Here is a 49161-nt window from a genome sequence, read left to right as displayed (position 1 = left end):
GAAAATATGTTTTAAATCATCTACCCTCGCTCAGCCCTTCCCTGGCGTATGTTTCAATTCTTAAAGACAACGTTAGCCACGTCTTTATAGCGGTTAGCGAAGTGTACCGTCATACCTTTCTTAAGATAATCAGGGAGCTCTTCGTAATCGCGGCGGTTGGCCTCGGGCAGTATCACCTCAAAAATGTCGCTACGCCGGGCAGCAATCACTTTCTCACGAATGCCGCCAACAGGAAGCACCTGACCGGTCAGGGTGAGCTCTCCCGTCATTGCCAGTGGCCGCGTAATGGGCTGATGCTTGGCGAGCGAGAGTAGCGCGGTGGTCATGGTGACACCCGCCGAAGGGCCATCCTTGGGTGTTGCGCCCTCGGGCACATGCAGGTGAACAAACGCTGAATCAAAGAAGTCAGTATCTGCGCCATACTCCTGCAGGTGGCCCAGGGTGTAGCTGTAGGCAATGTTGGCAGACTCTTTCATGACATCGCCAAGCTTACCGGTTAGCTTGAATCCCCGGTCCAGCGCGTGAACTTTACCCGCTTCAATGGGCAAGGTAGCCCCGCCCATTGATGTCCAGGCAAGCCCTGTCACCACGCCTTCGCCTTTGAGGGCTTTTTCCTTACGGAAAAGAGGCGCTCCCAAAAACTCCTCCAGGTTATTGACCGAAATCTTGACGGTTTCGATCTCCTCTTCCAGGAGCTTAACCGCCGCTTTACGTACAATACGGTGAAGCTGCTTTTCGAGTTGCCGAACGCCAGCCTCACGGGCGTAGCCTTCAATAACCTGCTTTAACGCCGCCTCGGTTAAGTTGATGCGCTTTTTAGGCATGTTATTGCGCTTAAGAAGCTTCGGCCACAGGTGGTGCTTGGCAATCGCCTGCTTCTCTTCCGCGATATAACCTGAAAGGCGAATTTGCTCCATGCGGTCCAAAAGCGGGCCGGGGATCGAGTCCAGCGTGTTGGCCGTGCAGATAAACAGCACCTTGGAAAGGTCCATCCGGACATCCAGATAGTGGTCCAGGAAGTCGACATTCTGCTCAGGGTCTAACACCTCAAGCAGCGCTGAGGCGGGGTCCCCCTGGAACGACTGCCCCAGCTTGTCGATTTCATCCAGCATGATCACCGGGTTCTCGACTTCGACTTCTTTAAATGCCTGCACCAGCTTACCGGGCATGGCGCCCACATAGGTACGGCGATGGCCCTTAATCTCGGCTTCATCGCGCATTCCGCCGACAGAAAAACGATAAAACTCGCGGCCCAGCGCCTCTGCGATAGAGCGGCCAATAGACGTCTTACCAACCCCTGGCGGGCCTACCAGCAGTACGATGGAACCGCCTACATCGCCTTTAAATGTGCCTTCCGCGAGGAACTCGACAATACGTTCTTTCACGTCCTGCAAACCATCGTGATCGCGGTTTAACACTTCACGCGCATGGCTTAGGTCAAGCTTATCCTGGCTGGTGACCCCCCAGGGCAATGACGTTAGCCAATCCAGGTAGTTGCGGGTCGTACCGTACTCGGGTGACCCGGTTTCCAGCACGCTTAGCTTATTCAGCTCATCATCGATACGGCTCTGGACACGCTCGGGAACGACCAGCGACTCCAAACGGCCTTTAAAGGTATCAACGTCGTTTTCGCGGTCATCCTTGGAAATACCCAGCTCACGCTGAATGACCTTTAACTGCTCGCGCAGGAAGAATTCACGCTGCCGATCCTGCATTTGCGCATTAACCTGCTCACTGATCTCGCTTTGCAGTTGCGCGACTTCAATTTCCTTACGCAGCAGTGGCAGCACCTTGTGCATCCGCTCTTCTACCGGCAACGTATTCAGCACATCCTGAAGCTCAGGGCCTTTGGCTGACGTAATCGCGGCGGCAAAATCGGTAAGGGGGCCTGGCTGATGAGGGCTAAAGCGGTTCAGATAGTGCTTTAACTCTTCGCCATACAGCGGATTAATCGGCAGCAACTCTTTGATGCCGTTAATAATCGCCATGGCATACGCACGCGTCTCCTCGTTTTCCGCATCAACAGGCTCTTTGGGATAGGTAACTTCAACGAGATACGGCGGCTCTTTAGACAACCAGCGTTTGATTTGAAAACGCTGCACGCCTTGGGCAATAAACTGAATCTGCTGGTCCTCGCCCTTTAGTTTATGCACTTTAACGGCGGTGCCAATCTCGGGAAAATCGTCGTGACCCAACGACTCCACACCGCCCTCGCCCACAAAGGCAACGCCCAATGTTTTATGAGGCGTATTGCCTACGCGACGCATGGTCTCTTCCCAGCGTTCACGATTAATGACCAGTGGCTGAACCTGGGCGGGGAAAAAAGGGCGGTTATGAATGGGCAGTAAATAAATGCGTTCAGGCAGCATATCACTGGCAGGAACCAACGAGTTTGTCCGCTCGCCATCGGAGCGATGATGCTCTTCTTCACCTATATGGTCAGTCTCAGCAGATGACGGGACATCTTCTCCCAGCCAGCCGAGATTGTCGTCATCGCGGTCGTACTCCTGGTCGCTCATATACCCTCCGGTAAACAGTGACTAGCGGATATACCGCTTAGCATTGCTTATGGAATGCGGGCAACAGGCTTAAACTTCAACCCTTGGCGCCGTCTATTGCGACCAGAGGTCCGGCATGGGACGACCGTTAACACGCCACTTCCCGCGTATCACGTCAAACTGCAGCTCACGGGTTCCTAACGGCAAGCCCAGCCATAAGGCAACTACCGTCGGTGCATCATGCCAAATAAAATCGCCGTCAAGGCGTTCAAGCCAACGGGCACGCTCTTCCTGCTTATCAAGCAAAGTGACATTGAGCTGATCCAGCTTTCGAGCATCGAAGAAGAGCGCGCCATCAGCGTCAACGCGAAGCCCCAGCAGCGGGCTATCCACATCTACGGTGATAACATCCAATCGCGGAGAGTCACTCAATATTTGCAGTAGGTCAGGTTCAAGTCGGGATAACAACCCCTCGGCCATCGGCAAGCTGGCATCTCCCCAAGCAGCCTCCTGGCGCAGCCGACGGATAGCCTGACGTATCGCATCAGCGTTAAGGCGTGATAGCTCCATGGCAATATGCCCATTAAGCAGCGCCGTATCGGGTGCCTCCGTAGGCACCATAACGTCGCCCATAATGAGTTCGCCAGTGAGACGCAATTCACTTTCATCCAGCACCATGTAGCTGTGTATATCCAGCGGTGCCAGTTTTACGTCATAGGCTGGGTAGTGAAGTGACAAGGCATCAACATGCAGATGGTCGCGCTGAGCGAAGTGGTGGGCATCTTCAATATAGGTGTAACGGCTTTCAAGCAGCAGCGGTCCCAGGGTTAACTGTGCCGCGCCATCGGTTAGCGCCAACTGGTCCATACGAACGCGTAATCGCCAATCGCCAAACACGCCCTCCAACCGCAGCCGCCCTCCACGGACCTCAAGCTCCCGCCCGCTTTGCTGAATAATAAACGGCGCCAGCGCCAGCTGTAGCTCACTATGCCCACTAAGCGTGTGGTAACGGCCTTTCCAACGTGGTGCAGAGGTGGCAGTCACCTCCCCTACCGCCTGCTGTAACGCCGAATCCAGCCGGGGCAGAAACGTACCTTCAACGTCCGTGCTTAAAATACCGTGACGTGCACGGTAAGTAAGCTCCAACTGCCAGGGGCGTCCCAGCAAGGGGGAAAGCAGCAGGCGACCCTGAGAACTTAACCACCCCTGGCTGCGCTCGACGCGAGACACGCGCCACTCGCCCCGTGCCTCCAGGTCTTCCAGCGCTTGGCGGAGGCTGCGCTCAAACAGCACGCTGGATAGCAGTTGCCCCACCATCCAAACAATGGCTAATGCGGCCAAAATAGGGACAATTAAGCGTTCCTTGCGCATGCCATCTCCTTGAGCAACCGCACGAATAGGAAGTGAGTGTTGCCCAGTGTCACCTGCGGTTGCGTTTTAGTGCAACCAATACCATAAGTGCATGGTGCTCCAGGCATAGATCCCGGCCATGACATCATCAATCATGATGCCAAAGCCACCAGCCACTCGTCGGTCAGCCCAGCGGATAGGCCAAGGCTTAAACACATCAAAAATACGAAAAACAATAAACCCCCACAGCGCCGCCTCCCAGGAGAAGGGAACGGCAGCCATGGTGATCCAGTAGCCGACAAACTCATCCCACACAATGCCGGAATGATCATGCACCCCTAAATCGTGTGATGTTTTATCACAGAGCCAAACGCCAATCACAAAGGCCACGAACACGATGCCCAAATACCAGCCCAAGGGCAGGTCCGCCATAATCCAGTAGAAAGGAATAGCGGCCAGCGTGCCAAAGGTGCCTGGCGCCCAGGGCACCGTTCCACTGCCTAAACCAAACGCAAAAAAATGCGTTGGGCGACGCCACACACTTGGTGGTGCACGGTTCATGGCGCCCCCTCATTAAAATGCTGCCAGCCAGTCCCCAGGTTCGGTGCAATCCCTTTTACACCCAACGTGTCGCTGCATTGGCCAATCACGGTTAAGGGCAGCCCCAGCTTGCCAAGCGCGCGCTGCGCGCTGGCAACGTTCTCAGCCGGCAGAGTAACCAATAGTTCATAATCGTCCCCCCCCGAGAGCGCAGCGTTGCAGGCAGCGTCACGGCCAAGACTACTTTCCAGCGCCTCCGCCAGCGGCAGCGATGTCATATCGAGCGTCGCCCCAACACCTGACGCCTTGCGTAGATGACCAAGGTCCGCCAGCAGCCCGTCAGAAATATCAATAGCGGCGGAGGCTAGCCCTCGAAGCGCTACACCTGCGGCCAAGCGCGGTTCAGGCAGGAGATAACGACGCAGCAAGGGGTGCTGAAGATCACGCTCGCCACGCTGCCAAAGAGCTAACCCACCCGCCCCGCCGCCCAGGGCGCCAGTCACGGCGATCATATCGCCAGGCGCTGCCCCGGCGCGGGTCAAGGCATGCCCCGTCGGCGCCTCGCCCATCACGGTAACGCCAATCGTAAGCGCACCTGAGGTAACATCGCCACCGGCCAAGGTGGTGGCTTGGCGCTGACAAAGCGTATGAAACCCCTTGGCGAACGCTTCAAGCCAGGCATGAATCGCGTGATCATTGGCAAACGTACGCTGATCAAGCGTGAGCGCCATAAAGCACCAGCGAGGGTCTGCCCCCATGGCCGCCAAATCGCTTAATGCGACGGCGAGCGAGCGATGCCCCACCGTAAAGGCGGGCGCATCCTGCGGGAAGTGAACATCAACGACAGAGGTATCAACGCTCACCGCTAGTTGATGACCCGCTTTAGGCACTAACAGGGCAGCGTCGTCGCCACCACCCAGTGCGACACCATCTGCCGGGAGTGGCGCTTGCGACGGCATCAGATAACGGCGAATCAAATCAAATTCAGCAAGCACAAAGGCCCCTTAACCACAGTACCAGACGGCGCGCCGTTACAGGCGGCGGGCGCTGACCTCGGCACTTCGCAAGCGGTTAGCCAGCTTGTCGAGAATACCATTTACGTATTTATGGCCGTCGGTTGCGCCAAAGGATTTGGCCAGTTCAACGCCTTCGTTAATCACCACGCGATACGGCACTTCCATACGGCGAGAAAGCTCATAGGCGCCCAAGCGTAGAATAGCCAGTTCGACGGCGTCCAGGTCTTCCAGACGGCGATCCAGCAACGGTGATATTTCGCGATCCAGCTCGGTCTTATAGCGTGCCGTATTGTGCAAAAGCTCATGAAAGAGTGCCTTGTCAGCAATCTCCATTACCTTAACCCAATTTTCATGATCTTCCAGATCGTCATCGGCGACCTGGCTGCGGAACTCGGCTTCAACGGCGGTGATTGATTTACCCGTCATCTGCCACTGGTAAAGACCCTGGACGGTAAGCTCACGGGCAGCATGGCGGCTCTGCTGGGCAGCAGAGGCCTTACGCTCACGGCGCTCGCTCATTGTGACTCTCCTAGCGGTAACGCACGCAGCAATGAGACCATCTCCATCGCGGCCATTGCAGCTTCCGTTCCTTTATTACCCGCTTTGGTACCCGCACGCTCAATTGCCTGCTCGATGGACTCAACGGTTAAAACGCCATTGGCAACCGGTGTATCAAACTCCAGCTGCAAATGGTTGATAGCCGTATTACAGCCGCCCGCCACGTACTCAAAGTGCGGCGTACCGCCACGAATAACCGCGCCCAGCGCAATCACTGCATCAGGTTTCATGACCTTCAGAACACGCTTCACAGCGAGCGGCAATTCCCAGGCGCCCGGCACGTGAACAAGGTGAATGTTTTCGGCGTCTACGCCATGACGCGTCAAACTATCAATCGCGCCTTCTACAAGGCTATCAACCACATGGTGATTGAACCGGCCAACCACAATAACGTAGCGACCATCGACGTCGACAAACGTGCCTTCTACTTGAGAGAGGGATTGCATCAATTTATTCCTGCTGAGAAATTGGCTCACACGTGATGTCATCAGGCCCCACAAGCTCGACCACTTCAAGGTCGAAGCCCGAGAGCGCTGAAAATTTCCACGGTGAGCTTAGTAGCCGCATCTTACCTACCCCTAGATGGCGTAGAATTTGCGAGCCAGTACCAATCGTTAAATAGTTGCCTGTGCCATCAGATTCACTGGTGCGCGGGGTGCGCACACGATCTAAAAACACATCCAACTGGTCTTTCAAATCCTGATGTGGGCGGCCGTCATCAATAAGCACCAGCACACCGGCGGAAGAACCCGCGACCTCTTCCAGGGCACGATGGGCATTCCAGCGCCCCTGATCATCTTTCGCCAAACCAAGCACGTCACGCAACGTATCGGCTAAATGAACGCGTACGGTCGTGGTCTGCTCAGGCGTCGGCTGCCCTTTCACCAGCGCCAAATGATGCGCGCCTTGAATACGATCACGAAAAACATGCAACGCCAGCTCGCCCTGGGACGTCATTACCGTTGATGTTTCAACATGGTCAACGGTTTGCTCATGAATAATACGGTAATGAATCAAGTCGGCAATGGTACCGACTTTGATACCATGCTGTAGGGCAAACGCCTCAAGCTCTGGGCGGCGCGCCATACTGCCATCATCGTTCATCACTTCACAAATGACACCGCTGGGGTCACAGCCCGCCAGCGCTGCCAAATCACAGGCCGCCTCGGTATGGCCTGCACGACGCAACACACCGCCGGGCTCAGCCATTAACGGAAAAATGTGCCCCGGCTGAACAAGGTCGGTCGGTTTGGCATAAGGCGCACAGGCCGCTTGAACCGTCCGCGCCCGGTCTGCCGCAGAAATACCCGTGGTCACGCCCTGGGTTGCTTCAATAGAGAGCGTGAACTTGGTACCAAACCCTGAGCCATTGTCGCGCACCATCAACGGCAGGTTAAGCTGCTCGCACCGTTCGCGCGTCATCGGCATACAAATCAGGCCACGGGCAAACCGCGCCATAAAGTTGATATGCTCGGCCTGCACTTTTTCGGCCGCCATGATGATATCGCCTTCATTTTCGCGACCCTCATCATCCATAAGGATGACCATCTTGCCTTGGCGGATATCGTCTACCAGTTCAGCAATAGAGGCTAAGCCCCCCGAGGAAGAATTCACCATGGAAGCTCCTAAATATGAGTTCGCAGCGTATGCGATGCCGCGCAACACTGGGGCTGCGCACTACGTAACCATCGTACCGCCAACATTGATAACAATAAGCGGGCAACCATCAAAAACCGATAGCAGCACTGAATTACAACACAACTAATTGCAATACGGATAATTGCGACACGGTTAATTGCGACACGATCAATTGCGACAGAGTACCTTGCTATCGCCGCCTGCGCTAGTCGGGCTCTGGTGAGGCAATAATACGCCAATCTCGCCCTATCGCTCGTATATCATGAATGCTTAAACGCCGCTGATCCGCCATTTGTGAAAGCCCAGGTAGCGCAAAGAGCGGTTTTGCCTCACCCCCCAATAACGTGGGTGCCACAAAAAGCTGCAACTCATCCACCAACCTGGCATCCAGCAGCGCACCGGCGAGCGTAGCACCTGTCTCCACCAGCAGCTCGTTGACCTGTTCGTTTTCAGCCAGCCAGCCAAGCAATTCGCCCAGCGGAAGACGCCCATCGCTCCCCGCCTCAAACACATGCACCTCTGCGCCAGCCGCCGCTAACTTGGCGCGTTTTTCTGGCGAGTGTGCGGGCGTGGTCATTATTAAGGTACGGCCAGGCTCACGTAAACAGGCCGCCGCTAAAGGCAGGCGCAAACGCGTATCCACAATAACGCGCAGTGGCTGACGTAACGCCACGATGTCAGCATTAGCTACTTGCAGTTGATCAGCCCGCAGCGTCAACCGTGAATCATCCATAATGATCGAGTCAACGCCACTCAAAATAGCGCTCGAACGCGCGCGCAGGCGCTGAACATGGCTGCGCGCTTCAGGGCCCGTTATCCACTGCGACTCACCCGACCCCATCGCTGTACGCCCATCCAAACTCATGGCCATTTTTAGACGCACAAAGGGTCGTTTACGCTGCATGCGAGCGATAAAACCAGGATTTAACGCCCATGCATCTTGCTCTAACAAGCCGATTTGCACATCGATACCGGCCGCCTTTAGTAGCTCAATTCCTTGCCCACTGACCTGCGGATTAGGGTCGACCATGGCGACCACGACACGTGCCACCTGGGCATTTTTAAGCGCCAACGCACATGGCCCTGTCCGCCCTGTATGAAAACAGGGCTCTAACGTGACGTAAGCCGTTGCCCCTTTGGCCTTGTCACCCGCGGCATTGAGCGCATGAACTTCCGCATGCGGCTCGCCCGCCCGCACATGAAACCCCTCCCCCACAATATGCCCGGGCTGGCCAGGCGGCTGCTGTACAATGACGCAGCCTACGCGCGGATTAGGGTCAGTGGTATAAAGCCCTTGCCTGGCTAATTGCAAGGCACGCGCCATATAGCGGTGGTCAGCGTCACTAAACGCGGCAACGGTGCTCATTACGTATCTTCCTTGTCACGCTCCGATGGCAAAGAGGGCGCCTGGGAGAGACGATCAATTTCAGCGCGAAACTCGTCTATGTCCTGGAACTTACGATAGACCGAGGCAAACCGGATATACGCCACCTGATCCAGGTTGCTTAATGCCTGCATCACAGATTCACCAATATCACGCGCATTGATTTCACGATCGCCTCGGGCGCGCAGGGTTTGGCGAATACGCTCAACCGCCGCTTCAATGGCTTCAGCGCTGACCGGTCGCTTCTCTAAGGCGCGCAACATTCCGTCACGTAGCTTTACTTCATTAAAGCTTTCGCGCGAGCCATCCGATTTTACTACCCTTGGCATCAAAAGCTCTGCCGTTTCATAGGTAGTAAAGCGCTCCTGGCAACTGGCACACTGTCGGCGCCGACGCACCTGATCACCATCCGCTACCAAGCGCGAATCGCTCACTCGAGTATCATTAGCACCACAAAAAGGGCAATGCATAGCGGTCAACCTGTTGTCAGTCCGTGCTGTAAGCCGCACGAGTAAGCATGTTATAACCTGTTATCACTCACTGTTTTTCAGACTTTTTTCAAGACTGTTCTCAAACGCGTTTTCATTCATCAATCGCCCAAACATTATGCCAGCAGCGTTTAAGCGCGGACCATGATGCAATAACAGCAGTGTCTAGCCCGCCATTGTAACGATTTGACACACACGCTGCATTGGTTCAATACCTACGTTTGCCTTTTCTTCTATCAACACGTTCACGGGGGTTAAGGTATGCCACCAGAGCAAGCTCTGATAAGTTAGTCACCTTATTCTGGTTCTTACGCAAGGAAGTTGTAATGCCGCTTACGTTTGGCACATCAAACTACTCTATTAAATACTCTATTAAAAAACGCCCTGCCTTTACATTGTTTGCGTTTAAACTTCCTGCCTTCCAAGGCTCTGCGCTCACGCTGCCTGCCGCGCTCAGTGGCTTGATACTGTTAGCAGGCTTCAATATCAGCCACGCTAACGCGCTGCCTGCACCGGTGCAGGCATTGGCTGACCAGGGCTGGGAAATTCACGGCCAGTTTGACGCGCCAGGTGGGCTAAGCGGGTTTGGTGCGAGCGCCCAAGGCCAGGAAATAGCCATTTATTTAACACCCGATGGCGAGCACGCGATTGTCGGCACGCTAACGGATCACCAGGGCGAGAACCTGACGGAAGCCCAGTTGGACCAGCATGTCCGCGCAGTGTTGGAAGCCGAAACATGGCAACTACTCGAAGATAGTCACTGGATACAGGATGGCAGCACCGAAGCCCCCAGGGTCATATATACCTTCACGGATGCCAACTGCCCCTACTGTCAGGCATTTTGGAAGAAAACCCGCCCGTGGGTGGAGGCTGGCGAGGTACAGTTACGCCATATCATGGTGGGGATTTTAGCGCCTGATAGCCCTGCCAAAGCCGCCACGCTGCTGGCCGCTGATGACCCAAGCGCCGCCCTCAAGCGTCATGAAGAGGGGGAAGCAATAACAGCCAGCGCACAGCCCCGTGATATTGAAGAGCAGGTATACACGAATAACCAGCTGTTTGACGCATTAGGACTTTACGCAACGCCCACCAGCGCTTTTCAGCGTGAAGTAGCCAGTGGCGTTGTGCGCATTGACCGCATTCAAGGAATGCCGGAGGAAGCACAGCTGCTCGAGCTGATGGGTAGCCCGGCGCCAGAAACACAATAACGCATTAATTTTTCTTAATAAAAATAGCTAAGGTACTGTTTTAAAAATGCCTGCACCGCAGGCATTTCGTTTTTGCCTCCCTCTTGAAAAATTAAACGGCCTTTCTCTTAAACACATCGCCAATTCGGCCGATATACAAGCTTCAATCATTATTTGAAAGGCTATGACAAGAACACCATGACACGATTAACCACGAATCAAAAACTCTGGAGCATCCTGGGAATTATTTGCCTCGCCATGCTAACGCTGGTTGGCTGGCTAACCTGGGAGACTCGTCAAACCATTGAGCAGGAACGTCGTAACACTATTCAAAGCGTCGTAGAAAGCCTTCACTCACAGCTAGATGCCCTTCAAGGCAAGGTAGCCAGCGGCGAGCTCACACTCGCCGAAGCGCAGCAACGCGGAATTGACAGCCTGGCAAACGCCAGCTTCGCTGAAGGGGAGTATCTGTTTGCCTTTGACGACCAACTAAAGATCGTATCACATCCAAATCGACCGCTTGGCGAGGACATGAGTGGTTACCAAGACACACAAGGCATGCATTTGTACGCCGCGTTTCTTGATGCTGCACGCTCAGGGGGTGGACACGTTGATTACTTTTCGCGCCGAATCTCCGGTGACGAACAGTTCCCTAAAATCAGTTATTTTGCCTATATTCCCGAATGGAACTGGGCCTTTGGCGCAGGTGTGTATGTAGATGATATTAGAACTGCTTTTGTTAGCAGTATCATTCGCTCCCTGATTGCGCTGCTAATTATTGGCATTCCTGTTGCGGTGCTGATGGGCTGGGTCATTCGTGATGTTTCTCGCCGCTTGGGCGGCGACCCGCGCTACGCGGCAACGGTGGTGCGTTATATTGCGGATGGAGACCTTACCCGTAGTACCCAGCTTTCCAGCCGTGACCAAGCGAGCCTGCTTTATGATATTAATCGTATGCGGGAATCATTGGCCGAAACGATTGGCAATATCGATCACGGTGCCGACCAGGTCAACAGTGGTGTTGAGCAAATTGTGGGCGTTAACGAAGAGCTTTCAACGCGTACCGAACAGCAGGCAGCCTCCCTTGCCGAAACAGCCTCCAGCATGGAAGAGCTCACGGCCACTGTGAAACAGAATGCTGACCATGCCGAGCATGCCCGCAAACTGGCTACAAACACGGCGAATAATGCGCAGCGCGGCAGTGATGCAATGGCCACGGTAGTCAGTACCATGGCCACGATTAACGAAAGCTCGGCAGAAATGAGCAGTATCGTGAACACCATTGATGCTATCGCGTTTCAAACCAATATTTTGGCACTGAATGCCTCGGTGGAAGCGGCACGTGCAGGTGAACAGGGCCGTGGATTTGCGGTGGTCGCCAATGAGGTACGTCAGCTTGCCAGCCGTTCGGCATCGGCCGCTCAGGAAATCAAAAAGCTGATTGAAAACTCCGGCGCTCAAGTCACCGAAGGCAGCCAGCAAGTCCGCAATACCGGTGACATTATCAATAGTGTGGTCACCGATATCCAACAGCTCAGTACGCTGGTACAGGAAATATCCGCAGCCACCAGTGAACAGAGCAGCGGCATTGAACAGGTCAACCTGGCCGTGACCCAGATGGACCAGATGACCCAACAAAATGCCGGGCTGGTGCAAGAGAGCAATCACGCGACCCAGATGCTTGCGCAGCTTAGCGCCCAACTGCGCGAGCGTGTGTCTCACTTCCGAGTGGATCGCCAGTCGACCTTAACCCCTCTCCCATCACGCTCATCAGCATCACGCTCCACACACGACGATAGCGATTTTTAAACCAGGCTAGCAGCAGAAAAGCGCCCTCTTGGCTTTGGCCACGGGGGCGTTTTTGATTGTATGCCGCCACCTTTTCAGCGCGCTTATAGCGAATTTTCAACGCCCTTCTAACGAGTTTTATGTAGTTCGCCTTAAGTAACAGAGCGTTAGGCCGATATAGGTATAGGATGTATTCGTTACTTACTTAGCTGTGATAGGAAAATATTAATGCAAATAACAACAACACAAAAACTCTGGAGAACGCTGGGCATTATTTGGATCACCATGCTGCTGCTGGTGGGCTGGCTTGCCTGGGAGAACCGCCAAACGATCGAAAGCGAACGCCGTGACAGCATTCAGTACATCGTCGAAAGCGTGCATAACCAGATTGAAGTGTTACAAGAAAGGGTCGCCACTGGCGAACTGAGTCTTGAAGAAGCGCAACAACGCGCTATCGATAATATGTCCAGTGTGAGCTTTGGCGCTGATGAATATATTTTCTCTTTCAATGACGATTTAATTGTCATCTCCCACCCTAGCCGAACACCTGGCGATGATATGAGCCGCTATGAAGATGCCGGCGGCATGTTGCTGTACCCTGAATTGCTTCGCACAGCGCAAGCGGGAGGCGGCCACGTTGGCTACCATGCTCGCCGTGCCAATGGCGACGAGCAGCTACCTAAAATCAGCTATGTGGCCTACCTGCCTGAATGGCAGTGGTCACTGGCAACCGGCGTTTATGTGGATGATATTAACGAAGCATTCATTGCCAACTTGCTGCATTCCGTCATCATGCTGTTAATCATCGGCTTACCGGTCACTCTGCTGATGGGCTGGGTGATTCGTGATGTTTCTCGCCGCCTGGGCGGCGACCCGCGTTATGCGGCAACGGTGGTGCGTTATATTGCGGATGGCGACCTTACCCGTAGTACCCAGCTTTCCAGCCGTGACCAAGCAAGCCTGCTTTATGATATTAATCGTATGCGGCAGACGTTAGCCGGAACGATTGGCGATATTCATCACGGTGCCGACCAGGTCAACAGTGGCGTTGAGCAAATTGTGGGCGTTAACGAAGAGCTTTCAACCCGCACCGAACAGCAGGCTGCCTCCCTTGCCGAAACAGCCTCCAGCATGGAAGAGCTCACCGCCACTGTAAAACAGAATGCTGACCATGCCGAGCATGCCCGCCAATTGGCCACGAACACGGCGAATAATGCCCAGCGCGGCAGCGACGCGATGACCACGGTGGTCAGTACCATGGCCACGATTAATGAAAGCTCGGCGGAAATGAGCAGTATCGTGAACACCATTGATGCCATCGCGTTTCAGACCAACATTTTGGCACTGAATGCCTCGGTGGAAGCAGCACGCGCAGGTGAACAGGGTCGTGGCTTTGCAGTGGTCGCCAATGAGGTACGTCAGCTTGCCAGCCGTTCAGCATCGGCCGCTCAGGAAATCAAAAAGCTGATTGAAAACTCCGGCGCTAAAGTCGCCGAAGGCAGCCAGCAAGTCCGCAATACCGGTGACATTATCAATAGCGTGGTCACCGATATCCAACAGCTCAGTACGCTGGTACAGGAGATATCCGCCGCCACCAGTGAGCAGAGCAGCGGCATTGAGCAGGTCAACCTGGCCGTGACCCAGATGGACCAGATGACCCAACAAAACGCCGGGCTGGTGCAACAGAGCACCCATACCACCCAAACGTTAGCGCAGCTTAGTACTCAGCTGCGCCAGAAAGTTGCCCACTTTCGTGTAGATCAAAACGGCGAAGAAGCGCAAGCAGCCCTCCCGCAATACCACTAACAATCACACAAGCCCCATTCGCTGGCTAAAGCCTGCTCCCACAGTGTTTATCAAGCTTCCGGGGGTGGGCGAGCATTGCGGGGGGGGCCAGTTCATTAAGCCTCGGAGCTTGGCATATATTGTGGGAGCTCAGTTCCACTGGGCGAAGGAGGCCGGAGGCCTCCCGGGGTTGAAACAACCCCATCGCTGGCTGAAGCCTGCTCCCACAATGCTTATCAGGCCTTTTGGGCTGGGCAAATATTAAGAAAACCAATTTATTAATTCTGGAGGCCAGGTAAACATTGTGGGAGCCCAGTTCCACTGGTGGTCCGACACATCGGCGAAGGAGGCCGGAGGCCTCCCGGGGTTGAACCACCCCCATCGCTGGCTGAAGCCTGCTCCCACAATGCTTATCAGGCCTTTTGGGCTGGGCAAATATTAAGAAAACCAATTCATGCAAGATTATAAAAACGTGAGCCTTGTCAAAACGTTTAAGCCGACTTTAAACGCTTGGAAAAACCTACACTACAACTATACTTAAATTGTACTCGCTAGCAATTCCCCCCCCTCCCCTGAGGCTAGCGAGCTACTTCGAGCCAAGCTCTTTTGCCCGCCCACCCCGGCGGGCTTTTTTACTCAATATGAATGACGACTTCGACGCGTCGATTGCGTGACCGACCTTCTGGCGTACTGTTATCTTCAAGTGGCTGAGTAGCGGCGAGCCCAACCGCTCTTAGGCGCTCAGGCGCGACGCCTTCCGCTTCTAGTGCTTCGACAATGGCAATGGCCCGTGCACTGGAGAGTGCCCAGTTTGAAGAAAACTCCTCGGTGCTAATACTCTGGCTGTCTGAGTGGCCCTCTACCCATACCTCCCCTTCGTATCGCTGAATGGTTTCCAGCAGGCTGCCGACCAGTGAGCTTCCTCCACTGGTGAGCTGTGCCTCAGCGGAAGGGAACAGCAGTTGATCCTGAACGCGTAAACTAATCCCCTCCGCCACCCGGGAAACCTCAACACCTTCCAGGTCGGGCAAATAGGGGGAGACATCAACACGCTCGACCAGGGAGGCCTGAAGTACCTGGGCACTATTGATCGCATCCATGGATACTTCCTGAACGTTAACCGGAGGGTGGTCTGTCAGTAGCACCATATAGTCAGCCAAGGGCGTCGCTAATGCCTCATCATCCGTGCGCATTAACAGCGTAGGCAGCTCTACAGGAGGCATCCACGCTAACGGTTCAGCAACCTCTTCAGGCGGTAAAACCTCCACCGGGGCAAGTGCCAGCAGTGGCGGCGGCGCTTCGGGTGTAGCCTCAGGTTCAGCAATACGATTGGGCAACCCGGCAACGCCAAGTGCCGCGCTCAGCGCGTAAGGGTCCAGCCCTCGCCGCCACGCTTCAATAGTGCGCTGTTGCCGTGCATCTTCTATTGGCTCTGGAAGCGGTATGTTAAGTGTAAGATCTGACGTTTGAGCCGCCTCTTCTGAGGATGCTTGAAACAGTTCAGGTGCCTTGGCACCCGCTGCCGCCACAATAATGACAAATAGCGCCACCAGCAGCGTCATAATATCGATGTAGCTAATCATCCATCCGCTACCACTTTCATCGGCAGGATAGGCGGACATTAGCGTATCATGGCGCGAGCCGCCGCGATGGTCTTCAAGCATGCGTGTTATCGCTCATTCAAGTTTTCAATCCCGTGGCCGATGGTTACCAAGCATGGTAAAACTAGACAAGTCTATCAAAGACCCTATGACACGATAAGGAACCTCTGGTGCAGAGCTGCTTAAGCCATTTACTAACGCCCCCATTATTCCGTATTGCCTGTGCAGGGTTTGCAAGCTTACTGCTAAGCGGCTGCTTCTATGCCAACACCTCGCAGGCCCCCATCGCCACCACCTACCCCTATACTGAGCAGCAACGCATGCAGGCCGCTCATCACTGGGAAGTACTGGCGCGCTATGAAACCAACCGCATTCTACAGCGTGAGCGCGTGCGTTTTCGGGATTTATATATTACCGAGCCTGACCACCAAAGCCTGAGCACGTATAGCGGCGGCGAATTTGAACGCGGTTTCCGCACGCTACTGACCAGCGAGCTCGTTTCGCGTGGCGCCAACCTCACTACGCTGCCAACGGCCAACACCGCTGACGTCCATATCGGCGTGGAAGTAGTTGAACACCGAGACCGGGGCTTTATTCGCCCGCCAGTCGGTACCTTTACAGCCCTAACAGCAGGCATTGCGGTCGCGACTATTCCGTATAACCACTGGGCAGAACCCGCGCTTGGATTAATACCCGCCGGGATTGCTGCCGACGCCGTTAGCGGTAGCTGGACCTCTACAGGCAATGAAGAGGTTATTATCACCATTCAGATAACCGACGATGAGCGTATTCTTTACTCCTCATCGAATATCTATTACATCAATGCAGGCGACCGCCGCCAATATGCGCCGCATCGCGTTCCGCAAGCACCGGCTGTCCCCTCTATCCCGGTAACAGGTACCTGGTAACGCCATGCATTTCATACCGTCGACATCATCGCATCCGCACACGTTTCTAGCGACTAGCCGCCTGCTATTGATGGGCCTTTTGCTGCTTTTCATAGCGGGCTGTGCCACGAACAGTGCTAACAGCAAGCCGCGCCCGCCAGAGCCCGACCTTTCTGAGCTGGCGCATAAAGCCGCTCAACAGATGGTGGCTGGCAACCCAGAGATCACGCGCTACAACCCCATGATTGCCGCGACCTTTGTCAACATCGACAACCTCACGCAATCCTCCACGTTTGGGCGTATCAGTTCGGAAATCATGGCCTCAGCCCTTGCGCAGCAGGGTATGCAGGTGCGTGAAGTCAAAATGCGTCACAGTATGTTTATTGAAGAGAAAGTGGGCGAGTTGATTCTTTCTCGCGAGGTGCAGAGCTTAAGCTCACAATATAATGCACGCTCTATTTTGATGGGCACCTATGCCCAAGGGCAGGATTATCTCTACGTAAGCACACGCGTAGTACGTTCAAGCGATGCCATGGTATTGGGCAGTGCAGACTTTCAAGTAAAGCTGGATAATAACATGCGTAGCTTGCTGGAAGGCCAAGGGGGCTGGTAAACGCGCCCATCGTGAACACTCACTATGAGCCACCTACTCAACTGCCCTGTATGTCTCACCGGCAGTGTCGTTTTAATCGTTATTATCGGGCTCGGCAGTATGAAGATATGGAAAGATAAATCAGGTTATTTCAAGAAGAAATCACTACAGTGGACCAACCAAACACGCCACGAGGATATCGAGCGTGTTTTAGTGATACGCCAATGTGCTTTTGGCGACTATATGGCGGCCCGCCCCTTTCTGGTTGAATTAAAAAAGACCTTCCCCCACGCGCACGTGACGCTGGCAACCACCAGCAAATATCGCTATGCCGTGCCTGAAGACCTGGTCGATGACATTTTCATCCATGACACATCAACCGGCATTAAAGAACAGTACACATCGCTTAAAACGCTTGGTAAGTTCGATATTGTGTTTGATCTTGCGGATACCTCACGCTCAAGGGCACTCACGCTATTGAGCAGTGCGCATTTAAAAATGGGGTTTCCATATCGCCCTTGGTACAACCGATGGCTGTATGATGTTACTCTGCCCCGCTCAAACTACCATTACGAAGCCGAGGTCTTACTCGACTTCTTAAGCGTATTCGGCAACCAGCCCTCGTACCCGCTCGATTTTGCGCTGCCCGCTCACTCCCCAAGCGAGAGCGCTCGCGCTATCTACTATTTCCCCTTCGCGTCTGGAACCAATAAATCTGTTCCACAGGACGTATGGAAGGCGCTTATGTTACGCACTGCCTCACAGTTTCCTGATTATCAGCATATTTTGCTGGAAGGGGCCAACGAGAGTGAAAAAGGGGATTTCCTGCTCGCCGAGGCCTCGCAGCACGCCAACATTACGATCCAGCACAAACTTCCCCTGGAGGAGCTTACGCACACCATGGCCCAAGCAGATTTACTTGTTTGTGGCGATACGGGCGTAAGAAACCTGGCACTGGCCACGCACACGCCCACCTTAGGCATTTTTTATTCGACGCTGCCTTACCGCTATTGGCCCAGGTACGAGCCACAGCATACGTGTTTATTTAACCAGGATGGGCGCATCCCCGACGTTGATCAAATTCTCGAAGCGATGGCGTCGTTCGTCGAGCGCGCCTGTTCAGTAAATGCCTTGGCATAAGCACGGTAGCTCCCCCATAACACGGCAAGCCAGAAGGCATAAAACATGGCCCCGCTGTTATGGGATAAAAACGTCTGAGACAGCCCGAAGTCAATGTACGCGACCGGCAACAACGTACCCGCCAGCGCCAAGGCTCTTACCTCAAGATGTGGATGCTGCAAACCGGATGCAAACATTCGCATGGGCACCAGGTATAAAAAGAGCAACACAAATAGCCCTACCATGCCGCGCTTGGCAAAAGCATCAACAAATTCATTGTGGGCGTGGCCAAACTGCGTGGCGGCCATCGTGATATCGCCCTGCTGACCCAAGCGCACCATTTCTGCCTGGTAACCGGACTCCCCCCACCCAAGCAAGGGGCGCTCACGAATCAGTGATGACGCCCCGCGCCACATTTCAAAACGCAGGCCAAGCGATGTATCGCGCTCCGTCCCCGACACATACTGGTGAACATCGTTTATTCCCGCATGAACACGCTGCTGCACACCCGTTTGAGGCAACGCGTACATGGTGACGGCAATCGCCAATAACGCCCCGACGGCCGCCAGCTTGATACTCATACTCAGTTGACGCCCATAGCCGCGATATAGCACATAGCCCACCACCGGCAAGCCAATCCACCCGCCACGGCTTCCCGAAAGCAGTGATCCCAACATGCCAAGCAATGCACCTGCCAATAGCATGGTCACCCACATCGAACGATAACGCTGTACCATTGCCCAGCCCAGCCCCGCCAAGCACAACACGCCCATTAGCATACTCAAGTTGCCAAACTGAATAACGTGGAGATATCCCCCTGCGCGCTCAACGCCAATCACGGATTTCTGCCATAACGCCCAGCTACCCGCGCCCCCAGCACCTACCGCCATACCCGCCCAAAGGCACGCCTGCCGCGGAGGAAAACGTACTATCAAGAGCAATACGGGTATCGCTAATAAAAAGCGCATGGGTATATCAAACCCGCTGCTCCCCAAATCAACCACTGAAAGACCACCCACCACACAGCCATAGAGCGCTAACGCCAGGATCACCCAACGGTCCGAGGCGCCAAGCGAATAAGGAGCGCGCTTGAACAGTAGCGTCGCACTCGCCAGCAACAACAACGCCGCCCCGACCGAGTAACCCGTAGGCACCACAAGCGCCAGCGCACCCATTAAAAATACAGCAGCACTTGTAAACGTGCGCAACGGATCAGCGCCAGGCAGTGGAGAACTCAGCATAACGGGAAAACCTAACCAGTACAGGAAGCCACAAATAGTAGCATAACCGCCCCGTCGTCACTGAAATGGCACGTTCAATGCCAAGAGCAAGCTTTAGCCAGCGATAGGGTTGAATCCCCCCCCAGAGGCTCGGGCTTCTGCACGGGTCGTCAGGGCTGATTGACCGGTAGCGTGACGCGGATCGGTTTACCGTGCTGATCCGCCATTGCTTCAATCGCGGTTTTGAGCGTTTGTTTGGCTGGGGTGTCGCCATGAACAAGGCGTACTTCATGGGGCCAGCGGAGCATTTGCTTGATAAATTCCAGCAGGTCCGCCTGATCTGCATGAGCGAAATATCCACTAATGGTGGTCACACCAGCGCACATACCGCTTGCCCCAGCGCGATGAACAAGCGTAGAAAGAGGTGTGCCTAGCGTATCAAGTGCCATAAAACACTCTACCGATGTGATTGGACTTACACCGTATAGCGAAACAAAACAAACGTAAAACAAGACAAAGCAAACTTAGCCATAACGGCAAGAAAAAACTGCCCACCAAGGCTCAAGAGCCATGGCGGGCAATGACAAGCAACAAAAAGCGAGCAACCGCGTTACTGCGGGTAAACCTCAGCGGCGGTGAATGCGCTGCCTGCCTGGTCTTTCTCTGACAGTGCAAACTCTACCGGCAAAGTGGGCCACTGGATCGCCAGTTCCGGGTCATCAAAGCGGATACAGCGCTCAGATGCTGGATGGTAATAATCCGTAGTCTTGTACAAAAAATCAGCCGTTTCGGAAAGCACTACAAACGCATGACCAAAGCCTTCTGGCACCCACAGCTGGCGGCTGTTTTCAGCAGAAAGCTCAACGCCTACCCACTGGCCAAAGTGAGCCGAGTGTTTACGCAAATCGACCGCTACATCCCACACAGAGCCTTGCACCACGCGTACCAACTTACCTTGTGGCTGCTCTAACTGGTAATGGATGCCACGCAGTACCCCCTGACGGGAGCGCGAGTGGTTATCCTGCACAAATTCACGCGTGCAGCCCGTGGCCTCTTCAAACGCCTTCTGATTAAAGCTTTCCATAAAGAAGCCGCGTTCGTCGCCAAATACCTTGGGCGTTAATGCCACCACGCCGGGCAGCGAGGTCTCTTCAATCTGCATTACAGGCTCCCTTTGGCATCCAGCCGCGTCAACAGGTACTGACCATAGCCGGTTTTAGACAGTGCATTCGCGCTCTCACACAGTTGAGCATCACTCAGCCAGCCCTGCAGCCAGGCAATTTCTTCCAGGCAGGCTACCTTCAACCCTTGGCGGTGCTCAATGGTTTGTACGTACTGGCTGGCTTCCAGCAAGCTATCGTGGGTGCCGGTATCCAGCCATGCAAAGCCGCGCCCTAGGCGCTCAACACGTAGGTCGCCACGCTCAAGATACGCGTTATTGATGCTGGTAATTTCCAGTTCGCCGCGCTCTGAAGGTTTCACCTGTCGGGCAATGTCCACCACATCATTGTCGTAGAAGTAGAGGCCGGTAACGGCATAGGGCGACTTCGGCGTAGCAGGCTTTTCTTCAATGGAAACCGCCTTGCCATCATCATTAAACTCGACCACGCCAAAGCGCTCGGGGTCTTTTACTAAATAGCCAAACACCGTGGCGCCGCTTTGCTGCGCAGAAGCCCGTTTCAACTGGTCCGAAAAGTGCTGCCCGTGAAAGATATTATCGCCCAGCACCAAACAGACGGGTGCATCACCAATAAAATCTTCACCGATCAAAAACGCTTGCGCCAGGCCATCCGGGCTTGGCTGCACCGCGTACTCAAAACGTACGCCGAACGCGCTGCCATCGCCCAGCAGGTTTTCGTATTGAGGAAGATCTTCAGGCGTAGAGATAATCAGGATTTCCCGAATCCCGGCCAACATAAGTACCGAAATGGGATAGTAAATCATCGGCTTGTCATAAATAGGCAGTAGCTGCTTTGAAACACCGCGTGTAATTGGATGCAAGCGCGTACCGCTGCCTCCTGCCAAAATAATACCTTTACGTTGCATCGCTTTTTGCTCCTGGCTCATGGCTGCGCGGTTAACGCGAGCGGGCTATTTCTTCCACTGTCAGTGCCAGTTGGCTTTGCCAATCCGGCAGCTGTACTGCTAGCGCTTTTTCAAGTTTATCAACGGATAGCCGCGAGTTCAGCGGGCGCGCAGCGGGCGTCGGGTAATCCGTGGTTGGAATAGCCGAAACGCCGTCCGGCGCAATGGCCAACGGTAAACCGCACTGTTCTGCCATCTTAAAAATCTCACAGGCAAAGCCGTGCCAACTGGTTTCACCACGGGGCGCCAAATGGTATACCCCGCCTGCCAGGGTGGCACCTTCGCTTAGCAGCCTCGTTAGCGCCTGCTGCGTTATCAGCGCGATCAAACGCGCAGGCGTCGGCGCACCCACTTGGTCATTAATAATGCTTAACGCCGAACGCTCCGCTCCCAGGCGCAACATGGTGGCTAAAAAGCTTTTACCAAAGGCACTGTAGACCCAACTGGTACGAAAGATCAGGTGCTGGCAGCCGCTATTCGCTACCGCCTCATCACCGGCAAGCTTGGTCGCACCATAGACGTTGCACGGCCCGGTGGTGTCGCTCTCCTGCCAGGGCGCACTGCCTTGGCCGGTATATACATAATCAGAAGAGTAATGAATCAGCCATTTGGATTGCTGCTGGCAGTATTCAGCCAGTTGAGCGGGCAGCGCCGCGTTCAGGCGCTCAACCATTGCCTGGTCGGATTCAGCGTTATCCACCGCCGTATAGGCCGCCGCATTGATCACCACATCGGGCTGATGCTGCGTCAAGAAAGCACTTACCGCGCCCGCATCAGAAAGATCAAGCGCTGCTCGATCAGGGGCTAATACGTCGCCCACTGTGGCAAGTTGGCGGCGTAGCTCGAACCCCACCTGGCCGTTACCGCCGGTAATCAATACCTTCATACCGCATTCCTTTGTTAAATCTTGAATTTGATCACCGCATCAACCACTAACACAATGTTTACCAAGCCCCAAGGTCTGATGAACTGGGCTCCCAATATTTGCCCAGCCCTGGAGGCCTGATAAACAGGGTTCCCACAATGGTCGGCCAACCCTTGGAGGCCTGATAAACTGAGACCACAATACTTGCCCAGCCCCAAAGGTTTAATAAACATTGTGGGAGCAGGCTTCAGCCAGCGAATGGGGCTAGGCCCAACCCTGGGAGGCCTTTGGCCTCCTTCGCCGATGTGTCGGACCACCAATAAATTGGGCTCCCACAATGATTATCCAGCCTTGGAGCTTGAATTGGACTCCACAATGTTTACCCAGCCACAAGGCTTAATGAACTGATTCCAGCAATGTTTACCCCCCCCCCCCAAAGGTTTAACAAACATTGTAGGAGCAGGCTTCAGCCAGCGATGGGGTTGGGTCCAACCCCGAGAGGCCTTCGGCCTCCTTCGCCGATGTGTCGGACCACCAGTGGAACTGGGCTCCCACAATGATTATCCAGCCTTGGAGCTTGAATTGGACTCCACAATGTTTACTCAGCCCCGAGGCTTGATGAACTAACCCCAACAATGTTTACCCAGCCCCAAAGGTTTAATAAACATTGTAGGAGCAGGCTTCAGCCAGCGAATGGGGTTGCCCCAACCCCGGGAGGCCTTCGGCCTCCTTCGCCCAGTGGAACTGGGCTCCCACAATGATTATCCCGCCCTGGAGCTTGAATTGAACTCCACAATGATTATCCAGCCCCGAGGCTTGATGAACTAACCCCAACAATGTTTACCCAGCCCCGAGGCTTGATAAATCAAGCTCCCACAAGGTTAATCTGCCTCTCGGGCCAATGAGGTTGTGAAAGCAGTTCAGTCAGCGACCACAAAAGTAACACCCTTTACAAGCTACCCAACCGCTCGCCTTGATAGCTGCCGTCTTGCACGCGCTGCCACCATGTACGGTTATCAAGGTACCACTGCACGGTTTTACGCAGCCCGGTTTCAAAGGTTTCTTCCGGGCGCCAGCCAAGTTCGCGTTCGATTTTACTGGCATCAATCGCGTAACGCAGGTCGTGGCCTGGTCGGTCTTGTACGAAGGTGATCAAATCGCGGTAACGATGCTCAGCGGGCACCAGTTCCTGCAATAAATCACACAGCGTTTCGACCACCTCAAGGTTCGCCTTTTCGTTATGGCCACCGATGTTGTAGGTTTCGCCTACCATGCCCTCGGTCGCGACCTTTACCAGCGCACGGGCGTGGTCTTCTACGTACAGCCAATCACGCACCTGCTGGCCATTGCCATATACCGGCAACGGCTTGCCCGCCAGGGCGTTTAAAATCATCAACGGGATCAGTTTTTCAGGGAAGTGGTACGGCCCATAGTTATTGGAGCAGTTGGTTACCAGTACCGGCAGGCCGTAGGTACGGTGCCAAGCACGCACCAAGTGGTCCGAGCTTGCCTTGCTGGCGGAATAGGGTGAGCTGGGTGCATACGGGGTTTCTTCGGTGAAGAGGTCTTCCGGGCCTTCCAGGTCGCCATACACCTCGTCGGTCGAGATATGATGGAAACGAAACGCCGAGGCTTTTTCAGGCGCGCTTGTTTGCAAGCCTTTCCAGTAATGACGAGCCGCTTCCAACAGCGTGTAAGTGCCCACAATGTTGGTTTGAATAAACGCCGCTGGGCCATCTATAGAGCGGTCTACGTGCGACTCTGCCGCCAAGTGCATCACCACATCCGGCTGGTAGCGCTCGAAAATCGCCGCCATACGCGACGCATCACCAATATCGGCCTGTTCAAAGGCGTAGCGCTCGCTACCTTCAACACCCGCAAGCGACTCTAAATTACCTGCATACGTTAACGCATCGATATTGACTACGCTGTGATCAGTTGACGCCATCAAATAACGCACAACGGCAGAACCGATAAACCCTGCCCCACCGGTAATCAAGATGTTCATCGCAGCTCCCAAGCTGAGAATTAGCAAATAGCCCAATATAGCCCGCAGCACACCAGCAAAGGTGAAGCCGTTGCGAAACTATTGGTAATAAATAGGCGGCAAAGATACCAGAAAACGTCGTCTAGCTGCACAACCAACGCCCATGTAAGCGCCTGGCTAGCCTGTGTACTACCGCAATTGATCAGTAAAAAACGGCCCTCTTCATCAAAGGGGGCCGTTTTAACATCAGGCAAGGCATACCGGAAGATAGTGCTATACAAATGCCCAAAGTTCTGAAGTGCCTGCAAATAGCGCATCGTATTGTGGCTTGGTATAGTTCACGATAGTGTTTTCGATGCTGTTTTGGATGGCATTTATCTCACTTTGCGTTCCTCGGGCATCCAAAGCCTCAAGAGACTCATATCCTGCTTATTGAGCGGCGTTCAAATACACCTGGTTGGCTGTCTGCTCTGCACTCAAGAGCGTTTGAGAGTCGCTCGGCTTAAGTGTAAAGGAGAAGTCGGTGTAGTTAGTGTCTTTAAAACGCACATTAATAAACAGGCCATCGCGCGATGCCTCATTGAGCACAACCCCATGTTCATCGCCTGGCACAAACGCAAGTTCAGAGCTTGCCAACAGCCCCGTAATGAACAGTGCCTGGTCATTGGTTAGAGGTCCAACAGAGTCCACCACAATAACGCCTTCACTATTAGTCCCGACCACCGCACCATTCGTTACTGGAGCTTCAGGGGTCGGCGTTATATCAGCGGTTAATAACGAGCCGAACGATTAATTTAGCTTAATCAGATTACAAACGCTTGGGTCGCATGGCAATTTTTTCGGCATCGGTTGTCATGAGCCATGGATGTCAAACGTCATATAGGCGCAGTCGCCCTATCAAACAACTGCACGCTTGGCCCTGTTTGAAATAGTGCCTGCACGTAAGCGGTGCGGAAATTGTCGGACAGCGCCTGATTAAGCAAACGAGAAATATGCCCTGGAACGGAATGACAGATTATTAAAAGAAACACTAAAAATAATTAGCCATCAAAATCAAAGCTGAGATCGCCATCGTTTTCAAACAGCGAAGCCAGGCCTCCCGAAGTTGGCTCCCCCCTCTGCTCCGACACTATTTATCACGGCGCTCTGAGGCTAGCCCTGTGCGGCTGTGTGCCGTTAGTGCGGATTATTTGAGCATTTAACGTTGCCCAAGAGACCATTATTTAGCAGCTAAAAATAGAGCAGGCTCGACCCCAAAGCGGGCTGATAGTGCCTCGATATGGCGGCGTGTCAGGTCGCGTTTCCGATTAAGCACTTTTGAAACATAAGATTTGCTGCCGATTTCGGGAAGTTCGGCAGTGCCTAAGCCGTTCTGCTTCATTAGGAATTTCAGCATATCCACGCCATCCAGCGCCGCTATGGACTCGTTGAAGGCTGAGAACTCATGAGCGGTGTCCTCCCACTCCTCGATCACATCGGTAAGCCGCTCGATGAGAAAGTCATTATCCTCATTTTCCTCGTCTAGCAGCGTTTCCACCAGGGCCAGCGCTTCTTCGTACTCAGCGCGATTATGGATTCGTACGAGGAAAGGCGCCTCTTTAAATAGTTTGGCAGCGGGTTGGATAATAGCAATTGCATTCATTATCTCTTCTCCTGTGCGTATTTTTTGCACAGTTTGTTGTACTCGGCATGAGTCACCAGGTGCTTGGCAAACAACCGTTGTTTATCAAAGTCTATAAAGGCAATAAGCCTAAGATTGTTGCCCCCTATGTCAACCACCCACCATTTGTCCACGTATTTGAAGTTATCCAGGCTTGGGAACACGACTTTCATTTTTTCTGGGCTACTGAACCGGGATGACCTCAATACTTTGTAGGTTTTGTCTACTGCGGCAGCATCGTTTGGAAACTTGGCCATAGCATCAGCGAATGGCCCTCTTGATATAACTCTCATTGATCTGCCTGGCTGCCAGTTGATGTCATACTGGCAACCGGTGTCCTATTTGTCAACCAGCATTCTTTGTGTAGCGGCAAGAAGCATGTCACTTGGAAACAGGGGGCGAAGCTGATCACGCGTCACCTTTTTGCTGAACACCTTGTGTCCCTTGTCATCAATGGCATGTAGCTGAAAAACATGCTTGGCAAGATCGATACCCACAATGCTAATGTTATTCATGGATGGATCCTCTTTCACGATGCCGTCAGTGTTCTGCGCACATGAGATGAAGTGCTTCTTCATCCTGGCACAGAGGGACGGGTCCATCCCATTTCCCACAATGATTAGCAGGCCTTTTGAGGTTGAACCAACCTTGGTGGGGAAAAACCTTGCTACCCAGCGCCTGGCGGCGTGCCGATATCGCACTGGCTTTCGGTGGCGCTGCCACTCAGGTCTTTAACGGTCAAAATCAAAGCTTAAATCGTCATCGCCTTCCCCAAATACCGCGTTCAGGTCGAGAGTTTCCGGCACCGAGGTGTGTTCGGCGCGCTGCCTTAGCGCAGGCAACTGGTGGGTGCTAATCATCTGGGTATAAGCAATGGCCAGGGCGCCTTTCTTGCGCAGCGTGGCAAACGCCGCATCATCCAACTTTTGAAAGGCATGCTCATCGATGCGGTAAAGGTTGGGTACCGCAACGCCACCCACGGCGGGCAGTTTCCAGGGCGTTAGCAGCTTATGCGCTGCCAGGGCATCTACCGCTTGCTGGGTTTTTACAAGGTGTTTCTCCAGTTTGGTAAGAAACGCGAACACCTCGTTGACCGCTGGGGTTAGCCCGCGCCTTTCATCCAGCAGCGCTTCTTCAAAGCCCTGCTGGCCCGTGGCATCCAGCCAAGGGCTTTGCTGTTCAACCCCCAGCGCCCGCTGCGTGGACTTGGCACCCGGCGGGGTAATAATACGAAACGGCGGGGTACGCAGCCAAGCGGGAACATACCCCACTTCCCAGCCGTGCTCAGCGTTCAGGCAGTGGTTGGTGTCATTCGCCAGCCCCAACAGTGCTGAAAGCACAAACGATTCGCCTTGTTTTACAAACACCAGCGGCAGGCAGGCCGCCGCCTGGGCGGCTTCTGGGGCCACCACCGGCACCGTGGCTAGCGCCGCTGCGTGGCGGTAGTCGGTGTAGCGCCGCCAGCGCTGATGGGCAAGTTGCGGGCTTAACGGAAGACGTTGAGACATAAGCACGTAGCTCTATTAGGTGATTTTCGGAATGGAAAAAGCCCCAGTTTTAGGCCGGGGGCTTACTACTACGCTTCAGGACAAAGGGAAAGCCAACCTCCCCAACATCAAATGCCCAGGATTAGCCAACATCGGCGATGGGTAACTCTCCAACGCCCATCAGATCGACAGCCGTCGTGACCTCGTAACTTATGTCCATTTCGGCTGCCGTTACCATCAGATGGCCGGCGCTCATATCAGCATAGACCTCATCCAGCCCTCCCTCCTCATGATTGATCGCTGAAACCAAAAACTCCGCAACACCTGCTTCTGTATAACCAACCCGCGCATGAACCGAGATTTCAAACATCTCAAGGTTCGCACCTTCACCAAGCACTTCATTGAATGTCAACGTAAAGGCATACGCTTCTTCCAGCTCGTCTGCGAAGCTAATGTTAAAGGCTGCCGACCAAACCTCGTTAGTTTCAGGCGTGTCTAGATCGTACTCTGGGTCATAGTTCTCATGATCCTGAGCATCCGTTAGCGCTTGGGCAGCCAGGGCCTTGGCTTCGTCGTAATCTTCAGCTGTTGGTTCTAGCGCTGTATCGTAATCAGCATCATAGTCTTCATTAGCCCGTGCGCTAACGACTGCCTGTGCTGCCGCTTCCTTGTCTGCATCGTAATCAGGGTTAAGAACGGGACTTAAGCCACTTTCAACAACGTTGAATTTTGGTTTTGAGACATCATCGCCACCAGTGTTGTCGTTGCCACCGGTGTTGTCATCGCCGCCGGTGTTGTCATCGCCGCCGGTGTTGTCATCGCCGCCAGTGTTGTCATCGCCACCGGTGTTGTCGTCGCCACCGGTGTTGTCATCGCCACCGGTGTTGTCATCGCCACCGGTATTGTCATCGCCGCCGGTGTTGTCGTCGCCGCCGGTGTTGTCGTCGCCGCCGGTGTTGTCGTTGCCGCCAGTGTTGTCATCGCCGCCAGTGTTGTCGTTGCCGCCGGGAGTGCCACCGCCCTGACCGGTATCACCTGAATCTTCGTTGCTGTCGCCGTCGCCGTCTTCATCACTACCTGTGTCTTCGTCTTCACCGGTGTCTTCGTCTTCACCGGTGTCTTCATCTTCACCGGTGTCTTCATCTTCGTCGTCTAACTGGGCCTGCTCTTCCAGCTCGCGCAATTTCTGTTCTAAGGTTGCAGGGTCATCGGTAACGCCAGCAGTTACTTCTTTCAGCTCGCTTATATTGGTAGATGACAAGCCAAGCTCGATGGTGTGCTTAATGCCTGCCTCTACCTTGTTTTGAAAGGTTGCGGCGGCCTGAGCGAAATTTTCATCGGTCGTGGTTATCAGGAATTCGCCTGCCTCGACCAGAATTTCGCCGGGATGGCGGCCAGCGGCCAAGCTGTCATTAAAGAACGCAAAGGCTTCTGCATAGGCCGCGCTGCTTTCATCAATGCCAATGCCTGAAAGCACCAGATCAATCTTCTGCTTGTCGGTGGTCATGCCATCGAACTGGGCGTTAAAGGCATCCGTATTGGCCAAATTAACCGCTACTTGACCAAGACTTAACCCAGCGTCCAAATAACCCTCAAGCTCGGCTAAAAATGTAGCGCCGGGAGGTGCATCAAACATGATGGTGGTCAGTGCAACCAGGTGCTGCTTCTGTTCTGTCGTCGCCATTTCCTCTACCCCTTTAATTAACAAGCTAACAAGCATTGACACGCCAGACATCTGACTGGCGCCTGCTACATCACTATATCAACCATACCTAGTTTAGATTAGCTTTTAAAAAAATTGAATGGCGTTTAAACGCTACTATTATTCAAGAGCACGCCATGGTTTACACGCCCTTGAAAGCGCAAGGGACGTTTTCTCTATCAAGCACCCACCCATGGAGGGCAAGAGCGAGCGCTGGGGCTGGAGCCGCGCGCTGGTTTGCGTAGATTGATCGCGCCGTTTGCGCTTGTGTCATGGGGGTAAGAGGAGGGCTTTCTTCGTACAGGGAGACGGTCACCCGAACACGCCACCGTTGAGCGGGTTTCACCGGCTATTGACCACGCCTACCACGTTGACCAAAAAAAGGATGCGCAGGGCATCCTTTTTATCACCGGTTGGCGTAAGCCACGCGGTTAGTGCTTGGTCGACTCGGGTAATTCAGTTTTCAGCGCATTGGCATAAGCCGTGCGTGCTGTTTGAGCAATCGCTAACTGATGGTTTAAGCGCTGAATTTCCTGATCCGTTACCCGTAAATTAATGACCTGATTGCGTGCGTTTTCAGATAAATCAGCAACGTTATATTCATTGCCGTCAATTGTAACTGTCTGTGCTTTTTCCTGTGCCATGAAAGGCTCCTTGGAGTCACCAAAAAAGAAGCGGTATTATTACAGGTGTCACCTCAAATGTCGAAGCCGCGCCTTTATTTTGCCGCCGGCTACGCGGCGGGCCTTGCGGTGAGTGCTTGTAATAAGCCGGCAATGTCGGCTGCTTCTGGCAGTTTTTGCGATGCCCGGTTGGGGTGGCGAACGGCAAATTGTTTCAGTGTGCTGGCAGGCAATGCGTCTTTCAACTGGGCCACTTTAAAGCGCCAGGCCAGCTGCACCGGTGCGGCTTGTGCGCCTTTTTCTACTACGCCATCCCCCTTTTCATTCCCCGCCACACCATACTGCTTTTCATCCCCCGCCACACCATACTCCACGGCGCCACACCCCACCACGCCGTACCCTTTAACATAAACGAACAGGCGGTCGCCTGGTTGGTAGTCGCGGGCGGCGTTCAGGCTCAGTTCAAGCGTTGGCGCTTTCACGGGCCAACGGGCTTGTGCCCACTCTTGTGGCACGCTGTGCCAGTAATAGCGCGGCGCTGGCCGTGGTTGTTCGGGCAAGCTTTTGAGCAACTGTTGGTGGCACGCTGTGCGTGCCGCCGAATATAAGGCCAACCGCTGGCGTAGCTGCGCAATATGTTGGTCGACGCGATTGAGGTTCACAAGGCTTTCTCGCGCTCGCACACTCAACGCCCACGTGGGGTATCGACGGCCTCCTATTACGACGCTTTTGGGTAATTCAGACATCAAATTGCGCTCACATCGCCATCAATAGGGTGCCGTATTCTACTCAATTCGGGTCTTTGGGTAAAAGTTGTTTTGCGCGTACCGGTATTGTGCACGTTGTTAACCGTTACGTGCCTTAGCACGCCCACTAAAAAGGGCTCTAACGAGCCCTTGTGCGAACATAAAACCTGATGACGCTTAGCTGTCAAAGTCGAAAGAGAAGTCGTCATCGCCTTCTTCAAACAGCTCATCTAACGACATGGGCGGTTCTCCAGAGTCGCCAACTTGCCCAGAGGCTTTTTTAGCTAGCAAACCATCTTGCAAATTGGTAAGCGAGCAAAGATGCGCTTCAATTAAATCAAGCGCCCCCGTTTTATTGAGTGCCGCCAATGTTTCTCCGGTGCTCTCACGGAAAGCGGCTAGATCAATTATACGAAAACCTTGCAGACCTTTGTCTTCACCATTTTTAACTTTAATATGAAGGCTTTGCTTGACTAGCAACCCAGCATCTTCAATTTGTTTAACTAATTGAGTTGTTCGTTGACTATCTTTTTGCAGATTAATCAACACTTTCTGTACTTCTTTAAGTAACTGGCTTGGCTGCCCTTCCTCAAATAGTGGCTGACCAGCATCTGCTATTAGCTGGGGTGCGCTACGATCAACCATTACTGAAAATTTTTGTTGCCCATCATCGCTTTTCGTAGATGCCGCTACAAAGGGATAACGCCGAATATGCGCCGGCACATACCGGCCCCACCATGAGCCATTGTTACCTAAATAGGCGTTAACACCTTTTTGAAAGCCAAGAATGGCAAGGGGTAAACCTGCCTCCATAGGAAAAACGAGCGTATATTCTCGAGCCACTTGCCAAGCTTCGCCTGAAAATACGGGCACGAGCATTTCATTGGCAGCATGAGAATAGTCAGGCTCACGAGCCAGCCCTAACGTTGCATGATGCTCAGAATTCAGCGCTTCAGGTTGCTTAAACATTGCCGACTCCTTTTAAAACTAAAAAGAAAAAAGCCACCCCAATGGGGTGGCTTTAGGGGCTAAATATTTACAGCATGATACTGCAAAGTAAAGCCTTACGCGAAGTTGAAGTTCTGCTCAACAACATCAGTTGCAGTAATGCCAGTCAGGACAATCTCCCAAGATACTTGACCGTCATCGTTCTGCGCTTCGCTAACGATACGAGTGTCAGTACCGTCTTGAATAATATCCAAACCAGCATAGCCAGTGATACCAAGATCGCTGATATCTAGAACGGTAGCGTTATTAGTATTTACATCAAGAGTACCATTACCGAAGACTTTTGCGTTGTCAATCGTCCAAGTAGATACATCCGCATCATTACCTTTCTCACCAGTAAACTGGAAGATTGAGTTATGGGCAGTATCAATAGCATCTTCGTTAGATAGCGTTACTTTTGCAGAGTTTTCACTCATTACGAAAGTAACGTCGGTCTCATCAGCATCAACGATTGCACCTTGCTGCATTGTCAGCGTAACTTCACCAGCGTATTCAGAAACATCAATACGCGTCAGTGAGTTAGGCAGCTCAGTAGCAGTCAGATCCAGCGAGTCATAAACACCGTTGCTATTAACGCCACCTTGATCACCACCGGTGATGTTCAGTGTACGTGCATCAACGTCCAGCCCGAGGGTAAGATCACGTGCGTCGCCGGTAGCCGCAGCAGCATCAGCTGCGTGTGCAACGTCAATGTTGATTGCGCGGTAGTCATCGATGTCGAAGCTGTGAGTCTGACCTGTGGCCAGCACGCTCAGCAGGTTGACATCGATAGAAGCGGCCGGATCAGTACCTGCGCCTGCATCATCAGCTGCATCCAGCTCGATGAGGCCAGTTTGCGTCTGACCATTGACAACTTCACCATCTGCATCAAGGTTTGCGTCACCCAGGTTTACGACAGCGCCGTTACCCAAGTTAATCAGCTCGAATGCACCAACACTAGCAAGGTTGAACTCGGAAATAGCAACGCTAGAGGCGTTGAACGTTCCAGAAGCTGCTGTGTCAACTTGCAGGTCACCGAACATGGTGCCAGCAACAGAACCAAACTGAACGGCTTCGAAACCAGTGGCGTTCAGAGCGTTATTAGCGCCCATTGCACCGTGAAGCATCAGGGTGTCTTCTTCACCAGCAGTACCGGAAATGGTGTCAGTACCGTTACCAGTAATCTGGTTAAGCAGAGCGCCATTCAGGGCCAGGTTCAGGTTACCTGTCAGTGCAGAGCCATCGATGCTAAGCGCAGACTGAGCAGTACCCGGCAGGGTAGCCATGTTCTCAACGTTAATAGTCAGTTCTTGTGAGCCAACCAGATTAAGCGTGTTGACAGCAGCAGCATTCAGGTTAGCAATGGCGTTAGCAACAGAACGATCACCGCTTGAATCGATTGTCAGGTTACGTACTTCGCTTGCAGTGCCATCTAGCTGGGCATTGCTGTCTACCGTCAGGTTGTTAACCGACAAAACGCCGTCGGTGCGAACACCGTTGGTGCTGTTGGCCAAACGAGCGGTGTTTTCCAGAGTAACCGTGCGATCAGTACCTTGATCGTTGGTCAATTGGATAGTACCAAAGAGTTGATCAGCAGTGCTGTTGTTGCCAAGTGTCTGATTTTTACCCGATACGGTAACAGACTGGTCAGCCGCCATATTGATCAGTGTAGTATCGTCGCCTTCTGTAGGACGAACGGTGCTAAGCGCATCACCTGTTGCAGGAGTTACAGCTGCCGGGTTGTTGCCATCAGTTGCTACAACTACATCTTCAACACCAGCCATGCTAGTGAAGTTGTGCGTAGTGTTATCAACATTCCACTGACGCGTAGTAGCTGTATCAGTAAAGCCAGTACCTTCAACTTCGTAAGTCTGGAAGTTAGCAAACTCAGCGAACGTGTTGTTGGCGTTAGTACCATGAGACTGAGAAACAACGATGCTGTTCTCGCCTTCGCCACCGTCAACAGTAACGGCACGAACAACCGGCACGTTGATTACCAGACGGTCGTTGCCAGCACCCATATCAACATTCATTGCGAAATCTTGATCGCCGGATAGCGCTTGATTAGCACGAATATTGAAGAGATCGTCGCCTGTACCAGCAGTGTAGTTGAACTCAACTGTGTCTGTTGCGGAGTCAAGGTAGCGCGTGATGCTGTCGTTGTTCAGTTCGATACCAACGTTCAGGTCGCCCTGGAAACCATCAGCATTAACTTCGCGAACGTTAATCAGACCGGTGTTAGCAGCACGGCCGTCAAGCGTATCAGTACGAGCGCCTACTTGCAGGTCACCGTTGGCACCAATGTTTACCAGGTTAACGACTTGCAGGTACTCATTGGGTACCAGGCCGTTAAACTCAGCGCCATTGATAGAAGACATGCCTTGCAGATGGCTGTCACGGTCAACTTCTACGTTGAACACTTCAACACCGCGGCCACCAGAGTTGGCGCCGATGTTCAGGAAGCCACCCATGGAACCACCACCAGCGCCATCAAGGATAACGTCAGTTTCAGTCGGGCCTTCTTCTTCCAAGCGACCTACTTCAACGCGGTTACGCACGTCGATGTCGGCAGCCGCACCGAAGATCAGCGCTTCGCCGTCAACGATTTCAAACGGACGACCTTGCGCATCGTCAATGACGAACTGGCCGTTACCATTATTAGAAACGGTCAGGCCTTCCAGATTTTGCGCTTCAAGTTCAGCGGCAATCGCGGTTTCCAGCTCATCCCATGTATTAGCAGCAGAGATAGCTTCGCTTTGCAGAGTTACTGCTTCGCCGCCAACAGTGAAGTTAATTTCACGTACGGTGATGTTTTGCAGTTCTTCAGCGGTCAGAACCTGGTCGCCGTCGATTTGCTGAATAACAAGGCTCAGCTCGGAGTCAGAGCTAACATCGCCTTCCAGGTACAGCGGATTGAAGTAAGCATTCAAACTAACGTAAGGGTCAGTTTCACGCATACCGAACGTGGTGTCTTGAGTCGCGGTGCGAATATCTTCGATGCGGATGTTGGCACGACTGTTATCAGACCACCACTGCTCAACGCCCGCCATTTTTTCAGCGTCGATGGTTGCTTGTTTTGTGCTGTTATTAGCACCTTCATCGTTGTCAAGATTGTTAGCCTGCGCGCGCAGGAAGACATTCTGGATATTGGTGGTTTCGGCAGAAATAGCAACGCCTTGGCCGTTATCCTGAATAGTACCGGTCGCGATCAGGTCAGCACGCAGGGTGTTGGTGCTGTTTTCGCCGCCGTCTAAACGGTCGCCGGTTTCAAAGGTGTTAGCCAATGCACCAGAGCCGGTTTCGTTCTGGGTAACCGGTGCTTCAAACAGGGTGTCAACGCCATTGCCACCGGCATTTTCGCCAGTGAAGTTGTCAGCACGCTGTGTCAGCAGGAAGTAGTCGTTGCCGTTGCCATCAGACGGGTTGCCGTCTTCATCGATAGCTTGCTTAGCCGCTTCTACGGTTGCCGGGTCGGCGGTTACATTGCCGATAACGCCTTGCAGTTCCGCCAGGCTGTCGCCGTTTTGCTGACGGTCAACACTGAAGTAAGTCGCTACGTCAACCTTGTTGTTCAGCTGTGCTTGAACGTCGGTAAACTCTTCAGCGATGTCGTCACCCAGCAGGTACTCAAGGGATTCAACGATCAGTTGTGTTTCAGATGCACCTTGTGCAACACGTGCGTCAAAGTGAGCCTTCGCAGACGTGTACGCATCGGTACCGGCCTGGATACCCAGGTTAGCCAGAACTTTGTCGATACGGCCGTCAAGCGTTTCTACACCGTCAAACTGGCTCTGGTACTGGCTAGTGCTTGCCAGTGCATCTGCAAGGCCGTGATAGGACTGGCCGTTGTTTTCAAAGATGTTGGCAAAATCAGACAAATTCTGAGCGCCAGGTGCAGCATCGAACATGCCAACGGTCAAGGCAATGATGTTCGACTGCTGTTGTGAGGTAATAGCCATTTAGGTACAACTCCTTGCTTATGCGTGACAACGTTGTCGTTTGAGCCGAAGAATCAGACCCCTACGTACTCTTAACAGGATGAAACAGTCAGGCCATATCGTCAATTGGGCCTCGCGACGTCTCCCATCAACACAAACCGTATGGATAGACTGATGATGCTCCAAGTTAACGCTAAGAAGTATAGGCCCAATTCTGCCACTCAGGACGCAATATGCCTCCCTTCTTGAAACGATGCAACCTTAACGCGCTTATTTACCTATTCTTCAATGGTATAAACGTCGCCCAAAGAAAATTTTTTTTAATTAAAATCAATTATTTAACCCATAAAAAATAAAAAAACAGTGTTCTAACTCAAGTTCAACTCCGACCACCAAAAAGGGCTGCAAAGCGCCTTATTACAGCAGGTTACGCCTCAAAATGAGGTCTTTCCCTTGCCCCACCCAATCACTAGCCGGAGGAAATACCCAAGCAAGATGCATCTTACCAGGTGAGCAGGTAAGATGCGCCTCGACTTATATAGAGGGGTGGTTCGTGTTTGCGCATCGATACTTACTATGGCAGTTCATTAAGCGTGATATTGCGACCCGTTACCGCGGTTCCATGCTGGGTATTGGCTGGGCGCTGTTAAGCCCGCTATTAATGCTGGGGGTGTTCACCCTGGTGTTTCACGGAATGTTTGAGCTGCGCTGGCCGGTGTCGGCGGCGGGCGTGGCCCAGGTCGACTTTGCCTTGCAGGTATTTGTGGGCCTGCTGCTGTTTTCATTTTTTGCTGAAGTTTCAAGCCGTTCGCCGCTGCTGGTGGTGGGCCAGCCTAACCTGGTAACCAAGGTGGTGTTTCCGCTGCCGGTGTTAAGCGTGGCGGCGGTGTGTTCGGCGGGGTTTCAAATGCTGATGGGCGCGCTGCTGCTGCTGCTTTTTGCAGCCATTTTGGTAGCGCCGCAGCCAAGCTGGCTGGCGCTGCCGTTTATTTTGCTGCCGCTGTTTCTGTTTTTACTGGCGTTTTCATGGTTTTTAGCCGCGCTGGGCGTTTACCTGCGCGATGTTAGCCAGATGATGGCCATGTTTACCACCTTGATGATGTTTCTTTCACCGGTGTTTTACCCACTAAGCAATGTGCCTGAAAGGTGGCAGCCACTCTATTTACTTAACCCCCTAACACGCGCCTTAACGGACACCCGCGCCGCCCTATTTGAAGGGGCGTGGCCTTCCTGGGGGGTGTGGCTGGGTTCCATGCTGGCGGCGGTTGTGTGTTGTGGGTTGGCCTGGGCGTGGTTTGCACGGTTACGCAAGGGGTTTGCTGATGTGCTCTAACAACGCGGTTATTGCGTTACACCAGGTGGCCAAGCGCTACCGTATCTTTGAACGCCCGGTAGACCGCTTACTTACCCTGCTGCCCGGCTGCGAGCGGTTTGCCCGCCAGCGGTTTTTTAACGGTTTGCAGCCGCTGGATTTATCTATTACCCCAGGCGAGGTAGTGGGCGTGGTGGGCCGCAACGGGGCAGGTAAAAGCACTCTGCTTCAGCTTATTTGCCAAACCCTGCCGACCACTGAAGGCCAGCTTGAGGTCAACGGTAAAATTTCTGCCTTATTAGAGCTAGGCGCAGGCTTCAATCCGGATTTCACGGGCCGGGAGAACGTTTACCTGAGCGCCTCCATTATCGGCATGAGCAAGAAGGAAACGCTCACCCGGATGGATGATATTATTGCCTTTGCGGATATTGGCGAGTTTATCGACCAGCCCGTCAAGACTTACTCCAGCGGCATGTTTGTGCGCCTGGCATTTGCGGTGGCTACCTCGGTCGACCCGGATATTTTAGTGGTCGATGAAGCGCTTTCCGTAGGCGATGGGGCATTTGCGCGCAAGTCGTTTGAACGCATTATGGCCATGAAAGAGGCGGGTAAAACCATTCTGTTCTGTTCGCATTCGCTGTATCAGGTGGAGGCGATTTGCTCGCGGGTGCTGTGGATCGAAGCGGGTACGCTAATGGGCGATGGCGAACCCGACGAGATCATCCCCCAGTACCAGCGTTTTTTGGATACTGGGCTGCTGCCCCATGAACACCCGGACTACCAAGGCACGCGTGTAGGGGCGTTTGCAGACAACCAGGTATCGAGCGTTGCTGATACTGACCCTGGCGACACCCAACATACCGCCAATGCGGGCCCTGAAGGCTATGCGCGCTTAACCACCACCACCGTAACGGTGGATGGCGAAACTGGGCGCGAGCTGGATGCACTAAGCGGGCATTCCACCTTGAGTGTGGCCGTGGCCTTTACCTCTGACCCGGCGCTGCCCTGCCCCACCGTGGCGGTCACCCTTAGCAACCGAGACGGCCAGATTATTACCAGCGCCGCCACCTGGGAAGACAACGTGCCCTTAGCGCGCAATGCCCAGGGCGAAGGCGTGGCGCACCTGGTGATTGACAACCTGCCGCTGTTAAAGGGCCGCTACCAGGTGGGCGCTTATGTGTTCTGCGAGCAGGGGATTCACAGCTACGGCTGGGTAGACCCGGTGGCGACACTTCGCGTTACCCAAACCGGCGTTGCAAAAGGCGTGTGCCGCCTGCCTCACCGCTGGGAGGCGAAAGCCCCATGAGCAGCGCCACACGCGTAACGCTTCGCTGGGCAGAAGCCGCCGACCAGCCTGCCCTGCTGGCCCTGTTTGAGCGCGCCTTTGGGGCCAGCATGGCGCCTGAACTGTGGGCATGGAAGTACCCGGAAGGTGCGAAACAAAGCCTGCTAGCCGAACAAAACGGTGTGGTGGTTGCCCACTATGGCGGGCAGCCACGGGCCATGCAGGGGGTGGGGCAGGCGCTTAACTGCCTGCAAATTAGCGACATTATGGTCGACCCTAAAGCGCGGGGCGTGCTTACCCGCCACGGTGTATTTGCGCAAATTGCCGAACACTTTACCGACCAGGCCACACGCCCCAACGGCCCCTACGATTTTGTGTATGGGTTTCCCGCGCCCCGTGCCAGCAAGTTAGGCGAAACGTTAGGGCTTTATGCGCCACTGGACCAGCTTGTTCAGCTAAGCTGGCCCACCACCGAGCCGACACGTACCGCCCGATCCGTTCAGCCCCTGCCCGTAGGGGAATTGGCAGCGCTGAGCGATGACCTATGGGCGCATCAGCAGGCACTTGCCCAAACATGCCTGTTAACCGTGCGTGACCAAACGTGGATTGAGAAACGCTACGTCCGACACCCGCTGCATGACTATTCGGCGCTGGTGGTACGTTCACGCTGGCGGCGCCGCCCCGAAGCGGCACTGGTGTACCGAGTGCACGAGGACGCCGTGGAAATTATGGATATACTGGGCAAGCCAAGCGCCTATGCCGCGCTAGTGTCAGGCGTTTGCCAGCAAGCTGCCTGCCTGAAAAAGGCCACGGCATTTGCCTGGGTGACCCCGGCAGTTGAGCCTTTTTTGCCCGCTGCCGCCCAACGAGAAACGCTTTTGCCCGTGAATATTGCAGGACCGGATAAGGTGGCGTGGCAAGCGCGCTTCCAAGGGTGTGGCTTTATGACCGCAGGCGATACCGACTATCGTTAAGCGGCCCTCTATATATTAAGCGCCTCGTGTGGCAATAAAATATTCAAGATACGTTAGGACACCAGCAATGTGCCAGAATGACAGAGACACGTTGATTCTGACAGGTACTTACATTGTGGCTTAACGTTCATATAATTTATCGTTTTAACCGCGTTTGCCGTGTTAACGATGTTAACGAATAGCGATTTTTTCATGGAACGATTTTTTTCACCCGTGGCGACGGCACTACCTTCCGTTTCGCGCGTTCTGGTATTGGCGCCTCACGCCGATGATGAGGTGTTTGGCTGCGGCGGGCTACTTACGCAGTTGGCCGCGCAGCGGGCAGATATTCAGGTGGTGGTGATTACCCAGCCCGAGGACTCGGCGCTGGCAAGCGTCCGCAAGGCGGAGTCTAACGCCGCTGCCGCACTGCTGGGCTACCCCGCGCCACAGTGGTGGGACTTTGCCGACGGCGCCCTGCACTCTGCCCATCAAGCGCTTCAAGCACGCTTAGTGGCACTGTTTAACGACACGATGCCAGATGCCGTGCTGGTACCCAGCCCCTGGGAAATGCACCGCGACCATCGCGCCCTGTGCGATGCCGCGCTGGCGGCCTGCGAGCAGAGCGCCTTGGCCACGGATGAGCATAACTGCCAGTTGGGCTTTTATGAAATTGGCCAGCCGTTAACACCCAATCAGTTGGTGGATATTACGCCGGTGCTGGCGCTTAAAGAGCAGGCAATGGCGTGCTTTGTTTCTCAGCACACCCTTCAAGATTACAGCCGCCATATCAGCGCGCTTAACGCTTACCGCAGCTACACTCTGCCCAAGGCCACGCTCGCAGCGGAAGCATTTTTATGGGTGCCCGTGGCAGAGCTTGCACTGTTTCGTGCTCATATCGACCCACAGCGCTTATCCGGTGTCACCTGGAATGCTGAAAAAGAGATCATGGCATTTCGTGATGAGCAAGTGCGGCTTGAAAAGATGCTGGCCAATGAGCGGGCGGCCGTTGCAAATGAATACCGCTTAGCCTACGAGCGGCAGTTGGATGCCCGGCAGGCAGAGCTTGATGGGATATATCGTTCGCGCTCTTGGCGCATTACCCGTCCACTGCGTGGCGTAACGGCCTTGTTACATAACCCCAAAGCCAGTGCCCGCCGCCTGCTAAACTTACTTCCTGCCCCTGTTAAGCAACGCTTGCGCGGAGCGTTCCAGCGCGTGGAGCAGTGGGCTTATCGGCTGTCTATTTCCAGTAGCCACACCACGCTGCGCCAGGAAATGATGGACCGCCGTCTTGCCCTACTGGCCCAAGGCACGCCCGGCTGGGTAGGCAAGCAGGCGCCAGAAGGCGAACCGGCTAGCTGGCCGCTGGTGTCGCTTTCCGTGGTAACGTACAGCAGCGCCGAGTGGCTGCCCGCCCTACTTGAGAGTATTGTCGCGCAGGATTACCCGCTTGAGCGCTTGGAGCTGCTGTTTGTCGATAACGGCTCCACCGATCAGACGCTGGCAATTCTTGACGATTTTAAACGCCAGCATGGCGACCAGTTTGCGCAATGCGCGGTGCATGAGCTGCCCAACCCAGGCTTTGGGGCGGCGCATAACCATGCGTTCCACCAAAGTCTTGGCGATTTCTTTTTAGTCACCAACCCGGACCTTGAGTTTGAGTCACACACGCTTGCTCGTGTGGTTGCAATGGCGATTCATGATAGCGCCGATACGGCCTCTTGGGAGGTTCGCCAGGCACCCTTTGAGCACCCGAAGCACTACGACCCGGTTAGCTTTGAAACGGCCTGGTCCTCCCATGCGTGTATTTTGATTCGTCGAACGGCCTTTGCCGCGCTGGGCGGCTATGATGAGCGGATTTTCCTTTACGGTGAGGACGTGGAGTTCTCTTTCCGCTGCCGCGAGGCGGGCTGGCAACTGCGCTACTGCCCTTGGGCGTGGGTGCTGCACCATACCTATGAAGAGGCCCACCAGGTGAAACCCGCCCAGTATGTGGGCAGCACCGTAGCGAACCTGTTTTTGCGCTTACGCTACGGTTCGCGGCGCGACGTTTTTAGCGGCGTACTGCTGATAGGCGCCAGCCTGCTGCGCAGCCCCTTTCCTAAGGCACGCAAGCGCTTACTTTCAGCTTACTTCAAACTGCTTAAACAGGCGCCAGGGCTGCTGCGCGAGAACCGCCGTCACCCCGGCCAGAGCGTGGGGGTGTTTCGCGGTCTGGACTATGAATTTACCCGCCACGGTGCATTTGTAGAAGCTCCGTTGGTAGCGGCGGATCAGGCACCGCTGGTCACGGTGATTACCCGCACCTATCAGGGCCGTGAGTGGTTGCTGCAACAGGCCGGTATTAGCGTGTTGCAGCAAAGCTGGCCCAATATGGAGTGGGTGGTGGTTGAAGATGGCGGCGAGCAGTGCCGAGCAACCGTGGATGCCTTGGCCGCTGCCAGCCCGGTGCCAGTTCGCTACTATCATCAGCCCAAGCAAGGGCGTAGCGCTGCGGGCAATTTAGGCTTGCGTATGGCATCCGGGCGCTGGTGCGTCTTTTTGGATGACGATGACCTGCTGTTTGCCGACCATATCGAAACCCTGGCGGGAACGCTGCATAACGACCATACGCTAAACGCCGCCTACGCCTTGAGTTGGGATATACAGTGTGAGGTTGACCCCGATACACCATCCATCAAGGAGGTCGCCTATGTGCAGCACGCAGCGCACCAGCAACCGTTTTGCCACAAGGAGCTAAGCTGGCGCAATTTTATTCCGATTCAGGCTATCGCATTTGAACGCCGCTTGTTTGAGCAGTGGGGCGGCTTTAATGAACTGTTTGACCATTTAGAGGATTGGGATTTATGGCGCCGATACGCCGACGGCGCGCATTTTGCGCTGGTGCCCAAAACCACCTCACTGTATCGCACACCCTTGATCGAGAAGGTGTCGGCAGCACGCCAAGCACTGCTGGATGCAGCCTACCATGAGGTAAAAGGCGCCACCGACCGTGAGCTTGCCGACCGTAATACTCACCCGGCGCTGCGTGAATAATGGAAAGTGTAATCCTTCAACCTTCGCTGGCGGTATGTGTGCCTACCTTAAACGCCGGGGCGCTGTGGCCCAAGTGGCTTGAGTGCTTCAGCAAAGCGTTTGGTGACACACCGCTGCTAGTCGTGGACTCTTCATCCAGCGACCAAACGGCGGCGTTAGCACGTGATGCCGGTGCCGAGGTGGTACAGATAGCACGGGGCGATTTTGACCACGGCGCCACCCGCGACTGGGCGCTGCGTCACTTAACCCAAGATGTTGTCGTATTTTTAACCCAGGACGCGCTGCCTGTGGATACCACAAGCCTCACGGCCCTGCGCACTGCGTTCAGTGACACCAACGTGGCGGCTGCGTTTGGCCGCCAACTGCCCCACCGCGATGCAACGCCCATAGCCGCCCATGCACGGTTATTTAACTATCCGGCGGTGTCCCGTGTGGTCAGCAAGCAGGATATTCCACGGCTAGGCATTAAAACGGCGTTTTTATCTAATTCTTTTGCGGCTTATCGTCGCCAGGCGCTGCTTGCAGCGGGCGGCTTCCCCCACGGCACTATCTTGAGCGAGGATATGTTGGCGGGTGCGCGGCTCTTACAGGCTGACTGGAAGCTGGCTTACTGCGCCGATGCCCGGGTGTTTCATTCGCATAACTACTCCTTGCTGGAGGAGTTTCGCCGCTACTTTGATATTGGGGTGTTTCATCAGCAGGAGCGCTGGCTGATCGATTGGCTTGGCCGGGCGGAGGGGGAAGGCGCCCGTTTTGTGACTTCTGAAACGCGCTATTTGCTGCGCCATGCACCTTGGTGCTTGCCCGAGGCCGCGCTGCGCACCTTGCTCAAATACGCGGGATACCGGCTGGGCCAGGCGCATCATCACTTGCCGAACAACATGAAGCGGCGCTGCTCCATGAACAGGCGCTTTTGGTAATGCCTCCTTTTCACGCTAGCGGATAACGAGGGCCCCTTTATGCCGACCGTTTTTCTTTCTGTGGTAAAGCAACGGATCGACACGCTGCAACTTACGGCTCCAGGCATCGCTTGGCTATATCTTTTAGTCGTACTGGTTTACGCCTACCCGGCGATCCTTCCCAGCTTTAACAGCGACGATATTATTCAAGTACAAACCATTTCACAGGATACGCGCACGTTTATTGCTCAAGGGCGCTGGGGCTATTTTGTAGTGTTTGAGTGGTTTCAGAACACTAACCCCGGCGGGCTGTTTTACTCTGCCGTTGGCTGCGCGTTACTGCTGTTAAGCAGCTGGTTCGCAGCGCGCATTATTGGCTTTCATCAACCAGCGGCGGTTTATGCGTTTATGTTGGTGAGCTGCGTGTCTATCTACTATGGCATGTTGTTTGACTTTTCAAGCACGCGCGTTGCCTACCCTTTAGCCAATGTGTGCGCGCTGGGCGGGCTTTATGCCATTTATCAGCGACGTTACATACTAGGTATGGTGGCGCTGATACTGGCGCCTTCGCTTTATCCTGCTGCGGCTCAGGTGGCGGGGGTTATTCTACTGTGCCTGCTTTTTATGGGCATTGTGACACAGCAGCACCGCGCAGCATTTAAGCACTTTTTCATCGGCACTGCTGCGCTGTTAGCCGCCCTTGCGCTGTACTACATCATTACGGCTATCAGCTATCGCTTTATCGGCATTGAGGCCAGTAGCCGTATGTCAGTGTCGCCGCTGGCGTTTATGCATAATGCGCAGATCATCAAGTCGCTATTTGTTGAACACTCGATAGCCTTTGTATCGTTTTTTAACCCGACGGTGTATGACAATTTTTCAATCTACATTAGCTTACGCTGGTTACTACCGCTGCTGGGGATGTTTGGGCTATTTGTGCTTACCTGCGTGGCGCTGCCTAACCAGCGCTTAAGCCCAGCACTGGCCTGTTTATTGCCACTGTTGGTGGTGGTATCGCTGTTTGCGCCCTTTGCGCTTGCCTTCGCCGGGTCCAACACGCCTTTTCCGCCCCGTTCACTGATTGGCCTGGCATCGCTGCACGCGTTTTGGGTGGCATTTGTCATTGAGCGCGTGTGCCGCCATACCCAGCCGTGGCGCTTGGCCAACTACGTGCTGCCCGGTGCGCTTTTATGCGCGGCGCTGTTTGTGTTTGACAGTGCCAGCCAGCTCAATAAATTTGCGTTTGATAAGTATCTGGCTACCCAGGCCGATTTTTTAGCCACCAACCGCATTATCAGCCGCATTGAGCTAACTGCTGCTAACCTTGGCGAGCCGCTTGGGCAGCCCCAACCGCTGGTGGTGTTGTATGAGACGCCCCTGCCTGCTTCGCCTACCGGCGATGCGGGTACGGCACGCTTTGCCCCTTGGTCGCGCGAGTGGATTTTCCGCTTGGCGGACCCACGCTATATTCCGGTGTACGGTGAGCGCCGCGAGGCCGCACTGGAGGCCGCAAAAGGCCGGGCCGACTGGCCTGCCGAGGAGTCAGTCTTTTTTGTTGATGGCGTCGCCGTTGTTATCATCAATCAGACATCCGCATCGCTATGAGAGGCCTGCTTTCCTACTCACAGTGGCTTGCTACGTTTAAGCGCTATGTTTCCGTTGGCGTGGTAAATACCGCCCTTCACTGGCTGGTATTCGGGCTTTTGTTTTGGGGTTTTGGTATCGGGCAGGCCACGGCCAACCTGGGCGCTTTTGCACTGGCGGTGACCTTTTCTTTTTTTGCCAATGCCCGCTACACCTTTAAAAAAACGGCATCACTTGGTCGCTATACCAGCTTTGTTTCTGCGATGGGGGGGCTTAGCTATCTGACAGGCCTGGCGGTTGAGAGTCTTGGCTGGCATCCGCTGGTGACACTGCTAGCCTTCTCGGCACTTAGTCTAGTCTGTGGCTATCTTTACTCAACCTTTTGCGTATTTCGGACGTGACCATGCCTTTAACACTACCCCGCCTCTCGCTGATTGTTCCCGTTTATAATGAAGAAAATACTATTGAGATCTTCTATCAAACGGTAAAACAAAGCTCGCTGCTAGGCGGCTATACAGTAGAGCTGATTTTTATCAATGATGGCAGCCAGGATCGCTCGGCTGAGATACTTGGGCAGATCGCGTCAACCGATGTGAATGTCATCGTGGTTAATTTTTCGCGCAATTTTGGCAAGGAGGCGGCACTCATTGCCGGCCTTGCTTACGCGACAGGCGATGCCAGTATCCCGATGGATGTTGACTTACAAGACCCTATCGAGGTGATCCCTGAACTGGTCACCAAGTGGCAGGAAGGCTTTGATGTGGTGCTGGCAAAGCGTAGCGACCGCCAAGAAGACAGCTGGCTAAAGCGCTCTAGTTCCAGCGGTTTTTATCGCCTGCACAATATGATTAGCACTCCCAAAATAGAGGAAAACGTGGGTGACTTTCGCTTGATCTCGCGTGCGGTGGTTAACGCTATCCTGTCCCTGCCAGAGAAGCAGCTATTTATGAAAGGCGTGCTCTCCTGGGTAGGCTTTAATACTACCGTGATTACCTATAAACGCCCTGCCCGGGTGGCAGGCAAAACAAAATTCAGCGGCTGGAAGCTGTGGAACCTGGCATTGGAGGGTATTACGTCGTTTAGCACCTGGCCGTTACGGATCTGGACCTACCTGGGTTTTTTGGTTGCCTGCTTCGCCTTTTCCCATGCCGCTTGGCTGATCGTATCCAAACTGCTATGGGGCAACCCCGTGCCAGGCTATCCGTCCCTAATGACAGCCATCCTTTTTCTTGGCGGCGTCCAGCTGATCGGTATCGGGGTATTGGGCGAGTACATTGGCCGCATCTACCTTGAAGTAAAGCAGCGCCCCCGTTACATCGTAAAATCTACGATGAATGCCAAAAAGCCCCACGACGAGTAAACCAGCCCCCCCCCAGGCCGGATAAACATTGTGGGGGCCCAGCTCCACTGGTGGTCCAACACATCGGCGAAGGCCTCCCGGGTTACCCAACCCCATCGCTGACTGACGTCTGTTCCCACAATATTCACCGGCTCCTGCAATTTATATCAACTCTCAATGTTTGATTAGTTTGGGGGGCTATTTCATCAGACATCAGGGCTGGTAGTTAATGAAGCCACGGGTAATAGTCATGGCGAGGATTTTTAGATCGAAGCCAAGCGACCAGTTATCTATATAGTAAAGATCAAACTCTACTCGTTTTTGCATCTGCTCTAGCGTATCGGTATTACCGCGGTAACCGTTGACCTGTGCCCAGCCGGTCATGCCGGGCTTTACACGGTGGCGCTGCATGTAGTTTTGGATCACACCCTGGTAATACTGGTTGTGGTCGAGCGCGTGCGGACGGGGCCCAACAAGCGACATTCTTCCCTGCAGCACGTTGTAAAGCTGGGGTAGCTCATCAAGGCTTGTGCGTCTTAAAAAGGCGCCCAAGGGGGTGATACGTGGGTCATCCTGGTGAGCCTGAAGGGTCTTATCCGATTGGTGGACGCTCATGCTTCTGAATTTGTAAATTTTAAAGCATTTGCCGTCAATGCCGTGACGGTACTGCTTGAACAGCACCGGCCCGCCCATTTTCCATTTTACCAAGGCGGCAATAAGCAACATGACCGGGAAGAAGGTGATAAACAGTATGCCACCCAACAGGCGGTCTTCGATGCTTTTAATAAACCGTAAGGGGCTGCTATCCAAGGGGCTGTAATTAAGCTCCAGAGAGTAGAGGCCAACGACTTGGGCCATGCGGTGATTCAGGAGGCGAATATCAGAAAGGTCAGGAAAGTAGCGCATGTTGACAGGAATGTTGATCAGGCTGGCAGACACCAATCGCACCTTGTCACCATCATTCAGTGGATAGGTTAACCATATTTCATCAAAACTGCGTTCGAACGTGCTCGTTTCTGCAAGGTTATGCACGTGCTTGTGAAACTCATCCGAGTCGTCATCAGTGTAGGCATTCAGCAGGACGTAACCAGCATAACGCATAGCATTGAGGTGCCCTTCCAGGCGTTTTAGATTTTCTTCACGCCCTATGATAATAATTTGTTTGCGGTTTTTGCCTTTGGAGCGCAGATGCCTGAGGTAAAGATAGAGCGCCGAGCGCATCAGGCTTCCGATGATGAGTACGGCGGCTGACGAAAACCCCATCCATAGCCGTGAGAAGTTTTGGGTACTTTGTGTAGCTACCAGCAGCAAACTAAGCAGTACTATAGTAATGAGCCAACTCGCCGCATAGGCGCCCAACATGCTGAAAAGGCTGCGCCCGCGCCAAGGCTGGTAAAGCCCCATTAGCTCGCCAACGGCAGGCAGCAAGAGGCTGCCTATGAGCATGAGGAAGAGGTAGTATTCACCGTTAAGGGTGATATGGGGCATTACCCATAGCAACAGAACGGATACGCCGACAGCGATGGCAGCATCGAAACAGCGCATGATGCGACGTAGCCACTCGTTGCCCTGGAGTCCTTTCAACGCCGCCATGCGATGCAAATACCCTTTACGTTGCTGAGGTGAAGTCGGTGAGCGATATGAGCAACTCCATCACGTCGCCAAGATCTTCGCTGTTAAGGCCGCCTACTGCTGATTGAAGGGCCAGGCTGTCCAGGGCGTACTGGCCAATGGTATCGACGTATTGGATACGCTGATCATACAGGCTTGCCCGAGCATCCAGCACGTCGACCAGGTCTCTTAATCCTAACTGTTCGCCCCGTTCGGCGGCGTCCAGAAACAGCTGGCTGGAGGCAATGGCTTGCTTGAGCGCTTCTATGCGGCGCACATGCCCGGTTAATGAACGCAGGCGCTGGCGGACATCTTGCGATACCAAATTCAGTTGGTTATCAAATGCCGCTTGGCTTGCGTCTATGCGCCGCTCGCCCTGCCTAACGTTCGCCATGGTGTAGCCACCGCGATAAATCGGCATGCTCATTTCAACGCCGGCACGGTAATCCTTGCTTTCGCGTAATGTGTCGTCACTTTGGCGGTCAGAGTAGCTTACATTAAGATTGACCTCGGGATAGTAACCCGCTCGACGCGTGCTGGCATCGGCCTCGGTAATCTGCTGCTCTTGTCGCGCCAGTAGCACATCCAGATTTTGATTCGTGCGGGCCAACCATTCGTCCTGGCTGCCCCATTCGCTTTTCAGGGTAACGCTGGATAGCTCTCCTACTGCCAAGCCACGAAACGCGGGTAAAACCCCCGTTAATCGCTCCAGCGTACTGCGCGCATTGTCCAGTTCGTTTTCAGCCAGCACGGCTTCGGAAATGGCCTGGTCTAAGCGAGACTGCGCTTCCAGAAGGTCGATGCGGTCGCCTATTCCCAAGTCGAAGGCGCGCTGCGCCTGGCGCACTTGCAGCTCCAGCGAGTCTTGCTGAGATTCCAGTAGGCCCAAGCGCTGGGTCGCCAGATACGCTTGTATGTAGGCTTCGCTCACCTGCAACGCCAGGTCGCGTTCTACCACGGCTAACTGTAATTCAGCCGCACTGACCTGGGCGTTGGCAACATCCACGCCGCGCCAGCGCTCCAGGCTAAACAACGGTTGCTGTAGCTGGACCTGCCAGTAGGTTTCTTCAATTTCCCCTGGCCGTTGGGCAGGCTGGTCCAGGCCAAAGTCATCGGGTGATGTCTGGATATTGGTGGAATCCTGCCAGAGGTAGCCGCCGGTGGCGCTTATCTGTGGCAGTAGCTGTGAGCGCGACATGGGAATTTCTTCCCGTGTGGCGGCTAGCTCATAACGCTGGCGCGATAAGGCAGCGTCGTGTTCAAGCGCACGAGCAAATAGCTCAGGCAGCGAGGGTAGCTCTACCTGGGTTGGCGCGGGCTGATCCAGCGAGGCAAGCGCCTCCATGGCCTCAGGCTCTGCGAGCGTATCCTGTTGAGCATAAAGTGGCTGCGTAACCATACCGGCCAC

General features: G+C 54.0%; 42 protein-coding genes (1 of these 42 cut by a window edge). 14 read left to right on the top strand and 28 right to left on the bottom strand.

Going from position 1 to position 49161, the window contains the following annotated elements:
- Positions 1 to 53: 53 nt before the first annotated feature.
- The 9 genes from lon to nrdR all read right to left on the bottom strand — a co-directional run bounded on the left by lon (position 54) and on the right by nrdR (position 9454).
- Positions 54 to 2519 (bottom strand): endopeptidase La, encoded by a 2466-nt coding sequence (gene lon, locus ACT3R4_RS05910; RefSeq protein ID WP_193057416.1) that lies wholly within the window; start codon positions 2517 to 2519, stop codon positions 54 to 56.
- A gap of 93 nt (positions 2520 to 2612) precedes the next feature.
- Positions 2613 to 3869, bottom strand: coding sequence for a DUF945 family protein (locus ACT3R4_RS05905; RefSeq protein ID WP_193055047.1), 1257 nt, complete (start codon positions 3867 to 3869; stop codon positions 2613 to 2615).
- Between the two features lie 66 nt (positions 3870 to 3935).
- Positions 3936 to 4409, bottom strand: coding sequence for a phosphatidylglycerophosphatase A family protein (locus ACT3R4_RS05900; RefSeq protein ID WP_193057415.1), 474 nt, complete (start codon positions 4407 to 4409; stop codon positions 3936 to 3938).
- Positions 4406 to 5383 (bottom strand): thiamine-phosphate kinase, encoded by a 978-nt coding sequence (gene thiL / locus ACT3R4_RS05895; RefSeq protein ID WP_193057414.1) that lies wholly within the window; start codon positions 5381 to 5383, stop codon positions 4406 to 4408. The genes ACT3R4_RS05900 and thiL overlap by 4 nt, the downstream gene beginning before the upstream one ends.
- 36 nt (positions 5384 to 5419) lie before the next feature.
- A complete protein-coding gene (nusB, locus tag ACT3R4_RS05890; protein WP_087105682.1) occupies positions 5420 to 5923 on the bottom strand; it encodes a transcription antitermination factor NusB in 504 nt (167 codons plus the stop codon).
- Positions 5920 to 6408, bottom strand: coding sequence for a 6,7-dimethyl-8-ribityllumazine synthase (gene ribH, locus ACT3R4_RS05885; protein WP_087105680.1), 489 nt, complete (start codon positions 6406 to 6408; stop codon positions 5920 to 5922). Before ribH ends, nusB begins: the two co-directional genes overlap by 4 nt.
- Before the next feature lie 4 nt (positions 6409 to 6412).
- Positions 6413 to 7579 (bottom strand): bifunctional 3,4-dihydroxy-2-butanone-4-phosphate synthase/GTP cyclohydrolase II, encoded by a 1167-nt coding sequence (ribBA, locus tag ACT3R4_RS05880; RefSeq protein WP_441678379.1) that lies wholly within the window; start codon positions 7577 to 7579, stop codon positions 6413 to 6415.
- Positions 7580 to 7805: 226 nt separating this feature from the next.
- A complete protein-coding gene (ribD, locus tag ACT3R4_RS05875) occupies positions 7806 to 8966 on the bottom strand; it encodes a bifunctional diaminohydroxyphosphoribosylaminopyrimidine deaminase/5-amino-6-(5-phosphoribosylamino)uracil reductase RibD (RefSeq protein ID WP_441678377.1) in 1161 nt (386 codons plus the stop codon).
- Entirely contained in the window at positions 8966 to 9454 is a 489-nt protein-coding gene (gene nrdR, locus ACT3R4_RS05870; protein ID WP_087105677.1) for a transcriptional regulator NrdR, read from the bottom strand. Before nrdR ends, ribD begins: the two co-directional genes overlap by 1 nt.
- A gap of 344 nt (positions 9455 to 9798) precedes the next feature.
- Here nrdR and dsbG point away from each other — a divergent pair, with 344 nt between their 5' ends.
- The 3 genes from dsbG (at position 9799) to ACT3R4_RS05855 (ending at position 14253) form a co-directional block, all read left to right on the top strand.
- Positions 9799 to 10680 (top strand): thiol:disulfide interchange protein DsbG, encoded by an 882-nt coding sequence (gene dsbG / locus ACT3R4_RS05865; protein ID WP_441678375.1) that lies wholly within the window; start codon positions 9799 to 9801, stop codon positions 10678 to 10680.
- Positions 10681 to 10857: 177 nt separating this feature from the next.
- Positions 10858 to 12468 (top strand): methyl-accepting chemotaxis protein, encoded by a 1611-nt coding sequence (locus ACT3R4_RS05860; RefSeq protein WP_441678373.1) that lies wholly within the window; start codon positions 10858 to 10860, stop codon positions 12466 to 12468.
- 207 nt (positions 12469 to 12675) lie between these two features.
- A complete protein-coding gene (locus ACT3R4_RS05855) occupies positions 12676 to 14253 on the top strand; it encodes a methyl-accepting chemotaxis protein (protein ID WP_441678371.1) in 1578 nt (525 codons plus the stop codon).
- A gap of 611 nt (positions 14254 to 14864) precedes the next feature.
- On the opposite strand, the gene ACT3R4_RS05850 is transcribed toward ACT3R4_RS05855, so the two are convergent.
- Positions 14865 to 15896 carry an OmpA family protein gene (locus ACT3R4_RS05850; RefSeq protein WP_441678369.1) on the bottom strand — a complete coding sequence of 344 codons (1032 nt, stop codon included), beginning with the start codon at positions 15894 to 15896 and terminating at the stop codon, positions 14865 to 14867.
- A 107-nt stretch (positions 15897 to 16003) separates the two neighbouring features.
- Here ACT3R4_RS05850 and ACT3R4_RS05845 point away from each other — a divergent pair, with 107 nt between their 5' ends.
- Genes ACT3R4_RS05845 through ACT3R4_RS05835 form a run of 3 tightly spaced genes read left to right on the top strand, consistent with a single transcriptional unit; the run spans position 16004 to position 18452 of the window.
- Complete coding sequence (locus tag ACT3R4_RS05845) at positions 16004 to 16741, top strand: hypothetical protein (protein ID WP_319643864.1); 738 nt, start codon at positions 16004 to 16006, stop codon at positions 16739 to 16741.
- Between the two features lie 4 nt (positions 16742 to 16745).
- Positions 16746 to 17333, top strand: a complete 588-nt coding sequence (locus tag ACT3R4_RS05840) for a FlgO family outer membrane protein (RefSeq protein WP_441678367.1) — start codon at positions 16746 to 16748, stop codon at positions 17331 to 17333.
- A 24-nt stretch (positions 17334 to 17357) separates the two neighbouring features.
- Entirely contained in the window at positions 17358 to 18452 is a 1095-nt protein-coding gene (locus ACT3R4_RS05835) for a glycosyltransferase family 9 protein (protein ID WP_441678365.1), read from the top strand.
- Here ACT3R4_RS05835 and ACT3R4_RS05830 read toward each other — a convergent pair.
- From ACT3R4_RS05830 to ACT3R4_RS05755, 16 genes are all read right to left on the bottom strand, one after another.
- A complete protein-coding gene (locus tag ACT3R4_RS05830; RefSeq protein ID WP_441678363.1) occupies positions 18389 to 19672 on the bottom strand; it encodes an O-antigen ligase family protein in 1284 nt (427 codons plus the stop codon). The two genes, ACT3R4_RS05835 and ACT3R4_RS05830, sit on opposite strands and share 64 nt — an antisense overlap.
- A 149-nt stretch (positions 19673 to 19821) precedes the next feature.
- A complete protein-coding gene (locus ACT3R4_RS05825) occupies positions 19822 to 20100 on the bottom strand; it encodes an MBL fold metallo-hydrolase RNA specificity domain-containing protein (protein WP_441678361.1) in 279 nt (92 codons plus the stop codon).
- A gap of 161 nt (positions 20101 to 20261) precedes the next feature.
- Positions 20262 to 20813: a dTDP-4-dehydrorhamnose 3,5-epimerase gene (gene rfbC, locus ACT3R4_RS05820; protein ID WP_441678359.1), complete on the bottom strand. Its 552-nt coding sequence runs from the start codon at positions 20811 to 20813 to the stop codon at positions 20262 to 20264.
- A complete protein-coding gene (gene rfbA, locus ACT3R4_RS05815) occupies positions 20813 to 21697 on the bottom strand; it encodes a glucose-1-phosphate thymidylyltransferase RfbA (RefSeq protein WP_441678357.1) in 885 nt (294 codons plus the stop codon). Before rfbA ends, rfbC begins: the two co-directional genes overlap by 1 nt.
- 31 nt (positions 21698 to 21728) lie before the next feature.
- Complete coding sequence (gene rfbD / locus ACT3R4_RS05810) at positions 21729 to 22622, bottom strand: dTDP-4-dehydrorhamnose reductase (protein ID WP_441678355.1); 894 nt, start codon at positions 22620 to 22622, stop codon at positions 21729 to 21731.
- A gap of 928 nt (positions 22623 to 23550) precedes the next feature.
- Complete coding sequence (gene rfbB / locus ACT3R4_RS05805) at positions 23551 to 24609, bottom strand: dTDP-glucose 4,6-dehydratase (protein ID WP_441678353.1); 1059 nt, start codon at positions 24607 to 24609, stop codon at positions 23551 to 23553.
- Between the two features lie 408 nt (positions 24610 to 25017).
- The gene (locus ACT3R4_RS05800) at positions 25018 to 25311 is read right to left on the bottom strand and encodes a hypothetical protein (protein ID WP_496203797.1); all 294 of its coding nucleotides are present in this window, start codon (positions 25309 to 25311) and stop codon (positions 25018 to 25020) included.
- 496 nt (positions 25312 to 25807) lie between these two features.
- On the bottom strand, positions 25808 to 26230 hold the full coding sequence (locus tag ACT3R4_RS05795; RefSeq protein WP_441678349.1) for a helix-turn-helix domain-containing protein: 423 nt from the start codon (positions 26228 to 26230) through the stop codon (positions 25808 to 25810).
- On the bottom strand, positions 26230 to 26541 hold the full coding sequence (locus ACT3R4_RS05790) for a type II toxin-antitoxin system HigB family toxin (protein ID WP_172116149.1): 312 nt from the start codon (positions 26539 to 26541) through the stop codon (positions 26230 to 26232). Before ACT3R4_RS05790 ends, ACT3R4_RS05795 begins: the two co-directional genes overlap by 1 nt.
- Before the next feature lie 45 nt (positions 26542 to 26586).
- The gene (locus tag ACT3R4_RS05785; RefSeq protein WP_441678347.1) at positions 26587 to 26763 is read right to left on the bottom strand and encodes a hypothetical protein; all 177 of its coding nucleotides are present in this window, start codon (positions 26761 to 26763) and stop codon (positions 26587 to 26589) included.
- A gap of 216 nt (positions 26764 to 26979) precedes the next feature.
- The gene (locus ACT3R4_RS05780) at positions 26980 to 27756 is read right to left on the bottom strand and encodes a SapC family protein (RefSeq protein ID WP_441678345.1); all 777 of its coding nucleotides are present in this window, start codon (positions 27754 to 27756) and stop codon (positions 26980 to 26982) included.
- Positions 27757 to 27877: 121 nt separating this feature from the next.
- The gene (locus ACT3R4_RS05775; RefSeq protein ID WP_496201206.1) at positions 27878 to 29470 is read right to left on the bottom strand and encodes a hypothetical protein; all 1593 of its coding nucleotides are present in this window, start codon (positions 29468 to 29470) and stop codon (positions 27878 to 27880) included.
- 398 nt (positions 29471 to 29868) lie between these two features.
- Positions 29869 to 30081 (bottom strand): DUF6447 family protein, encoded by a 213-nt coding sequence (locus ACT3R4_RS05770; protein ID WP_441678341.1) that lies wholly within the window; start codon positions 30079 to 30081, stop codon positions 29869 to 29871.
- Positions 30082 to 30170: 89 nt separating this feature from the next.
- Positions 30171 to 30722, bottom strand: a complete 552-nt coding sequence (locus tag ACT3R4_RS05765) for a hypothetical protein (protein ID WP_441678339.1) — start codon at positions 30720 to 30722, stop codon at positions 30171 to 30173.
- Positions 30723 to 30983: 261 nt separating this feature from the next.
- Entirely contained in the window at positions 30984 to 31775 is a 792-nt protein-coding gene (locus ACT3R4_RS05760) for a SapC family protein (protein WP_441678337.1), read from the bottom strand.
- Between the two features lie 95 nt (positions 31776 to 31870).
- Positions 31871 to 35752, bottom strand: coding sequence for a beta strand repeat-containing protein (locus tag ACT3R4_RS05755; protein ID WP_441678335.1), 3882 nt, complete (start codon positions 35750 to 35752; stop codon positions 31871 to 31873).
- Between the two features lie 532 nt (positions 35753 to 36284).
- On the opposite strand from ACT3R4_RS05755, the gene ACT3R4_RS05750 reads away from it, so the two are divergent.
- From ACT3R4_RS05750 to ACT3R4_RS05715, 8 genes are all read left to right on the top strand, one after another.
- On the top strand, positions 36285 to 37064 hold the full coding sequence (locus ACT3R4_RS05750) for an ABC transporter permease (RefSeq protein WP_441678333.1): 780 nt from the start codon (positions 36285 to 36287) through the stop codon (positions 37062 to 37064).
- Positions 37054 to 38349, top strand: coding sequence for an ABC transporter ATP-binding protein (locus ACT3R4_RS05745; RefSeq protein ID WP_441678331.1), 1296 nt, complete (start codon positions 37054 to 37056; stop codon positions 38347 to 38349). The genes ACT3R4_RS05750 and ACT3R4_RS05745 overlap by 11 nt, the downstream gene beginning before the upstream one ends.
- A complete protein-coding gene (locus tag ACT3R4_RS05740; RefSeq protein WP_441678329.1) occupies positions 38346 to 39302 on the top strand; it encodes a GNAT family N-acetyltransferase in 957 nt (318 codons plus the stop codon). Before ACT3R4_RS05745 ends, ACT3R4_RS05740 begins: the two co-directional genes overlap by 4 nt.
- 192 nt (positions 39303 to 39494) lie before the next feature.
- A complete protein-coding gene (locus ACT3R4_RS05735) occupies positions 39495 to 42320 on the top strand; it encodes a glycosyltransferase (protein ID WP_441678327.1) in 2826 nt (941 codons plus the stop codon).
- Positions 42320 to 43240, top strand: a complete 921-nt coding sequence (locus tag ACT3R4_RS05730) for a glycosyltransferase family 2 protein (RefSeq protein ID WP_441678325.1) — start codon at positions 42320 to 42322, stop codon at positions 43238 to 43240. The genes ACT3R4_RS05735 and ACT3R4_RS05730 overlap by 1 nt, the downstream gene beginning before the upstream one ends.
- A 39-nt stretch (positions 43241 to 43279) precedes the next feature.
- The gene (locus ACT3R4_RS05725; RefSeq protein ID WP_441678323.1) at positions 43280 to 44824 is read left to right on the top strand and encodes a glucosyltransferase domain-containing protein; all 1545 of its coding nucleotides are present in this window, start codon (positions 43280 to 43282) and stop codon (positions 44822 to 44824) included.
- Complete coding sequence (locus ACT3R4_RS05720; protein ID WP_441678322.1) at positions 44821 to 45204, top strand: GtrA family protein; 384 nt, start codon at positions 44821 to 44823, stop codon at positions 45202 to 45204. The genes ACT3R4_RS05725 and ACT3R4_RS05720 overlap by 4 nt, the downstream gene beginning before the upstream one ends.
- A 2-nt stretch (positions 45205 to 45206) precedes the next feature.
- Complete coding sequence (locus ACT3R4_RS05715; RefSeq protein WP_441678320.1) at positions 45207 to 46163, top strand: glycosyltransferase family 2 protein; 957 nt, start codon at positions 45207 to 45209, stop codon at positions 46161 to 46163.
- Positions 46164 to 46355: 192 nt separating this feature from the next.
- Here ACT3R4_RS05715 and ACT3R4_RS05710 read toward each other — a convergent pair whose 3' ends face one another.
- Complete coding sequence (locus ACT3R4_RS05710; protein WP_441678318.1) at positions 46356 to 47735, bottom strand: undecaprenyl-phosphate glucose phosphotransferase; 1380 nt, start codon at positions 47733 to 47735, stop codon at positions 46356 to 46358.
- Positions 47736 to 47751: 16 nt separating this feature from the next.
- A protein-coding gene (locus ACT3R4_RS05705; protein ID WP_441678316.1) for a TolC family outer membrane protein crosses the window boundary here: on the bottom strand, positions 47752 to 49161 show its 3' portion. 60 nt of this gene lie beyond the right edge of the window; the window shows 1410 of its 1470 coding nt (coding positions 61–1470); its start codon lies beyond the right edge, outside the window — the gene reads right to left on this strand; it ends in the stop codon at positions 47752 to 47754.

The organism is Halomonas sp. AOP7-E1-9 (assembly GCF_052376035.1).
GTDB classification, from domain to species: domain Bacteria; phylum Pseudomonadota; class Gammaproteobacteria; order Pseudomonadales; family Halomonadaceae; genus Vreelandella; species Vreelandella citrativorans.
The sequence above is the reverse complement of the archived record's forward strand: the minus strand, read 5'-3'. Positions and strand labels throughout refer to the sequence as shown.

Excerpts from the sequence above, each read along its gene's own strand:
- ACT3R4_RS05780 (WP_441678345.1), bottom strand. The coding sequence starts at position 27,756 with ATGTCTCAACGTCTTCCGTTAAGCCCGCAACTTGCCCATCAGCGCTGG.
- ACT3R4_RS05760 (WP_441678337.1), bottom strand. The coding sequence starts at position 31,775 with ATGTTTAAGCAACCTGAAGCGCTGAATTCTGAGCATCATGCAACGTTA.
- ribH (WP_087105680.1), bottom strand. The coding sequence starts at position 6,408 with ATGCAATCCCTCTCTCAAGTAGAAGGCACGTTTGTCGACGTCGATGGT.
- rfbA (WP_441678357.1), bottom strand. The coding sequence starts at position 21,697 with ATGCAACGTAAAGGTATTATTTTGGCAGGAGGCAGCGGTACGCGCTTG.
- ACT3R4_RS05860 (WP_441678373.1), top strand. The coding sequence starts at position 10,858 with ATGACACGATTAACCACGAATCAAAAACTCTGGAGCATCCTGGGAATT.
- rfbC (WP_441678359.1), bottom strand. The coding sequence starts at position 20,813 with ATGCAGATTGAAGAGACCTCGCTGCCCGGCGTGGTGGCATTAACGCCC.
- ACT3R4_RS05825 (WP_441678361.1), bottom strand. The coding sequence starts at position 20,100 with ATGGCACTTGATACGCTAGGCACACCTCTTTCTACGCTTGTTCATCGC.
- nrdR (WP_087105677.1), bottom strand. The coding sequence starts at position 9,454 with ATGCATTGCCCTTTTTGTGGTGCTAATGATACTCGAGTGAGCGATTCG.
- dsbG (WP_441678375.1), top strand. The coding sequence starts at position 9,799 with ATGCCGCTTACGTTTGGCACATCAAACTACTCTATTAAATACTCTATT.
- ACT3R4_RS05855 (WP_441678371.1), top strand. The coding sequence starts at position 12,676 with ATGCAAATAACAACAACACAAAAACTCTGGAGAACGCTGGGCATTATT.
- lon (WP_193057416.1), bottom strand. The coding sequence starts at position 2,519 with ATGAGCGACCAGGAGTACGACCGCGATGACGACAATCTCGGCTGGCTG.
- ACT3R4_RS05755 (WP_441678335.1), bottom strand. The coding sequence starts at position 35,752 with ATGGCTATTACCTCACAACAGCAGTCGAACATCATTGCCTTGACCGTT.
- nusB (WP_087105682.1), bottom strand. The coding sequence starts at position 5,923 with ATGAGCGAGCGCCGTGAGCGTAAGGCCTCTGCTGCCCAGCAGAGCCGC.
- ACT3R4_RS05790 (WP_172116149.1), bottom strand. The coding sequence starts at position 26,541 with ATGAGAGTTATATCAAGAGGGCCATTCGCTGATGCTATGGCCAAGTTT.
- ACT3R4_RS05740 (WP_441678329.1), top strand. The coding sequence starts at position 38,346 with ATGAGCAGCGCCACACGCGTAACGCTTCGCTGGGCAGAAGCCGCCGAC.
- ACT3R4_RS05775 (WP_496201206.1), bottom strand. The coding sequence starts at position 29,470 with ATGTCTGGCGTGTCAATGCTTGTTAGCTTGTTAATTAAAGGGGTAGAG.
- ACT3R4_RS05720 (WP_441678322.1), top strand. The coding sequence starts at position 44,821 with ATGAGAGGCCTGCTTTCCTACTCACAGTGGCTTGCTACGTTTAAGCGC.
- rfbB (WP_441678353.1), bottom strand. The coding sequence starts at position 24,609 with ATGAACATCTTGATTACCGGTGGGGCAGGGTTTATCGGTTCTGCCGTT.
- ACT3R4_RS05725 (WP_441678323.1), top strand. The coding sequence starts at position 43,280 with ATGCCGACCGTTTTTCTTTCTGTGGTAAAGCAACGGATCGACACGCTG.
- ACT3R4_RS05830 (WP_441678363.1), bottom strand. The coding sequence starts at position 19,672 with ATGCTGAGTTCTCCACTGCCTGGCGCTGATCCGTTGCGCACGTTTACA.
- ACT3R4_RS05770 (WP_441678341.1), bottom strand. The coding sequence starts at position 30,081 with ATGGCACAGGAAAAAGCACAGACAGTTACAATTGACGGCAATGAATAT.
- ribD (WP_441678377.1), bottom strand. The coding sequence starts at position 8,966 with ATGAGCACCGTTGCCGCGTTTAGTGACGCTGACCACCGCTATATGGCG.
- ACT3R4_RS05735 (WP_441678327.1), top strand. The coding sequence starts at position 39,495 with ATGGAACGATTTTTTTCACCCGTGGCGACGGCACTACCTTCCGTTTCG.
- ACT3R4_RS05900 (WP_193057415.1), bottom strand. The coding sequence starts at position 4,409 with ATGAACCGTGCACCACCAAGTGTGTGGCGTCGCCCAACGCATTTTTTT.
- ACT3R4_RS05785 (WP_441678347.1), bottom strand. The coding sequence starts at position 26,763 with ATGAATAACATTAGCATTGTGGGTATCGATCTTGCCAAGCATGTTTTT.
- ACT3R4_RS05715 (WP_441678320.1), top strand. The coding sequence starts at position 45,207 with ATGCCTTTAACACTACCCCGCCTCTCGCTGATTGTTCCCGTTTATAAT.
- ACT3R4_RS05905 (WP_193055047.1), bottom strand. The coding sequence starts at position 3,869 with ATGCGCAAGGAACGCTTAATTGTCCCTATTTTGGCCGCATTAGCCATT.
- ACT3R4_RS05745 (WP_441678331.1), top strand. The coding sequence starts at position 37,054 with ATGTGCTCTAACAACGCGGTTATTGCGTTACACCAGGTGGCCAAGCGC.
- rfbD (WP_441678355.1), bottom strand. The coding sequence starts at position 22,622 with ATGAAGGTATTGATTACCGGCGGTAACGGCCAGGTGGGGTTCGAGCTA.
- ACT3R4_RS05850 (WP_441678369.1), bottom strand. The coding sequence starts at position 15,896 with ATGCTTGAAGACCATCGCGGCGGCTCGCGCCATGATACGCTAATGTCC.
- ACT3R4_RS05835 (WP_441678365.1), top strand. The coding sequence starts at position 17,358 with ATGAGCCACCTACTCAACTGCCCTGTATGTCTCACCGGCAGTGTCGTT.
- ribBA (WP_441678379.1), bottom strand. The coding sequence starts at position 7,579 with ATGGTGAATTCTTCCTCGGGGGGCTTAGCCTCTATTGCTGAACTGGTA.
- ACT3R4_RS05795 (WP_441678349.1), bottom strand. The coding sequence starts at position 26,230 with ATGAATGCAATTGCTATTATCCAACCCGCTGCCAAACTATTTAAAGAG.
- ACT3R4_RS05710 (WP_441678318.1), bottom strand. The coding sequence starts at position 47,735 with ATGGCGGCGTTGAAAGGACTCCAGGGCAACGAGTGGCTACGTCGCATC.
- ACT3R4_RS05730 (WP_441678325.1), top strand. The coding sequence starts at position 42,320 with ATGGAAAGTGTAATCCTTCAACCTTCGCTGGCGGTATGTGTGCCTACC.
- ACT3R4_RS05840 (WP_441678367.1), top strand. The coding sequence starts at position 16,746 with ATGCATTTCATACCGTCGACATCATCGCATCCGCACACGTTTCTAGCG.